Here is a 57,132-nt window from a genome sequence, read left to right on the forward strand (position 1 = left end):
TACGTCAATGACCGCGGCCACAAGGCACTCGCCCAGCTCGACTACGCGCAGCGGCGCAAGACCCTCACCGCGCAATACCGCATGCCCGCCTTCGCCTGGGTGGACGGCTGGTACACGGTCAGCGCGCAGGCGGCGGACGAGCAGACCGACTACATGGACAGCCGACGCATCGAGCTGGTCGCCAGCCGCAGCGGCAACATCAACCGCTACCTCAATGTCGTCGCCTCCCTGCACGCCCTGCGCGAGCGCTGGTCCTACGCCGCCGACGATGACGGTGACCCGCTGACCGAGCCGGCGTTCCGCTACGCGACCTTCACCTACCCCTCGCTGCGCGCCGAATACACCGACGCCGACGACCGCGTGTTCCCGCGCAACGGCCGCGCCGGCACGCTGATGCTGCGCGGCGGCGTGGAAGGCGCCGGCAGCGATGCCGATTTCGGCCAGATCCGCGCGACGGCCAGCTGGTACCGCGGCATCGGCAAGCGCGGCCGGGTGATCGCCCGCGGCGAGCTGGGCCACACCTTCACCGAGCAACTGGTGGCGATGCCTCCAAGCCTGCGGTTCTTCGCCGGCGGCGACCGCAGCATCCGCGGCTACGCGTGGCGCGAGGTGGGGCCGCGGGTTGAAGGCAGCGACGGCAAGTTGTACGCGCTGGGCGCCAAGAACGTGGCCACCGGCGGTATCGAATACGAACACTATTTCACCGAGAACTGGGGCGCGGCGGCGTTCGTGGACAGCGGCAGCGCCTTTGACAGCACCCCGGACTGGCGTACCGGCGTGGGCGCAGGCGTGCGCTGGCGCTCGCCGGTCGGACCACTGCGCCTGGACATCGCCCACGGCCTGGACAGCCCGGACTCCTCGTTCCAGATCTACCTCAGCGTCGGCGCGGATCTGTGAGCATGATCGGCTTCCCGCGACGCCATCGCCTGGATCCGGACCTGACACCGGAAGAGCGCGAGGAGCGGATCGCCGAACTGCGCCGCAAGCGCCATGCACGCATGCGCGTCCTTGCCATCCGCAGCGCGTTGCTGACCGGTGGGCTGGTGCTGCTGCTGGTCGCCGTCGTCTACTGGCTGGTCAGCACGATCGGCGGGCGCGATGTGCTGCTGGCGCAGATTGTCCAGCGCCTGCCCGCCAACGCGACACTGAGCTGGCAGAAGGCCGAGGGTCCGGTGTCGGGGCCGTTGACGATGCACGACGTGCGTTTCACCTACGACGCGATCGTCTTCACCGCCCAGCGGGTGACCCTGGAGCCCGCCCTGCTGCCGCTGCTGGGCAGGCACCTGCGCCTGGATGCGCTGCAGGTGGAAAACGCGACGCTGGACCTGCCGGCCAGCGACGAGCCGTTCGAGCTTCCGCGCTGGCCGGACTCCCTGCCGCAGATCAATCCGCCATTGGCATTGACGGCCAACGACATCCAGATCGACGGATTCCAGGTCAGCAGCGAAGGCGAGCCGACGATCAACATCCGGCGCCTGCGCGGCGGCCTGCAAGCCCAGCCGGGCAGCCTGCACGTGCAGGAGCTGGTCGTCGACAGTGACCGCGGCCGCTTCACCGCCCACGGCGACTACGCCCCGGCTGACAATTACCGCACCGACCTGCTGGTGACCGCGGTACTGCCGGCGGCGGCCGGACGTACCCCGGCGCGGTTCGGTCTGCTGGCGCGCGGGGATCTGGACGAGATGGACCTGGGCCTGGGCGGCCGTGCACCCGGCGAGGTTCGCGCCACCGTGATCCTGCGCGGCAAGGACCGCCTGGTCAGTCCACCGGTCGCAAGAAGCGGACCGGTCATGGCCAGCGTCAACCGACCGCAGTGGCAGCTGCGCGCGCGCGCCGACGCACTCGACATCGGCCTGCTGACCGATCCCCAGGCCGCTCCCGCGGATACGCCACTGGCGCTGCAGCTGCAGGTCGACGGGGTTGGCGGCGACGCCCGCCTTCGCGGCGAACTTCGGCAGGGCGAGTTCAGCGCCAAGGTGCTCAATTCGCGCCTGCGGGTGGAGGATCAGGTCCTGGACCTGGATCCGCTGCGGCTGGAGCTGCTGGACGGCAGCGTGGTTGCGCGCGGCACGGCCGACTTCAACGATCCGGCCAATGCCTCGTTCCGCTTCGCCACCAATGCCCGTGGCCTGCAGTGGGGCAGCCCGACCGCGCTGGCCGCGGATGCGGATTTCGGTCTCGCCGGCACCCTGCAGGCCTGGGCGCTGATCGGCAACGCCACCCTGACCCGCGACGGCGAGCACGCGACACTGACCCTGGACGGACGCGGCAACAGCGAGCGCATGGACCTGAAAGCGCTGGACGTGGCGATGCCCACCGGCACCCTGGCCGCCACCGGTCGTATCGCCTGGGCGCCGGCGCTGGCGTGGGACATCGACAGCCGCCTGGCCGGTTTTGACCCGGGCTACTTCGCCGCGGGCTGGAACGGCTCGGTCAACGGCCACATCACCAGCACCGGCGGCGCCCGCGACGACGGCCGACTGGAAGCGACCCTCGACCTGGCCGACCTGGGCGGCCGCCTGCACGGCAAGCCGCTGGCCGGCAAGGGTCACTTCACCATGTCCGGCGCCTCCCCGGCCGGGGATGTCGCGCGCTACCAGGGCGAACTCGCCCTCGGCATTGGCGGCAGCCGGATTGACGCCAAGGGCAGCTATGGCGACCGCGTGGATGTCGATGCGCGCTTCGCCCCCTTGAACCTGCAGGACCTGCTGCCCGATGCCAGTGGCACGCTGCGCGGCACGGCCCGCGTGCAGGGTCCGGCGGCAGGTCCGGACATCCGCGCCGACCTGGTCGGCAGCAACCTGAAGTTTGCCGATTACACCGCCAGCACCCTGACGATCAGGGGCGAGCTGCCCTGGTCACGCGGCGACGGCCAACTGGCCATCCGCGGCGACGGCCTGGCACTCGGTGCGCCGGTGGACCGGCTGGCCATCGACGCGCGCGGCGCGGTGGAGCAGCTGAGTCTGAGCGCCAGCGCCGGCCGGGAAGGCTTGGCGTCGCTGGCACTGGATGCCTCGCTCAACCACCGCGGCAACCGCTGGCAGGGCACCCTCTCGCGGCTGGGGGTGGACATGGAGCGCGGCGCGGACTGGAACCTGCGCGCGCCCGCCGGCTTTGCCTGGGCGCCCGCGCCCAATGGCAGCAGCGTGACGCTTGAGCCGGCCTGCCTGGCCTCGACCGCCGGCGGTTCGCTGTGCGTCAACGCGGACTGGCCACGCCGCGGCCTCAGCGTGGTCGGCGAGGGGCTGCCGGTCGCGCTCGTCGAGCCATACCTGCCCGAGCGCGAGCACCGCCCGCCGTGGCTGCTGCGTGGCGAGCTAGCGATCGACGCGCACATCCGCCCGGTCGGCAACGGCTGGGACGGCCAGGCCCGCATCACCTCGGCCGGGGGCGGGATCCGCAACAGTGAGCGCTCACGCACCGAATTGCTCAGTTACAACAACCTGGCCCTGACCGCGACCTTCCGGCCACAGGGCATCGAGGCCGAGTTCAGCACCGGCTTCATCGGCGACGGCCGCATCGACGCCAGCCTGCGTACCGGCTGGGATGCGTGGTCGCCCCTGAGTGGCCAGTTGTCGCTGAACACGCGCGAGTTGACCTGGATGGAGCTGTTCTCGCCGGATATCGTGGAGCCGACCGGCCGGCTGAACGCGCAGATCACCGTCGCAGGCACGCGCGATACACCGCAGCTGGGTGGCCAGGCGCGACTGGCAGATTTCAGTACCGAGCTGCCGGCACTGGCCATCACCCTGCGCGAAGGCAACCTCCAGCTGGACGCGATGGCCGATGGCACGGCACGGATCCACGGCAGCGTACGTTCGGCCTCCAGCGCCGGCAACGACGGCAACGGCGTGCTCAGCGTCAACGGCACCCTGGGCTGGAAGGGCGACGACACCCCGCTTGTGCTGCGCCTGAGCGGCTCCGATGTGCTGGTCTCCGACACCCCCGACCTGCGCGCGGTGGCCAGCCCCGACCTCCAGCTCAACTACCAGATCGGCCAACCCATGCGCCTGTCCGGCACGATCAACGTGCCCGAGGCGATGGTCAACCTGGAAGGCCTGGACCACGCGGTGTCGCCGTCGGCCGACGTCGTCGTGCTCGATCCGGTCAATCCCGACGAGGGACCCGGCACGCCTCTGGCGATGGACCTGCGGATCACCGTCGGCGACAACGTGCGGATGAAGGGCTTCGGGTTGACCGGCAAGGTCGACGGCAACATGCACCTGCTGGCCCGCCCCGGGCGCGAACTCGCCGCGACCGGTGCGATCAACGTCGCCGGCGAGTACAAGGCCTACGGCCAGGACCTGACGATCACCCGCGGCCTGCTCAGCTGGTCCAACGACCCGGTGTCCAACCCGGTGGTCAACCTGCGCGCCGAGCGGGTGATCGGCGAGGTCACCGCCGGCGTGGACGTGAGCGGGCGCGCCACGGCGCCACAGGCCTCGGTGTGGTCGAACCCGGCCAGCTCCCAGCCCGAGGCTTTGGCCTACCTGACCCTCGGCCGGCCGCTGTCCACGTTGTCGGGCGATCAGCGTGGCGACCTCAACGCCGCTAACGCGGCACTGACCGCCGGCGGCGGCATGCTGGCCTCGCAGTTGGCAACGAAGATTGGCCTGGAAGATGCCGGCGTGGTCCAGAGCCGCGCACTTGGCGGCAGCGTGTTCGGGTTCGGCAAGCAGCTCTCGCCGCGGATGTACGTCGGCTACGGGGTTTCGCTGCTCGGCACCGGCCAGGTGTTGACCCTGAAGTACCTGCTCGACCACGGCTTCGACATCGAAATCGAATCGAGCACGCTGGAGGATCGCGGTTCGATCAACTGGCGCAAGGAGAAGTAGGCGCTTCCCACCGATGGGAACGTTGCACCTGCGGGGCCACGGCTGGGACCTGCGAACCTTCCCGGCGAATGTCCCCCGGCCTCCGCCTGCGGCGGATGCCTCCTCCTTTATTTCGCCCGGAATGCCCGCAGGTCCCGATGACGGATCTCAGCGGTGCCCGGATAGCGCCGCAGACAAGCGTCGCCTCAACAGCCACCGACAGGCTGGAATGAACGGGGAAATGTCCCTGGGTGAGAAATAAAGGAGGAGGCACCGGCTCTATCGGTGCCGGGGGACATTCGCGCCCAGGGACATTTCCCTGGTCGCCCGCGCCCGCTACTCGGCGGGCAGTCCGATCACGTGGCCCAGCTTCTCGCGCTTGGTCGAGAGATAGCGCCGGTTGCTGTCGTTGTGGCCGACCAGGATCGAGATCCGCTCCGGCACCAGGACACCCAACTTCTGCAGGGCGACGACCTTGGCCGGGTTGTTGGTCATCAGGCGCAGCGCGCCGACGCCGAAATGGGCCAGCATCGGTTCGCACAGGCCGTAATGGCGCTGGTCGGCGGCAAAGCCCAGGTCCTCGTTGGCCTGCACGGTGTCGGCGCCCAGATCCTGCAGGTGATACGCGCGGATCTTGTTGATCAGGCCGATGCCGCGCCCTTCCTGGCGCAGGTAGAGCACGATGCCGCGGCCCTCGGTGGCGATGCGGCGCAGGGCCTCTTCCAGCTGCGCCCCGCAGTCGCAGCGCTGGCTGAAGAATGCGTCGCCGGTCAGGCACTCCGAATGCACACGCGCCAGCACCGGCTCGCCGTCATCCAGTTCGCCCAGGGTCAGGGCCACGTGCTCCTTGCCGCTGGCGGTGTCGATGAACCCGTGCAGGCGGAAGGTCGCCCACGGCGTGGGCAGGTCGCAACTGTCGACGTAGCGGATGGTCGCATCGGCTTCCCCGGTCGACGGCGCCGGCAGGCACGCGTCTGCCGGCGTCGGTGGGGCATCGGCGGCGTGGAGATCGACGGCGGGACTGGGGTCACTCATTGCGGTTCCTGCACAACAGGGGGAATTGCAGCGAACGGGTCATTGTCCTCCACACGCCGCCGCAACAGGTCCTTGAATGGGTGCGATCGCGCGGTTTCTCAAGCGCGCGCACGCGTCGAGCCGCCGGGCACCGACGCCGGGCCGGTGCGATCAGGCGATGGGATGGCCCATCCAGGACAGCATCACCGAGGCGATGCCGAAATAGATCAGGATGCCGATGCCATCGGCCAGCGAGGTGATCAGCGGGGAACTGGCAGAGGCCGGGTCGGCCTTGAACTTGTTCAGCAGGAACGGCAGCGACATGCCCATGACGCTGCCCACCAGCACGATCAGCAGCATCGTCGTGGCCACCACCAGGGCGATCGCCGGGCCGCCGCGGAACAGGCCGATCGCGCTGACCGCAAAGGCCATCGTCAGGCCCAGCAGGGTCGACACGACCAGCTCGCGCACCAGCATGCTGCCCCAGTCGCGCATCTCCACATCGCCGGTGGCCAGTGCGCGCACCATCAGCGTGGCGGACTGGGCACCGGCGTTGCCGCCGCTGGCGATCAGCAGCGGCAGGAAGAACACCAGCGCCATGTTGGCGGCAATCAGGTCCTCGAAGTGGGCGATTCCAGCCCCGGAAAACAGGTTCGCGAACACCAGCAGGACCAGCCAGTAAACGCGCTGGCGATACAGCAGGGACACCGTGGCGTCCTTCATGCTCATCGTCAGCGTGCCCAGGGTACCGCCGGACTTGTGGAAGTCTTCGGTGGCCTCGGCCTCGGCCACGTCCATCGCGTCATCGGAGGTCACGATGCCGACCATGCGCTCCTCGCGGTCGATGACCGGCAGGGCGATGAAGTCGTAACGGGCGATCTTGTTCGCCGCCTCGACCTGGTCGGCATCCACGTACACGGTGACCGGGTTGGGCGCCATGACCTCCAGCACCGGGGTGTCCGGATCGGCCAGGATCAGGCGGCGCAGGGTTGCCACGCCGATCAGGTGGCGGTCGTGGTCGACCACGTAGGACGTGTAGATCGTCTCCTTGTCCGGCGCGACCCGGCGCAGTTCGGCGATCGCCTGGCCTGCGGTCAGGTCCGGCGTCAGGGTCGCGTACTCGGACGTCATCAGCGCGCCGACGCTGTCGCGCGGGTAGCTGGCAAGGCGCCGGATGTCGTCGCGCTCGGCCTGCGCCAACGCCGGCAGCAACCGCTCGCGGCGGTCCGCCGGCAGGGTGTTGAACAGGTCCACGCGCTCGTCGGCGGACATCAGGTTGAGCAGCTCCAGCACCTGCGGTCGCGGCATGCCGGCAACCAGCTCGGTCTGCAGCTCCAGCGGCAGGTAGCCGAACAGCAGCGCGAGCTGGTCGGCCGTGATCAGCGGCAGCACCTGCGCCTGCTGCTCGGGCTCCAGGCGGGTCAGTACATCGGCCAGATCGGCTGCAAGGACATCGGCCAGCTCGCCTCGCAGCGACTCGCTGTCACCGCGCTCCAGTTCAGCGGCGATCGCGTCCGCTACAAGATCGGCGTCGAAGTTGCCTTCCGCGTCAGCCCGGTACAGGAGGCGGGTGTCGGGCTTTTTCTTCTTCTTGAGGTTGATCACAGGGTGCCTCCGGATGTCGCGAACGTGGCGACCACGGAGGCATGCAGCGCCGGCTTATCGGGTCGCTACAGGCTCCACGTACCGCCAGGGACGCGCGCGGTCCATGGTGTAGGGGAAAATTCCAGGTCGACTCGGTCTGTCCACGGTGCGGGCATGGCCGGAGGAAACGGGCCCCGGCAGCCGCCGAAGTCTAGGAACCGGCGCCGCCGGGGTCAACCGGCACGCCGCCTCCCGGGTTCGCGTTAGGCAGGGTCAGGCGACCCGGTGACGCCGCGCGCCCACCAGGTGCACCAGCAGCAACGAGATCGCCGCCGGCGTCATGCCGGGGATGCGCTGGGCCTGACCGACCGTTTGCGGCCGCACCTGCTCCAGCTTGCCGGCCAGCTCCGCCGACAGCCCGTGGACCCGGCCGTAGTCGAAATCCCCGGCGATCGGCGTGGTTTCGTGGCGGATCTGGCGCGCGATCTCTGCATTCTGCCGGTCCAGGTAGCCGGCGTACTTCACCCCGATCTGTACCTGCTCGGCAACTGCCGGATCCGCCACGCCCGGACCCAGCGAGGGCACCGACACCAGCCGGAGGTAATCGATTTCCGGACGCTTGAGGAGGTCGCGCGCACTGGTCTCGCGGCTGAGCTCGATGCCCAGGCCGCTGGCGACCTCGGTGCCCAGCGCGTTGCCCGGCGACATCCAGATCGCACCCAGCCGGGCGTTCTCCGCCTCGATCGCGTCGCGCTTGGCGGCGAACGCATCCCAGCGGGCATCACCCACCAGCCCAAGCTCGCGCCCGGTCGCGGTCAGGCGCAGGTCCGCATTGTCCTCGCGCAGCTGCAGGCGGTATTCGGCGCGGCTGGTGAACATCCGGTAGGGCTCGGTGGTGCCGTGGGTGATCAGGTCATCCACCAGCACACCGATGTAGGCCTCATCCCGGCGCGGGCACCACCCCTCGTGGCCCTGCACCTGCCGGGCCGCATTGACGCCAGCCAGCAGGCCCTGCGCGGCGGCCTCCTCATACCCGGTGGTGCCGTTGATCTGGCCGGCGAAGAACAGCCCCTGCACCGCCTTGGTCTCCAGGCTCGCCTTCAGGCCGCGCGGGTCGAAATAGTCGTACTCGATCGCGTAGCCGGCGCGGGTGACATGGGCGTTCTCGAAGCCGCGGATCGAGCGCACCAGTTCCAGTTGCACGTCAAAGGGCAGCGAAGTGGAAATGCCGTTGGGGTAGATCTCCGTCACCCCAAGGCCTTCGGGTTCCACAAAGATCTGGTGGCTGGCCTTCTCGGCAAAACGCACCACCTTGTCCTCGATGGACGGGCAGTAGCGCGGACCGATGCCGTCGATCTGGCCGGTGTAGAGGGGAGACCGGTCCAGCGCGCCGCGGATGATCTCGTGGGTGCGTTCGCAGGTCTCGGCGATCCAGCACGACACCTGGCGCGGGTGGTCGGCGTGCGAGCCCATGAAGGACATCACCGGGCGCGGGTCATCGCCGGGCTGCTCGACCATGACCGAGTAGTCCAGGCTGCGGCCGTCGATGCGCGGCGGGGTGCCGGTCTTCAGCCGGTCGACCACGAAGGGACCCTCCCGCAGCCGCGCTGCCAGGGTGACTGAGGGTGGGTCCCCGACCCGGCCCCCGGAATGCGTGGTCAGGCCGACGTGGATCTTGCCGGCGAGAAAGGTCCCGGCCGTGAGCACGACCGCAGGTGCGCGGAATCGCAACCCGGCCTGCGTGGTCACGCCGCGCACCTGGCCGGCGTCGAAGTCGATATCGTCCACCGCGGACTGGAACACGGTCAGACCCGGCTGGCGCTCGACCGCCGCGCGGATGAAGGCGCGATACAGGCTGCGGTCGGCCTGGCAACGGGTCGCCCGTACCGCAGCGCCCTTGCTCGCATTGAGCCGGCGCCACTGGATCCCCGCGGCGTCGGCTGCATGCGCCATCACTCCACCCAACGCGTCGATCTCGCGCACGAGATGGCCCTTGCCGATCCCGCCGATGGCCGGATTGCAACTCATCGCACCGATCGTCTCGATGTTGTGCGTCAGCAGGAGGGTGCGGGCACCAGCGCGCGCTGCCGCCAGGGCCGCTTCGGTTCCCGCATGGCCGCCGCCGACCACGATCACGTCATATTGGTAGAAGTCGTTTTTCATGTCGCCAACCAGGCAGTCGGGGTACGCCGTGGACGCGCAGGACGCCGAAACCGGCGCCAACGCAGGGAAGGAATTGTACGCCGATCAATCACTTGCCACGAAAACCGGCGCGGGCTGAGAGGAGTCAAAAGCCGTCGCCACGGGACCGATTTCACGTCGCGGTCAACCTTGGCACGCTTCGTGCGTTATCACTCCTGCACCCAACGGGGCAGGCGCCAGGCGCCGGTCGGGATTGGAACAGGGCCGACCATGTGCCCGTCGGGGAAGCACCAGGGTCGAATGTCGGGGGACATTCGGCCCTTTTTTTGTCTTCGGGTTGAACGCGATCACACTTTGCGCAGGACGCCGCGCGTCGGAGCAACACCCGAAACGCAACGCTCCCACCTGGACACGGCGTCACCATTGGTCGCCCAGAATGGCGAAAGCCCCGCGTGACGGGGCTTTCGGGTGTAGGCGCCGATGCCGGACAAGGGCGGAACAGGGGGGATCCGAGATTCCTTGTCGGGCATCAGCATTGAAACGATAACTGATTACGTCGCATTGCGACGTTGTTTGTCAATAGCAGGCCCGCAATGCCCGGTCGACGCTTCCGGCTACTCGACCTGCCGCGAGGTACGCGCGCGCTCGATCATCCGATCGGAACGCGAATTGCGCGAACCCTGGCTGGGAGGAGCGGCCGGTCGACTGGGCATTGCGGCGGGGCGCGGCTGCGCTGGAACCGGATTGCGTATCACGGCCGAACTCGGTCGGTTGCCGGCGGGCGGCGTCGACCGCTGGATGCGCTCGCGCTGCAGGCGCTCATAGTCGCGCCATGGCGCACGATCGTTGCGTCCACCCGTGGGCGGGCGATAGCCGTGGTTGCCGCCATGCCCGGGACGCACGATCACCACGGGCGGCCGGTAGTAACCGCCGCCGTAGCCATATCCGGGGTACCCGTATCCCGGATAGCGGTAGCCGGGATACCCATAGCGGTAGTTCAGGCTGCCGTAATACGCGGGATAGCGATAGTTGTTGTAGTAGCCGTCGCTGTACCGATAGCTCGTGGAGGGCTGGCCGTAGTAATAGCCGCCGCTGTCGTATTGGTAGCCGCTGCTGACGCAACCGCCCAACAAGCCGATCGCGAGCGCGGGGAGCAGGAGTTTGCGGAACATGCGTGGATCCCCCATTGATTGTTGAATCATACTGCGCTATAGCCGTTGAACTAGCGCTTAATCCATTTTGCCGCCGGAGACCCTGCCGCCGGCGCCCGCGACTTCGGCTACGCTTGTCGGCATGAACAACGCCGACCCCGCCCAGACCGCCACCACGGCGCACGCCGCGCCCGACTTTGACGCCGTGCTGACCGCCGCCTCGCGCATTGCGCCGCACATCAACCCGACCCCGGTTCTGCACGCCCGCACCCTGGATGCGATGGCCGGCTGCCGGTTGCTGTTCAAGTGCGAGAACCTGCAGCGCGCCGGCTCCTTCAAGTTCCGCGGCGCGTGCAATGCGGTCTTCTCACTGACCGACGCACAGGCTGCCCAGGGCGTGGTCACCCAGAGTTCGGGCAACCACGGCGGCGCGGTGGCGCTGGCATGCCGCGAGCGCGGCATTCCCGCCACCGTCGTGGTTCCGCGCGGCGCCTCGCGGGTCAAACTGGCGGCGATGGAAAGCTACGGCGCGCGGATTGTTCCGTGCGAGCCGACGCAGGCCTCGCGAGACGAGGTCACAGCGCGGGTACTGGAAGAGACCGGCGCGGTCCTGGTCCACCCGTTCAACGATCCGCGGGTAATCGCCGGCCAGGGCACGGCCACGCTGGAAATGCTGCGCTTTGCGCCCGACATCGACACGGTCGTGGTACCGGTCAGCGGTGGCGGGCTGATTTCCGGGACCGCATTGGCCGCCCTGGGCGTCGACCCGTCCATCCAGGTGTATGGCGCCGAGCCTGCCGGCGCGCGCGATGCCCACGATTCGCTCAAGCAGGGCGAGCGCGTCACCGGCCGGGTCGCCGACACGGTATGCGACGGACTTCGCGCCGAGCTGGGAACCCTCACCTACCCGCTGGTGCGCCAGCTGGTACGCGACATCCTGCTGGTGGAAGACACGCAGACCGTCGATGCCATGCTGCTGGTGTGGGAGCGGATGAAGCTGGTGATCGAGCCCTCCGCGGCGATCGGCCTGGCCGCGGTGCTGGGAAATCCCGAGCTGTTTGCCGGTCGCACGGTCGGCATCGTGCTGTCGGGCGGCAACATCGACCTTTACGAGCTTTCGGAACTGCTTTCGCTCGCGTCGCGCAGCTGAAGCTTGAGCGGTCAGCCGTCTGAGGGCGGCGCCGTGCGGGAAGCGATGGCCAGGTGACCGAGTCCTTCGGCCAGCAGGAGGCGGGCGACGGCGGCACGCTGCGCCAGGGGCTGCGCATGCAGGTCGTCGAGCAGCCAGCGGATGGAACGGCAACGCGCGTGGTGATCCGACCCGTTCAGGCCCGCAACGAAACCATCATTGAGCATCGCCGCGCGCACGCCGGCGGACTTCAGGCCCTGCCGGGCCGATGCCTCGTCGAAGGGCTGCCGCGGCGACTGCATGGCGACGACGAACAGGTTCGCCACGGCGCCGGCAAAACGGCCGCTGTGCTCCGGCCCCAGCCGGTTGGCGACCTGGTTGAAGGTCGCCAGGCTGCGCTCGGCGGCCGGGTCGAACAACGGGCACAGCACCTCGGCCTCACGCGGATCGGACAGGCTGCTTCGCGCGACCTGGAACAGCTGGTCAATCGCCGGATCCGGTGCCCGCAGGAGCAACTCGTGGCCATCGGCGACCAGGGCGGAGGGATCGAACCCCCATTGCTCGACGGCTGCGGCAGGCGATTGCTGCGCGCGCACCGGCATCAGGCTGGTGGCGATCAGCGTGGCGACGGAGACCACCGCGGCGAGGGTCATCGGATGGAACATGGCGGGCGCTCACGGCTGTGCGGATGGACTCCGAATTTAAGCACGCGGGGCTGAACGCCGGGTTCCCCGCGTGGACGTTCCCATTCAGCCGCCGCGCTCGCTCCGCAGTGCGCGCACTGCCGGCGGGCTGCCCACCGCTGCGCGCGCGGCGATCCAGCTGAACACCGCGATGCCCGCCATCACCACCAGCGCGCCGTACAGGGCGCGTCCCTGCGGCGAAGCCTCGCCCAGCAGGAGGACGCCCAGCACGGTCGCGAAAAGGATCTCGGCGGCCTGCATGGCTTCGGTCGCCGCCAGCGCGGTGGGGTTGTTGCGGACCATGCCGGTGGCCTGGAAGAACAGCACCGTGGCGATGACGCCCGCGCCCAACGCGACCGCGGCGGCAAACCAGACCTGCTCCATCGAAGGCGCCCCCGCCTGACCGGCAGCGAAGGCGGCGACCAGCCACCAGGCCGGCTGGCTGGCCAGGGTCAGCCCGAACACCCGCTGGGTGGCGTTGAGCTCCACACCGCCTGATGAAGGCGCCACCCGCTCCAGGTGCAGCAGCAGGCCGCGGTTGCCGAGTGGATAGGCGACCGCGGCAACGGCGACACAGCCCAGCGCGATCCAGCCGTCGCGATCCAGCCCGCCATCCTCGACACCGAATTGCATCATCAGCACGCCGGCAACCACGACCAGCCCCACCGCCATTGCCGGGCGTGGAATCCGGGCGCGCTCGTCGTTGTAGAGGAACGGCGCACAGAGCATGCCGGCGATGACGGTCAGTTGGAACGTGCCGGCCACCAGCCACGACGGCCCGCTCTCAGCGGCGTAGCTGAGGCCGAGGTAGAAGATCACGAAGCCCACGGTGCTCCAGCCCAGCCACGGCATCGGGTGGGCACGGATCGCGCGCCAGACCGGACCCATGCCACCCTGCCAGCGCATCAGCGGCACCATCAGCGGCAGGGTGATCAGGTAGCGCAGCGAGGCTGTCCACGCCCAGTGCCCGCCACCGGTCGCCGCCGCGCGGTTGAGCACGTAGGTGCAGGTGAAAAACAGCGCCGACAGCAGCGCGATCGCCACGGCCAGCAGGGCCCGGCGGCGCTGGGTGAGATCAGTCATGCAGGAAATCTACGCCATGCGGGCGGTGCCGGTCTCGCCCGCAGCTCAGCGCTTGCGCACGCGGATGCTGGACGCGGGCACCTGCACCTCATCGATGCCATCCACCCGGATCGGTGCTCCCGGCGGCGGACCCCAGGCGTGGGCGTAGATCGCCTCCAGCGTGACCGGCAACTGGCCATCGGCCTTGCGCATCGTCTCGTAGACCTCCCGCGCGCGTGCAAAGCGGTGCCGGCCGGTGAGGCTGCGCCGGCGGGCGGCCAGAGCGTTGGTGGCTCCCAGTCCCTGCAACCGCTGCATCAGGCTGGTCATATCGGGCTGGCCGAGGTGGAACTCGTCGCGGTCCAGTACCGGGTCCTTGAAGCCGGCGGCAATGAGGGCATCGCCAAACGGGCCAATGGCCGTGAATGGGCTGACGTGCGGCGCCTCGTCGACCTCGGCGAAGGCCTGGCGCAGCTCGATCAGGGTATCCATGCCGAAGGTCGAGACCAGCATCAAGCCGCCGGGCTTGAGCACCCGGCGAATCCCGGCGAAGACCGCCGGCAGGTCCTCGACCCACTGCAGGCACAGGTTGGAATACAGCACGTCGACGCTGCGATCGGCCAGCGGCAGCGCTCGCGCATCCGCCGCCACCGGGACCGGGCGTGGCGCGAAGGGATTGAACCGGAAGCCACCGCCGTGGCCGCGGACCTGCGCGAGCATCCCCGGCGCGACGTCGAGCGCGAGCACGCGCGCCCTGGGCCAGCGCTTTTGCAGGAGCGCGGCCATGTGTCCGGGGCCTGCGCCCAGGTCGACTACCACTTCGGGCGTCGGCAACGCCAGCGCCGGATCATCCAGGTAGTCCAGCGAGTCGGCCAGCCGCGAGCCGATCTCGCGCTGCACCTCGTCCAGATCCGTATAGCTGCCCGCCGCGCGCGAGAAGGCCCGGCGGATCTGGCGGTAGTCGAACAGCGCGCTCATGCCGTGGCTCCGCTTGCGGTTGATTGCAGGAAGTCGTCGATGGCGCCGGCGACCTCGTCGGGCGCTCCCAGGAACGGCGCGTGCCCGGCGCTGGCGATCTCGATGCTGCGACCGGCGGGCGACAGCGCCGCCGCGGCTGCCATCGCGGCTGGCGGCACGAGGCGATCGCGGCGGCCGGAAATCCACAGGCTGGGAACGCGCAAGGCCGGCAACTCGGCGCGCAGGTCCTGCTGGTCCAGCAGTTGCAGACCTTGCTGGAGCGCGGCCGGCGACGGCTCGCCGCGCTCGAACGCCTGCAGCCTCAGCTTGCGCAACTCCTCCTGGGCGCTGTTTGATCCGAGCGCCTCGAGGGCCAGAAAGCCATCCAGGGTGCCGCGGAAGTCCTGTGCCAGGGCATTGCCGAAGTCGCCAAACAGGTGCGGCCCGACTCCGTGCGGCCAGTCGGCGCCGTGCACGAAGCGCGGCGAGGACGCGATCAGCACCAGTGCGCGCACGCGATCGGGAGAATCCAGCGCGGCGCGCAGCGCCACCAGCCCACCCAGCGACCAGCCCAGCCAGGCCGCGTCGGGAATGCGCGCAACCAGCTCGGTCGCCAGGGGTGCCGGATCCAGGGACGCGTCGCTGTCGCGCGAGTGGCCGTGACCGGGCAGGTCTACCAGATGCAGGGTGTAGCGCTCGGCGAGGCGGTCCACCAGCGGTCCGAAGAGGCCGCTGTGCATCGCCCAGCCGTGGATCAGGCCGAGCGCCGGGCCTCGCCCGCGGGTTTCGATATGCATGGAATGCTCTGTGGATTCATGAAGTGACACCGCGACTGATGGCGGCCACGCGGGCCTCGGCGCGGGCGCGATCGCGGGCGCCGGACATGGCCTCGAGCAGGCCGTCGATATCGGCCGGGGCGTGCAGCGCGGACAGGGTGATGCGCAGGCGGGCCTGGCCTTCGCCGAAGGTCGGCGACGCAGCCGCTTCCACCCAATAACCAGCGCGTTGAAGGGCGGCCGCCATCGATGCCGCGCACGCATCATCACCGACCAGCAGAGGCTGGATCGGGGTCTGCGAGTCGAGCAGGGTCAAGCCGGCGCGCTGGGCACGCTCGCGGAAATGCGCGACCAGCTCGGCCAACTTCTCCCGTCGCCAATGATCCTTCCGGGCCAGCTTGAGCGCAGCCAGTCCGGCCGCCGCCTGCGCGGGCGGCAAGGCCGTGGTGAACCGATAGGGGCGCGCGGTTTCGGCGAGGTGCTCGATCAGTTCATGGGTGCCGGCCACCACCGCGCCCTGCCCGCCCAGCGCCTTGCCCAGGCTGGCCAGTTGCAGCGGTACCTGATCCACGCCCAGATCGGCGGCGGCAACGCTGCCGCGTCCTTCCGGACCGACCACGCCGATCCCGTGCGCGTCGTCGACGTAGAGCAGCGCGTGCTGGACGCGGGCGACCAGCGCCAGTTGCCGCAACGGGGCAATGTCGCCGTCCGCGCTGAAGACGCCTTCGGTGGCGACCATCGCCACTCCGTCGGGCATGCTGCGCAACTGCCGGATCGCGCCCTCCGGATCGCCATGCGGGTAGCGGCGCAGGTGGCAGCCGGCCAGGCGGGCGGCGTCGACCAGGCTGCCGTGGTTGAACGCGTCCTGGGCGCAGACGTCCTCCTCGCCGAGCAGTGACTGCAGGACCGCCAGGTTGGCCAGGTAACGGCTGCCGAACAACAGGGCGCGCGGCGTGCCCAGCCAGTCGGCGACCTCCTCCTCCAGCCGCTCGTGGGTCTGATGCCGGCCACAGGCCAGGTGCGATCCGGAGCCACCGGCCCCCTGCGCGGCCACGGCGTCCTGCAACGCACCGATCACCGCGTAATGCTGGGACAGGCCGAGATAGTCGTCGCTGCAGAAGTTCAGCAGCTCGCGGCCGTCGACGCTGCAGCGCGCGCCGTCACGATGGCTGACCGCGCAGCGGGCGTGGCTGCCCGACGCATCGGCGCGTTGCGCCCGGATCGCGTCAATTCGCTCGCCCCAGAATGCGCGCGCCACGGCTCAGCGCTTCACGCCGGCCACTGATCGCGGCGGATGGGACGTTGCAGGCGCGTCGTTGACGCGGTGATCGAAGCTGTCGCTCTGGATGATGTCGGCGTGCACTGTTCCCCCCGGACTCGTGGCCGTAGAGGTCACATTATCGTCCTTCCGGGCATCGGCATCGCCCGCAGGCCGAGGCGGTCGAACAGCGCGCGGTCATGGTCGGTGCCCGGGTTCGCGGTGGTCAGCAGTTTCTCACCGTGGAAGATCGAGTTGGCACCGGCAAGGAAGCACAGCGCCTGCAGCTCATCGCTCATCTGCTCGCGCCCCGCCGACAGGCGCACCATTGACCGGGGCATCAGCAGTCTCGCCACGGCGATGGTGCGGGCGAACTCGAACGGGTCCAGCTCGGCCAGCGCGTCATCGTCCGCCAGCGGCGTACCGGCGACCTTGACCAGGCGATTGATCGGCACGGAGTCGGGATGGGCGGGCAGGTTGGCCAGCGCCTGCAGCAGTCCGGCGCGCTGCTCCCGCGACTCGCCCATGCCGACGATGCCGCCGCAGCAGGTCTTCAGGCCGGCGTCGCGGACGAGGGCCAGCGTGTCCAGTCGATCCTGGTAGCCGCGGGTCTGGATCACCTCGCCGTAGAACTCTGGCGCGGTGTCCAAGTTGTGGTTGTAGTAGTCCAGTCCGGCCTCCCTAAGCGACTCCGCCTGGTGGCCGCTGAGCATGCCCAGCGTCGCGCAGGTCTCCAGCCCGAGCGCCTTCACGCCGCGGATCATCTCGGCGACCTTGGGAATGTCGCGGTCGGCCGGCGAACGCCACGCCGCACCCATGCAGAAGCGAGAGGCGCCGGCATCGCGCGCGGCGCGCGCACGCTGGAGCACCGCGTCGGTGGACATCAGCTTCTGCGCGTCCACGCCCGTGTGGTAGCGCTGGGCCTGCGGGCAGTAGGCGCAGTCCTCGGGGCAACCGCCGGTCTTCACCGACAACAGGGTGCTGACCTGGACCTCGGCCGGATTGAAATGCGCACGGTGGACGCTCGCCGCGCGGAACAGCAGCTCGGTAAACGGCAGCTCGAACAGGGCAAGCACTTCACTGCGCGACCAGTCATTGCGGAGGGCATCGGGCACATCGGCGGAAATGCTGGCTTCACTGACACGGGACATGGCGGTTTTCCGGCTGACGGCGCGATGAGGGGCCGGGCAGTCTGGAAAGCAACGCTCGGAACTGTCAACACATGGCGATCAACACGGTGGGGCGAAACGGGGGTGGCGTGCTGGCCCGGTGGGGAGGCCGGCTCGCGAGCGCGTTGTGGCCCGGGAACTGCCTGGCCTGCGGCGCGGACGGCCAAGGCGGGCGCGATCTGTGCCCGCTGTGCGAGGCGGCAATCCCCTGGCATCCGAGTGCCTGCCTGCGCTGCGCGTTGCCGCTGGCCGCTGAGAAGGCCAACGCGACAAACCCACACGACACCGGGTCGGCGACCTGCGCGAGTTGCGGGGCCGAACCCCCACCTCTGGTCGAGGTGCGCGCCGCCTGCACCTATGGCGCACCGCTGGACCGACTCGCGCCGCGGTTCAAGTTCCACGGCGACCTGGCCGCCGGGCGGGTGCTGAGCGCGCTGATGGTGCAGGCGTTCGCCGCGCTGCCACGACCCGATGCGATCGTGCCGGTACCCCTGCACCGCTCCCGCCTGCGCCAGCGGGGCTACGACCAGGCGCTGGAACTCGCCCGTCCGCTGGCTAGCGCATTGGGGGTACCGCTGCTCGACGGCGCGCTGCTGCGCGCGATTGCCACGAGTCCGCAATCGCGGTTGGACGCGGCCGATCGGAGGTACAACGTGGAGGATGCGTTCGACGTCCGGCCGCGCGTTGACCTGCCGGCCCACGTGGTGCTGGTCGACGACGTCATGACCACCGGAGCCACGCTTCATTCCGCAGCGCAGTGCCTGTACCGGGCCGGCGCGGTACGGGTGGATGCGTGGGTCGCCGCGCGGGTTCCGTGACATTTGACAGGCGTCGCCGCGCGCGCCTAGATGGGGCCATCTTCTATCGGGAAATCGTCATGGTGATTGGCCGCAGCTGGTGGGTACTGGTGTTGTTTGGCGTGATCGCCGTGGGGTTCGGAATCATCTCGCTGGTCTCACCGGCCGCCACCGCGGTGGCGATGGTCTGGGCGTTCGGCGTGATGGCCATCGCCGAGGGGGTGATCAGTCTGTTTGCACTGATTTCCGGAAACTCGCGGATCTCACGTGGCTGGCTCGCCCTGTATTCGCTCAGCTCGCTTGCCTTCGGTGTGCTCGCGGTGCTCAACCCGCTGCAGATGGCGAGCGTCCTGCTGTTGCTGCTGGCCGCCTGGCTGCTGGTCGCGGGCGTGTTCCGCATCGCCCTGGCGATCAGGATCCGCAAGCACATCCGCGGTGAATGGCTGATCGCGCTGAGCGGCCTGCTGGCGATCGCGCTGGCGGTGCTTTTCGTGGCCTACCCGCTGGCCGGACTTGCGACCATCGCGATCTGGATCGGTCTGGGAGCGTTGCTGTACGGCGCGTTGCAGATCTGGGTCGGACTGAAACTGCGCAGGTTCGCCACCCGCCTCTAGCCTGGCAATCTTCCCGGGACAATCGGTCGTGGGGATCTGGCCGTCAGGATCAGGTCGTCAGGGTCTGGCCGTGAGGATCCGCCGGCGACGATCGGGCGGGGGTCTCAGGCGCGCTGCATCCACAGGTCCAGCGCGATTCCGGCAAACACTGCCATCCCCACCCAGTGGTTGTGCACGAACGCGCGGAACAGTGGGCCGCGCTCGCGGGTGCGGCTGATCCAGAACTCCCATGCCACCAGCGCGACCGCAACCGCAAGGCCGGCGAGGTACCAGGCGCCCAGCCCGGCACGCTGCCCAACCAAGAGCAACGCGGCGAAGAACAGCGCGTAGAGCACTCCCTGGATGACCAGATCGAGGTCCCCGAAAAGAATCGCGGTGGATTTCGCGCCCAACTTGATGTCGTCCTCGCGGTCGACCATCGCGTACCAGGTGTCATAGGCCGTGGACCACAGGATGTTGGCCACGTACAGCAGCCACGCCAGCGGTGGGACCTCCCGGGTCACTGCGGCAAACGCCATCGGGATCGCCCAGCCAAACGACATGCCCAGGTAGACCTGCGGCAGGTGCGTGTAGCGCTTCAGGTAGGGATAGCTGGCCGCCAGCACCAGCCCGACGAGGCTGAGCCAGATGGTCAGCGTGTTCATGGTCAGCACGAGCGCAAACGCGGCCAGCATCAACACGGCGAACAGCGCCAAAGCCTCGCGTCCGCGGACCGCGCCGGTCGCCAACGGCCGATCACGGGTGCGCTCGACATGCGGGTCCAGCCAGCGGTCGGCGTAGTCGTTGATCACGCAGCCGGCGGACCGGGTCAGCCACACCCCGGCGGTGAACACCAACCACGTCCACAGCGGCGGCACGCCGCCGGCGGCCAGCCACAGCCCCCACCAGGTCGGCCAGAGCAGCAGCAGCCAGCCGATCGGGCGGTCGTTGCGGGTCAGCTGCCAGTACAGTCGCAGGCGGATTTTCCACGCAGGCTCCCGGGCCGGCTCGAAACGCTCGTAGTTCATCGTGCAATTATGGGCGATGACGCGCAGGCGGGTTTGGGGCTAGAATGCGCTCCCCGTGCGGTCTTCGCATGCGGCCCAAGATGCGCCTGTAGCTCAGCTGGATAGAGTAGTGGCTTCCGAAGCCATTGGTCGGGGGTTCGAATCCCTCCAGGCGCACCAATTCCCGTCTCCGTCTCCGCTGCACAAGACCCGGACTTCCGTTCGGCGTCCGGACGCGTCTGCGGACCTCGACGCGGTATCACGCCCGGTTTGCCGCACGCCTGCGACGCTAACCATTTGACCCGGCCTGCAAGCCGGGCTTGAACTATGGGAGCGCGCTCATGTCAAACCTGCTGGAACTTTCGATCCCGTGGTGGGAAATCGTGCTGCGCGGCACGGTCGTCTTCTTTGTATTGATGCTGTTGCTGCGCCTTTCCGGCAAGCGCACGGTAGGGCAGTTCACGCCGTTCGACCTGCTCGTGCTGGTCTTGCTGGGCGATGCGATGCAGGGTTCGATGATCGCCGGCGATGAATCGCTGCAGGGCGGCATCATCCTGACCGCCACCCTGATGGGATGGAACTACGTGCTCGGATTCACCACGTCCCGCAGCCGCACGCTCGAGCGACTGGTGGAAGGCAGCCCGGTGATCCTGGCCCGCAATGGCCGCGTGTACGGCGAGGCGCTGGACGATAACAACATCGGCATCGACGATTTGCAGGAGGCGATGCGCGCTGCCGACTGCGCGTCGTTCGGCGACCTCCGGCTGGCGGTGCTCGAGAAGGGCGGCCATATCAGCGTGGTCACCGGGCGCCGCGGCTGAGCGGTCCATCGTTGCTGGAACCGCCCGGCTGGCCAACCGGAAGCAGCTGGCCACGGGAGCTGGCAGATTGCATCCCGTGCAGCCCACGGGCGAGCCACTCGTGGACGGCGGCGACATCCTTCAGATGCCGGCTCGCAACGCTTTCCGTGCGCTTCCCGACCAGAACTCCCAAGCCGCCTGACTTTGCAGCTTCGGCAAACCCGCTTTCGTCGGCCAAGTCGTCGCCGACGAATACCGGGCGCCGTCCGCGCCAGGGCGGGTGAGCCATGAGCCGCCGTAGCGCATCACCTTTCCCGCCGGTCGGGCGGACCTCGATGACCATCCTTCCGGCCTGCAACATGTACCCGTCCAGTTGCTGGACGTACTCATGCGCCAGGGCGGTCAATGCCGCCTCAGCGGTCGGGTTCCGCCGCCAGTGCAATGCGACGGCGATCTGCTTGTCCTCGATCAGGATCCCGGGAAACTCGACGGCGACCTCCCGCGCGCGGTCCAACAGACCCGTGAAGTCCAGATCAGGGAGGTCCGGCATCGGCCAACGGTCGGATTCCCTTCCGTGATGACCCACCAGGCAACAAGGAATCTCCGGGAACAGGCCACGAAGCTGCGACAGCGGGCGTCCACTGACAATTGCGAGCGCACCACCCAGCTCGCCCGCCAATGCGCCGAGCAGAGGGAGCAGCCCTGGCGGGCACGTTACCTCGCCGGGCGTTGACGCGATCGGCAGCAGGGTTCCGTCTGCATCGAGGAAAAGCGCCCAATCCTTTTGGATCGGCGGCGCGGTGGGGCGTTCCCGATTCACGGCGTCCCGGACGGGCCGACAGCAGCGGGAGAGCGGAGGAGGCCTGCCTCCAATGCTTTCAGGTAGTCGCTGAATCCTTCCCGGGCACGCGACGAGCGTCGTGCACTCGTCATCACGCGCGGGCTTGGTTGACGGGCAATCACGGCACCGATGGCCGCGAGACGCTTGACCAGCGACACGTCCTCGTGTGCTGCGCCTGGCTGGAACCCGCCGGCGCGGACATAGGCATCTGCAGCGACGCCCAGGTTGGCGCCGTGCACGTGAGGGTGTCCCGGCGCGGCCACCGTCAGGACCTGGAACGCCTCGCTCACGCTGGCGGAGTAATCCTCCCAGTCTCCAACACCGACGATGCCGCAAAATGCATCCGACCCGTACGCGAGTTGCGCCGCGAGCCAGTCGGCCGGGACAACGGAATCCGCGTCGGTATTTGCCAGCCAGCGTGCACCGCGATGCAGCGCCTGTTCCGCTGCAGCCGCCCTCGCACTGCCCACATCGCCGAAGTCGCCTTCAATCACCAGATTGGCGACGGGGCGCGCCAGTTGCGCCGTCCCGTCCGTGCAGGAGTCTGCGGCGACGATGATCAGCACCGCTTCTTGGTGCAGTCCCGGATGACGCGCTGCGACCTGTGCGGCACGCAGGCATTGCTCGATGCGCTCGGCTTCGTTCCGCGCGGGGATCACTATGGCGATCAAACGATGCCTTCCTTCTCGGCAACCGAGTCGGGCTCCACGCTCCAGCCCTGCAGGACCACATCGGCATCCCGGTAGCTCATGCACCGTTGCATCGGAAGCGACGCCTCAAGAATGCGGTGGACCTCATCCCCCGTCATGGTCGCCTCTGCAAATGACCGCCTCCAGTGACCGGCAATCAGCACGCCGCTGCCAGCCAGTGAACCGGCGAACCTGGCTACCGTCCGCCGCAGCTCGTCGTGTCCGAGGAAGTAACCGACCTCGCTGAAAACGATCAGATCGAACCTGCCCGGCGGCCATTCTTCCGGCTGCGTCAACCGCATCACCTCGGCGTTCGCATGCGCCTGCAGGCGATGTGCCGCAAGCGCCACCGCCGCGTCGGAGCCGTCGCTGGCCAGCAGCCGGTCGCAACGTTCCGCAAGTCGCGCACTGAGCTCGCCGGTTGAACAGCCGACCTCCCATCCGCGTTGGTAGCGTCTGGCGGGAAGCATCGCCAGAAGCAGGTTGCGTTTTCGTTCCTCGTACCAACGGCTGCGAAATCCCCACGGGTCATCGCTGCGGTGCATTTCATCAAAATAGGCCAGAGGGGTATTCATGTCAGGTAGACCTCAAACCCGCGCCGGAATCGGCTCAGGATCGCGTCGGTGAGTACCGGTTTTGCGCCGCCGGGCGCTTCGGTCATCTGCGACTGGAAGGCGTCGATTGCGCGTGATTTCGCGGTCAAGGTGCCAATGGCGAGCGGGTACCGGAATGCGCGGACCGCGGCCAGCCCGTTGCAGACGTCCGTTGGATCCGACCAGTGCCACCCCCACACCGGGTATCGCAGCACGCGCAGCTTCCTCGCGCGGGCAACCTCACGCGCCACTTCGCCGCAGGCCTCGTGGTCCGGGTGGCCGTCGAGTTCCCACGGAGCAAGCAACAGATCCGTGCGCTCGACAATCCCGTTGAGTTGGGTCCTGAGCCGGTCCTTTTGCCGCGCCAGCTCGCCATCCGCGATCGCCCACGACACGACCGAGGAGGGCTGCACGCCCAGAGCCGCCATCGCCTGCATCAGCTCCCGCTGCCGTTGCGCTCCCATTGCCGGGGAGCCTTCGGTGGAATGGCAACGCTCGCCATGCGTCACCGAACACACCATCACGGGGACACCCATCGCTACCGCGTCGAACAGCAGGCCACCGCAGCCGAGCGTTTCGTCATCGGGATGGGGCGACACGACGATGATTCGACTGGCATCCGCCACGACAGTGCCAAAGCGCGCGACCTCCAGCTCCGCGAGCCAGGGGGACTCGCGCCAGGCGCATTCGCTCGGGCCGGCTCCACGGATGGTGCGGTCTACCCCGGCCACGGCGTTGCGGCCTCCAGCGCGAAGCGACCCAGTGCCTCGAGATCACGCTCGGCGTGACACTGACGGGTGAATACGCCCAGGTCCGCGACGCGCCTGGCGTGTTCGCGGTCCTGGCACAGCGGGCCGGCGCCCAGTGCACGTCCCACGCGGGTGATGATCTGCGCACAAGCGGCGTCCACACCGGAGCGCAGCTGCAAGACCTGGCGCTCGTGGGCGAGGTGCGGCTGCGCATCTATCGCGTCGGCCACGGCGTGGAGCGCGGTCACATTCAGGTCAAGCGCCGTCTCCACCGCGCCCAGATGGACGAGCTGGTGGCCGGAAGCGCGCGCGCGTTGCGATGCAAGCAATGCATCGATGATCGACCGCGCTGCCCCAAGCCATCCGGCGGCAATGCCCGCCCCGCCGTGCCAGAAGCCGGGACGAAGGACGTAGCGATTATTCCCGGCAACCAGCTGCGCAGGGACAGCGTCGAACGCGACATCGAACGTTTCCGCGCGGGCCATGCCGACCGCCTGCCATGACGCGTCGCGCACCTCGACGCCTGCGCGATTCATCTGCACCGCCGCCAAGACGCGCTCATCCGCGTTCCGCGCTGTAATCAGTGCATGGGTGACAACGCTTGCTCCGGTACACCAGCGCTTGGTTCCCGTCAGCGAGCCGTCACCCGCTGGCGAATAGTGAAGGACCGCATCAGGCGGCTCGGCCGCCCAGACCGCCCACAGCTCGCCGGGAGCAGGAGGCGGGCAACCAAGCTCGGCCAGAATCGCGCAGGCGTCGTAATGCGCCTCCAGCACCTTGAACAGGCAAAGGTCCCAGCCGCCCAGCCGACCCAGAAAAGTCCATCGTTCGTATGTCCGTCCGCCCCCCGGCATCGGCGGATCCGGGAGGGTGCGTATTGCGGCGCGCGCGACAGAGGCGATGAGCTCCAGGTTGTCCAGCGGCATGGCCAGAAGCTGCTGCGGCAACGTGGATGCGCGCTCCGGGGAGTTCACGTCATTGCCGCGGACGCGGCCGCGGAGAGCTGCGAAGGGTTTGCACGCGACACGGTCGCCGGGACGGCGTCCGGCCAGCGCGATTCGGCCAGGTCACCCAGGAAGTCATCCGCCCAGGCGTGAACATCCCGACGCCTGAGCTGGTCGATCATCATGGACCAACGGGCCACGCGCTCGGCCAGCGGCATTGCCAGCGCTGTCTCGATCGCCGCGCAGACCTCATCGCGGTTGAGTGGATCCACGATGAGCGCATCGCCCAGCTCGTTGGCCGCACCGGCATGGCGCGACAGAACCAGAACGCCGGGGTCCCTGGGGTCCTGGCAGGCGATGAACTCCTTTGCCACCAGGTTCATGCCATCGCACAAGGGGGTAACCAGCGCGACCCTTGCCAGCCGGTAAAACCCGTACAGCGTGCGCTGGGAAAAGCTGCGGTTGACGTATCGCAGCGCGGTCCGATCGGGCCGCGAAAAGCTTCCGTTGATCCGCCCGACCTGACGGTCCAGTCGGTTGCGAAGTTGCCGATAGGCGGGGATTTCCGCGCGCGACAACGGTGCAATCTGCACGAACGTGCACTCGTCGACGCGTGCAGGTGCCGCCTCCAGGAAACAGCGATACGCGTCGAAACGCTCCTCAAGCCCTTTTGAATAGTCGAGCCTGTCCACGCCCAGAACCAGCGAGGAGCCGCCCAGGCTTGTCGCCAGGCGACGCACCGAGGCACCGTCGCCGGCAGCGGGAGCGGATTCCTCGATACTCCGGGTATCGATGCTGATCGGGTAGGCGGCCGCCCGGAACGATCGACCGTCCGGCATCTCGATCAATACCCGGTCTTTCCCCAGGATCTGCTGCACGCCGGCGACCCTGGCACCGCGAGCGGACTGCAGGTACTGAGTGAACCGCTCCAGGTCCTGGGGCGTCTGGACACCGATCAGCTCGAACGCGGCCAATTTGTCCAGCAGCTCGCCATGCCTGGGCAGCCGGATCATCGTTTCCGGCCGGGGGAAAGGCACATGGAGGAAGAAGCCGCAGCGGACGACCACGCGCATGGATTCGAGGCGTTCCGCAAGAGGGATCAGGTGGTAGTCCTGCACCCAAAGCCGATCGCGCGGACCGATCTGTTTGGCGAGAAGATGCGCGAAGTCGTCATTGAACCTCAGAAATGCACTCCATGAGGCTTCGTTGAAGTGCATCAGGTCCGGCCTGGAATGCAGGATGGGCCACAGTGCACCGTTGACGTAGTCTGCGTGCAGTTCCGTGTCACGGCCCTCGCCCAGGTCGAGCGCCAGGTATTCAACGTCCTGCGAAAAGCTGCGCGACGGCCGGCGGTTTGCCGATATGTTCCCACTCCAACCAACCCACCGCCCGCCTTTTCGTTTCATTACCGCACGCAGCGCAACGGCAAGGCCGCCGGCCTGCGGGATCCCATCAAGGGGTACCCGATGGGAGGCGACTATCAGGTTGCCGTGGGCGCGCATTTGAGGATTGCGAAGTCGATCGGCTTGTATTCGAAATTATTCGATTGACCGGCCGAGCAGGAGGTCATCGCGACGACCATCGGCATTTCCGCGCGCAGGCGAATGAAGTCGCCCGACCCGCTCAGCGGCGGCATCACCGCGATCTCGCCCGTGTCGCCATCAACCTGCACGTTCATGAAAATGTTGAAGGCAATGGGAATCCGGTCCGTGTCGATGCCGTAGGGCGACAGCGCCGTGGCAAGGTTTCCCTCGCAGCCGGGGCGGCCTTCGGTTTCGCCGTAAATGATCTCAAACATCCGCCTGGAACACGGCGTCAGGGTGAAGTCGTGGCGACCGCACGTGTCCTCCAGGATGGTGAACATCGCCCGGCTCCGGTTGGAATACAGGACGTCGCCGGTGGTCAGCCAAAGCCTGGATGCGTAGTCGATCGACCGCCCCGAGGAAAGGTACTCACCCAGGTCCTCACGCGAAAACGCGGTCAGGTCGCTGACTTGCTGGCCCATCGGGTCGATGACGACCAGCTCATCACCGGCATCCAGCTCAATCGCACGGCCCGAGCAAGGCGGTATCCGCTGGACGTCCTTGAAACGCAATCGCGATGGTTCCATCAGTTTCCTCCCCTGAACTGGAACGGACACTTCCAGTCGCGGCCGACCGCGCGCCCGCTGTATTGGCGCGTCTCGCCTGCTTCACCGAAATCGGCCAAGTTGGGGTTGATGGAACCCTGCAACTGCTCGTCCCGCTTGCGCGTGGCGGCCTGCATCTTCCGGAATCTCCCGTCCGCGCGCAGGCGCTCAAACTGACGATGCGAGTTGAACACGAGTGCGGGCATCGGCGTCCTCCTGGCCATTCGCGAGGCTCCCGGATGGAGCCCGATGACGAAGAACGGATGGCCGGAAAGACTCAGGCTGAACCTGCGGTCGTCCGGGTCGTTGGCCACGTCGCTGGCCCATGCGTTTCCACGCGCGACATCGAGATCGTGCAGGCGCTGCAGCTGCTTCCAGAGAAGCTGTTCGAATTGGCGCTCGTCGGTCCGGCGTGGTTCGGCGTACACCGCCACATACGATCGGACGATTTTCGCATCCGGATCCTCGGCATCCAGACGCGCGCCAAATGCACTCAACCCGTCCAGCAGTCGCCCGTCACCAGCGGGATCGCGCAGGTCTGCAAATTCCACCACCTCGATGGCGTCCCGGGCGAGCGCGACCTTGGAGCCGACGCACGGAAACCGCGGGTCGTCCACGAACGCGAGGAACCTCGAGGCCAGCGTCGTCGACGTGGTGCCGGGTGGATAGTCCTGGCCGGGCGTTGGCGCGGAAGCCCAGGAGTAGTCCGGAGCGGAGTAGCGTGAAAAATCCATGGGGGCCGTCAGTGGTGCAGGACACCTCGGTGATTGGGCAACAAGACTAGGAAGCCGGGGTGCAAGGGCGTGTGTAGAAAGCCGGGCCAAACCGTCGGCCGGCGCGCCGGGATCCGGTCAGCGGCAGGCACGGGCCCGGCCGCGGTCGAAGTGGAAGTGGTCGGCGTGGGCGCTGTTGTAGTCCGGCCCGAGAACGGCATCGAAGTAGCGGCAGGCGCCGTCGTGTACCGCACGCAGGAAGCGCGCCGCGGGAGTCAGATTGTCGTTTGGGGCGTTTTGAGGATCCGCAACGCCGCCAGGCACATCCTCGCGCGAATCGGTTTCCGATCCGACCGATCCCCAATCGTTGACCACGTTGACCCGCCGGCCGTCATCCATGACAAAGGCGGCAATGTCGAGCGCATCGGCGCTTGCGTGTTGACTGCGGGCCCCCGTCGTCCGGCCGTACAGGTTCCGGCAGGCATATGAGCCGAAATGCTCGATTCGCACGACCTTCGCATCCAATTCCGTCGCCGCGGCCTGCTGCAGTACATGGCGCTCCCACATCGCCAGCGACAATGCGGCGCGGCAACTCAGCGAGAACGGAGCGTTGACGGCGACGCTGCTCCGGGTGATGGCCACCGCATTCTCGAAACCGCAACCCGGACCTGTGACGCGGTCTTCCAGTGGCGTCCACGCCATCTGCGCGTCGGCCAGAGCTGCCCTGCACGCTTCAGGATCGCTCGACGTCCGCGACAGCTTGAAGCCGGTCAGCAGGTTTGGCGGTTCGTCGATCTGCAGGGGCGCCAACGGGTTCCACGCATCGGGTATCGCGATCCCGCCTGATTCCACGGCCCACCAGCCCAGCAGGATCGCCAGCAGGAAGAGCAACCAGATGCGTCGCGCGGTGCTTGCGGTGTCGGTCATGAGCCGACTGTGGGTGATCGGTCGTCAGCCGGGCGTCGTCATCAGGCACGCTACACGCCGCTGCGCGTACGCTTCCCCGATGTGCGGACGTGACAGCCAGTTCTTTACGTGGCGCGAGATCCACGCGTTCTCCGGCGGCCTTGCTGTGAGCACGCCGGCGGAGGATCCCGAGCCCAACTACAACCGCGCACCGACCCAGGCCGGGTGGGTGCTCGTCGCCGACGGTGACGGGGCCGTCGCCACGGAAATGCGTTGGGGCCTGCTGCCGTCGTGGGCAAAGGACACGCGGCTGGCGTACAGCACGATCAATGCGCGCTGTGAAACGGCGGCCACCAAGCCGGTGTTCCGGGCGGCGTGGAAGCAGCGCCGGGGACTGGTGCCCAGCTCGGGCTACTACGAATGGCGGATGGAAGATGGCGCCAAACAGCCCTACTTCATCCACGCGCGAAACTCGCCGGTATTGTTCTTTGCCGGACTGTGGGAGCAGCGCGGCGAGCTGCTCACTTACAGCATCGTCACTCGCGACGCGGGTCCGGCGATCGCCCATCTGCATGACCGCATGCCATTGATGCTCTCCGGCGATCTGCTGGGCGAGTGGATCGGGGGTTCACCGGAAGACGCGGCGCAGATCGCGTTGTCGGCAAGTACACCCGAGCTGGAATGGCATGCGGTGGAGCGGGCCGTGGGCAACGTTCGCAGTAGCGGTCCGCAGCTTGTGCTTCCCAAGATTGCGTGAAGGCCCCCGCATTGATTGTCCGGACATTAGGCAACACACTCGGGACTCCTGAAAGGAGGCGCCGTATGACGCACCACGTATCTGTCCTGGCACTTTCACTGGCACTGGCCGCCTCGCCGCACGCGGCGGCGAGCCCCGCGGATGACGACACCAACGTCGCACCGCTGCCGGACGGCGGCCGGTTCGGCGCGGGTGTGCACCGGTTCTCAGCGTCCGTCATCGACGGAGGTGATTTCGTCCGGACGGCCGACGGGATCGAGCCGGCCTCGGTGGAGATCCGCGGACGCGACGGGCTGGTGATCGACGGTGGCACCTTCCGCACCGCGCATCCGGTCGACCTGACCCGCGGGGTCGAGTTGGGCCGTGGCAAGAGCATCTCGCTTTACAACAAGACACATCCGGAGGCCTCCGGAGCTGGAGCGTCGCGCGCGCCTCGGGCTGGTTACCAGCTCTACACCGCAGCGCAGGTGAGTGAATTCTTTGCCAATGGCGATGCCGAGCGGATCCGCAGTGCGTTTACGTCGGCCGACGCAAATGATGTGCCGCCTGAGCCACTGACCGAGATGGCGGTGCTGGCTGCGCTGGGGGCAGCCAGCTCCGTAATGCGCGCGCGCGATCAGAGCGCTTGGAAGCTGACCGCCGACAGCGGCGATCTTGTGGTGAACGACGGGGTGCTCGACTTCAACTCGCTCAACCAGAACCTGATCGCGGCCCGCGACGGCAAGCTTGTTTGGAATGGCGGGGATCTGTCGTCGCGCGGCGGCGGCGGCGAGACCACGCTGCAGGGCACCCGCGGCATTGAACTTCTGGGAGGCAGCATCAGCAGTGCCGGCGCCGTGAATGGGACTGTCAGCCCCATCTACTACGATCCGCGGCAGCGACTTGACCGCGATCGCTGGACGCTGGGCAAGTATTTGGCGCTGGTCACCGACGGTGACATAGACATTGGTAGCGCAGGAACGCCGGGTCCTGCAATCCGGGTATCGGACGGCATGGTGCAGATCATGCGGGCATCCAAGCCGCCAGGCGACGGCGCTACCAGGCCTCCGGCTCCGAGCGTCAACCTGCGATCGGGTTCCATCAGCCTTCATGGCGAGCACCGCTCGACTTTGCTGGCGCTGGGCGCCGACGTGACCACGGTCATCGGCGGCGGCACGCTGAGTGTCTCCAGCAGCCAGTCGCTGATTGATACACCAACTGAAAGTCCGTCCATGTGGAACATGCAGACTGTGCTGGAGGACGGCACGATCAACCTGGACAACGGCCAGCTGATCGGTGCGGACAGCGCGATCAAGGGCGGGGTGGTGAACCTGACGGGACTGTCGGCGATCTACAGCCCCATGGGGGCGCTGACGATCTCCGGCGGAGCGATCAACGTCGACCCGCAGTCGTTCATCGGCGCGATCAAGGGTGACAGCAAGGCGCGCTCGCCATACCCCACCGCGCAGCAGGATATGGTCATCGACGGCGGCACGCTTAACTTCCGCATCGTCGCGCCGGAGCCCGGCGAGCCACTGGTCGTGGGCACCCACATCGGCGGGATCTTCGCTGGTGACAACAACCCCGCCAAGAAGAGCGAGCCTACGCTGACGATCGGCAAGGGCACCCGCATCATCGTCGACACCGGAAACCTGCTGGCGGGCAGCTACCGGATTGCCGACTTCGCATCGGTCGATGATGGCGATGGCACGCTGGCAATTGCCGCGGCGGTGCCGGTGCATGATCCCACCGGCGCGGTCATCGGGTCGCTTGCTACCGACGGAAGCCTCGCACTGCAGCTGAACTAGCGCGCCCGGGCTCTGTCCACGCACAAAAATGCCGCCCTCGAAGGGCGGCATTTTCATGGTCTTGACTTGCGGTTGCGGCCCAGCGGGATCAGCGGCGTATGGATCAGAACGCGTTGATCCCCGTCAGCTCACGACCCACCACCAGCTGGTGGATGGTCTCGGTGCCCTCGTAGGTGATCACCGACTCCAGATTCATCGCGTGACGGATCGCGCAATGCTCGGTGGTGATACCTGCGCCACCGAGAAGGTCGCGGCACTGGCGGGCGATGTCGATCGCCATCCGGCAGTTGTTCCACTTCGCCAGGCTGACCTGGGTCGGCGCCATCGTGCCGGCATCCTTCATCCGGCCCAGCTGGACCACCAGCAGTTGCGCCATGGTGATGCGGCGAGCCATGTCGGCCATCTTCAGCTGCGCACTCTGGGTGGCCGCGACGGGGCGGTCAAACAGGATGCGCTCCCCGGTGTATCCCAGCACTTCGTCCAGGCAGGCAATCGCCGCGCCGATCGGGCCCCAGGTGATGCCGTAGCGGGCCTGGGTCAGGCAGCCCAGCGGGCCCTTCAGGCCTTTCACGTTGGGCAGGCGGTTGGCTTCGGGCACGCGCACGTTGTCAAAAAACAGGCCGCTGGTGACCGAGGCGCGCAGACTCATCTTGTGATTGATCTCCTGGGCCGCAAACCCCTTCATGCCCTTCTCGACGATGAAGCCCTGGATGCCGTCATCGGTCTGCGCCCAGACGATCGCGATGTCGGCCAGGTTGCCGTTGGTGATCCACATCTTGCTGCCGTTGAGGACCCAGTCGCCGCCGTCCTTTTTGGCGCTCGTCTTCATGTTGGCCGGGTCGGAGCCGCCGTGCGGCTCGGTCAGGCCGAAGCAGCCGATGGTCTCGCCGCGCGACATCGAGGGCAGCCAGCGCTGCTTTTGCTCCTCGGTTCCATAGGCGAAGATCGGGTACATGCACAGCGAGGACTGCACCGAGACAAAGCTGCGGATGCCGCTGTCGCCGCGCTCCAGCTCCTGGCAGATCAGGCCGTAGGACACCGAATTCAGGCCACCACCGCCGTATTCCTCCGGCAGGGAGGAGCCCAGCAGGCCCAGCTCGGCGATCTCGGGAATCAGCTCGCGCGGGAAGCGGCCTTCATCGAAGGCGTCGCCGATGATCGGCAGCACGCGCTCGTCGGTGAACCGCGCCACCGTGTCCTGCACGGCGCGCTCCTCCTCGGTCAGCAGGGAACGGGTGTCGTACAGGTCGTAGGGATTGAGGGACATGGTCTTTCTTCTTGTCGGGAAGGCTAGCGTGGCGCAGCCGGATTCGAGGGGGAGGGGGTGAGGGTCGGAAGGCGTTGGTGTCAGGCAGCAAGGACCGCGACTGCGGCCCTCTCGCCTGAAACCACGGCCGCTTCCATTCCAGGTTTGTCGAACGCGTTGTGTTCGCCGCCAAAGTGGATGCGGCCCAACCGCTTGCCGCTCCACTCAACGGTCTCGGCCACTCGGCCGGGTGCGATCTCCGAGAATGCGCCGTCAGCGAAACGGTCCGAGCCCCAGCCGCGCGTCGCGAGCGGCTCCAGCGCGCCCGCACTGGCCGGGCGCAGGCGAGCCATCTGGTCCATCGCCCACTGCATGCGCGCTTCCGGTGCGAGGCGATCGGCGGCATCCGCAGCGTCACCGTTGAGCCAGACGATCAGGCGCTGGACGGTGCCGGCGCTGTCCGGCACGGCCATGACGCGCTGCAGCGGGCCGTCGTTCCACATGTTCATCGGCAGGCCGTCGGTCTCCCAGAAGGGTCGCGTCGGATGGAAATGCATGGTCGTGACCGAATTGCTGCGCCGGGCCGCCCATACCGCGGACTGCGCCGCCGGTGGCAGGGGATCGATCCGGATCCGGCTCAGCGGTCCGCTCGGCACGGTCATCACCACGCGGTCGCCACGGAAGCGGCGGCCGTCCTTGCACCGCACCTCGATACCACGCGCGTTCTGCTCTACCGCCAGCACTTCCATGCCCAGCAACGGCGCATTGTCCAGCGCGGCGGCCATCGCCTCGGGCAAAGCCTGGCTGCCCTTGGTGACCCAGCCGGGAGGTGCGCGCGGGCCGTCCTTGAGTTCGGCGCCACGACGCAGCGCATCCAGCGCACTGATGGTGCGCAGCGAGGTGTAACTGTCGGCCACGTCCATCCAGTCCAGCGCCTGGGCCGACCAGCCCTGCGCGGAGAGATGGTCGCGCAGCGGAATGTCGAGCGCGAGATTGGACGGATCATCCCAGCCAGCAAGTTGATCCAGGGCAATGTCGTTCATGGCCACGCGAAGCAGGTCGGTCGGTGCCAGCGCGTGCTCACGTCCCTGGAGGATATTGAGGGGGCTGTCCGTCCACTCCGCACTGGAAACGCTGCCGTCCGGGAAGATCAGTGCGGTCGGCAACGGCCGGCCGTCCGGCCCCATCATTTTGATGTCCGGCGGAGCGATCTCAATACCGACCCGCTTGGCGTGCGCGTGTACACGCTCGTAGCCGGCACCGACCTGGACGCCGCCGACCTCGAAGCGCAAGCCATTGCTCTCGATGGTGTTGAGGCGACCGCCAATGCGGTTGTTGGCCTCCAACACGGTCACCCGTGCGCCCGCGTCCTGCAATGCCTGTGCCGCAGCCAGTCCGGCCAGGCCGGCACCGATCACGATGACATCGCTGCGTCGCTCGCCGGCGACGGGCGTCCTGGGCGCCGACGCGCATCCCAGGACGCCGAGCATCGCGGCACCTGCCGTGCCCTTGAGGAAATGTCTTCTGTCCATGCTAACCCGCCTTTCAGAATCAAAAAAACCGGCGCCGCCCGTGACCGCGATCACGGGCGTGCGCCGGGTGGTGTGGCTCAGAACTTGTAGCTGATTTCCACGCCGTACATCCGCGGGCGTGGCGCACTGACGGCGAAGTCGGTGCGGTTGGTGACCTGCAACCCGGTCGCCGGCGGCACTGCCGGGACGGCAATGAATGCTTCGGGGTCCAGGTAGCGGGTGATGTCCTCGGCGGTGTTGTCGTTGAACGCGTTGTTGACGTAGGCCGTCACGCGCCAGCTGTCGTTGGGCGACAGGCCGAAGCGGAAGTTCGCGGTGGTCGACGCGCCGGTGTTGGCCAGGTTGGCGATGTCCCAACGCTTGCCTTCGTAGCTCACGTCTCCGTTGGCCATCCAGCTCCAGCCGTTGGCCATCTGGCCTTCGTACAGCAGACCGACGGCGGCCTTGTTCTTGGGTACCCGCGGCAACATCTTGCCGGCCGATGAACCTTCCGGGCTGTCGGGCAGGCAGAACGCCTGCTCACAGATCAGGTCGGCCTGGCCCTGGCTGAAGAACTTGCGGATTTCCGCGTCGGTGTAGGCGTAGGACATCGTGGCCAGCCAGCCGGGTGCGAACGCCCACTGCGACTCGAGCTCGAGGCCACGGATGCGCGACTCACCGATGTTGGAGGTATACGACGTGTTGAAGTACTGGCCGTTGACGAGGCGGGCGGGGCCACCCTCGGTCAGCTGCTGGTTGGTCCAGTCGATCCAGAACACACTGGTGTTGAGCAGCAGGCGTCCCTCATCCCAACTGCTCTTGATGCCCAGCTCGTAGTTCCACGCCGTCTCCTCGTCGAAGGTGTCAAAGCCGCGTGCGATGAGCTCGTCACGCGACTCATCGGTGAAGTCTGCGCGCTGGATATCCAGGTTGAATCCACCCGGCTTGGTGCCCTTGGATGCCAGGCCGAAGACGTGGATGTTGTCGCGCCACTGGTAGCCCAACGTCACGCGCGGGGTGAAGCTGGTCAGTGAGTTGCTCAGCGAGTAGGGACGGCTGACGATCGTCGGGACGCCAGCGATCACGATGCTGCGAGTGTCCACCGCAGCCTTGGTCAGCTCGTCCTTGGCATAGCGTCCTTCCAGCGACGCGGTCCACTGGTCGTTGATCTCCCAGTTGACGAAGCCGTAGAGCGCCTTGTTGACGGTGCTGCCCTGCGGGTTGGTCGGGTTGGCAACCGGCGGTGGCGATGTCACGCCAGGCACGAGCCCGAAGCCGGCCAGGTCGCCGGAGTATCCCGGCCCGCCGCTGAGGTGGTAGTAGTACGCGCCGAACGTGGCGTAGACCGGCTTTTCAAGGTCGGTGGTGACTCGCAGGTCCTGCGAGTAGTCGGTGGTCTGGCTTTTGCCGAAGGTTTCGAACGCGCCACCGAAGCCACGGATGCCGCTGTAGTCCTGGTCGGTGGCGACCTTGGACTCGGTCTCGTTGTACGCCGAGGTGGAGGTCAGCAGCCAGTTGTTGGGGAAGTAGTAGTTCGCGACCAGGCTGGTGCGCAGCTTGCGGTTCTTGTTGCCCGCCGGATAACCCGCGGCCGCCAGGCTGGGCGTGTTGATCGGGAAGTTCTCGGGAGTCTTGAGCGTTCCGCAGAAATATCCGCGGCGGCGGGTGCTGGAAATCGGGAACCCCGCACCGGGCAGCGTCGCCCCGGTGTACTCGGGCAGGTAGCAGTTCGCCGCATCTGCGCCCAGGCGCGAGATCGGATAGAACTCGTCGTCGGTTTTCTGGAACATCACCCGGCCGAGCAGCTCCAGGTTGTTGGTCGCGCTCCACACCAGCGAGCCCATCATGCCGGTGGTCTCGTTGCCGCCCAGGTCCTTGGTGCCGGAAATCGGATTGTAGAAGATGCTGTCGTTGCCACGGTGGACGAAGCTGAGGTCATAGCCCACCGCGCCGTCGGCGGCGGTGTTGGAATAGGAGCCGACGTACTTGTACTGGCCGTGGTTGCCGCCGCCGACGGTGAGCTTGCCGCCCTGGTTGGTACCCGGACGCTTGGTGATGAAGTTCACCGCGCCGGAGAACGTGCGGCGACCGAAGGCAGCCGACTGGGGACCACGGATCACTTCCACGCGGTCCAGGCTTTCCAGCCCGTAGCCGGAGATGTCGCCGTCGACAAAAATGCCGTCGATGAAGAACGAGGCGTTCGGCTCGCCCTGGATGTTGGACATGCCGCGGATCACGGGGCGGTCGAAGCTGCGTCCGAATGCCGAACGGAACGAAAAGCCGGGGGTGAACGCGGCAATGTCGCGCACGTCCTCAAAGCCCTTCTCCTCAATCGTCTCGGCGGATACTGCCGTGATCGGAATCGGAATGGACTGCAGCGATTCGGAAACACCGCGTGCGGTCACGGTGACAGTATCAAGCTGGGTGGCGCTGGAATCGTATTCCGATGGTGCGGCGGCCGGCGGTGCCTGGTCGGCGGGCTGTGGCGGTGCCTGCTGGGCAACGGCCCGCGGCGCGGCAACGAACAAGGTGGCCGCAATGCAGGCGCTCAGCAATTTAGGGCGGAGGGTAATCATTAAAAAACTCCGAATGGATCTGGTTTTGGTTGTGGATTCAGGCTGCCAGAACGGCAGCCGCTGCGCGTTCGCCGGACACGACCGCGGCTTCCATGCCGGGTTTGTCGAACGCGTTGTGTTCGCCGCCAAAGTGGATGCGTCCGAAACGCTTTCCACTCCATTGCACGGTGTCGGCCACCCGGCCGGGAGCGATTTCAGAGAAGGCACCGTCGGCAAAACGGTCAGAGCCCCAGCTACGCGTGGCCAGCGGTTCCAGAGCACCGGCGCTGGACGGCCGCAGCCGAGCCAGTTCGCCCATCGCCCACTGCATACGCGCATCTGGGGCCATGCGGTCGACGCGATTGGCAGCATCGCCGTTGAGCCAGACTATCAGGCGCTGAATGGTGCCTTCGGTATCGGGAACGGCCATGACTCGCTGAAGCGGTCCGTCGTTCCACATGTTCATGGGCAATCCATCCAATTCCCAGAATGGCTTGGTTGGATGGAGATGGATGGTCGTGATTGAATTGCTGCGTCGGTTGGCCCACACCTCAGTCTGTACCTGGGGAGGCGCGGGGGTGAACCGGATACGACTGAGTGGGCCACTCGGGACGGTGATGACCACATGATCGGCACGGAACCGCTGTCCATTGCTGCAACCCACCTCGATTCCACGGGCATTTTGTTCCACCGCGATGACCTCCATACCGAGGAGCGGCGTGGATTGGAGGGCTTCAGCCATTGCTTCGGGTAGCGCTTGGCTTCCCCGGGTGACCCACCCGGCGCCGGGCGTACTGGCGGCGCGATTTTCTGACGGCCGGGAACCCTGTTGGCGAGCCAAATGCTCAGCCTGACGTCGCAGAGCGTCCAAAGCACTGATCGTCCTAAGTGAGGTGTAGCTGTCCGCCACGTCCATCCAGTCCAACGCCTGCGAAGACCAGCCCCTCGACGAGAGGAAGTCGCGTAAGGGGATGTCCATTTCCAGATTCGCAGGGTCGTCCCAGCCAGCGATCGTCTTCAATGCGACCTCATTCATGGCCGTCCTCAGTAGATTGGGAGGCGCAATGGTGTGTTCGCGACCCTGTAGAGGGTTGAGTGGGCTTGAGATCCAGTTCGCGCTGGAGACAATCTGACCGGCATGTATCAACGCAGTGGGTAACGGCCTGCCGTCTGGCCCCATCAGGTTAATGGCGGGTGGAGCGATCTCAATGCCAACCCGATCCGCATGCGCATGCACACGCTCGTACGCGTCGCCAACCTGAACGCCCCCGACCTCAAAACGCAAGCCGTTGCGCTCAATTGTGTTCAGCCTGCCTCCAATACGGTTGTTACCCTCCAATACCGTTACTCGCGCTCCGGAATCCTCCAATTTCTGCGCGGCGGCCAGCCCTGCAAGACCAGCACCGATCACGATGATATCGCTGCCGCGCTCACCGCCCAAGCGAGAGTTGGGTAGCCCTGCGCACCCCAACAGGCCCAGCGCCGTGGCTCCCGCGCTTGCCTTCAGAAAACGTCGTCTATCCATAATGTCCATCCCGAAGCTCGATTCAAGATTTCGCGTCACTTCAGAAGCGGTAACGGACTTCCACGCCCCACATCCGAGGCTGGCGAGCCGTGACCGTGAAGTCGCGGTAGTTGGTGCGCTGATAGCCATCATCCGGCGGCAGCGCCGGGATATACAACGCCGCGATTGGATCCACTGTCCTCTGGGTGCCTTCTGCAGCGGTCTCGTTGAACGCATTGTTCACATAGGCACTGATTCGCCAGTTCTCACTCGGGTCGACACTAGCCCGGAATTGTGCAGTTGTAGACGCCGGGAGCCTGAGCAGGTTGTGGATCTGTACGTAACGCGGTCCCTGGTAAGAAACGTCGCCGTTGACGTTCCACCCCCAGCCGTTGGCTAACTGACCTTCATACATCAGACCCACTGCAAAGGTGTTTCGGGAAACAAGCGGCAACTGGTTGCCCTTCGCATTGGCAATGGGATTATCAAGGGTGGCGTATGGACCGTCGCTCAGAAGATCGGCGTGATCTTGGTCGGCAAAGTTGAGTATTTCAGCATCAATGAAAGAGTAAGCCAAAGTTCCTAGCCACCCCTCGGCAAATGCCCACTGTGATTCCAGTTCGAAGCCGCGGTTGCGAGACTTGCCGACGTTCATGATGTAGGACTCGTTGACAATGTCGCCGTTAATCAATGGTGTCGCACGTGTCTCGGTCAGCTGCTGGTCTATCCAATCGATGAAATAGACGCTTGCGTTGACGCGGAGTCTGTTGTCCAGCCAATCACTCTTCAATCCCAATTCATAGTTCCAAGCGGACTCCTCGTCATAGGTAAACCGTCCTTCTCCCTCGATCTTGGCACGCTCTTCGTCTGAAATACCCGCACGCTGGGAAACGATGTTGAACCCACCCGGCTTGTTACCGCGTGCTGCCATGCCATAGACCCGGACGTTGTCGCGCCACTGATACCCCAAGGTAACCCGGGGAGTGAAGTTGGTGAAGGAGTCCGATAGCGCGTATTCGTTGGTGAGGATCTGAGGCACTCCATCGAAGTTGAGTCGCTTACTATCCACACCTGCCACGCTGATTTCATCGGTCGCGTAGCGTCCTTCGAATGACGCGGTCCAGCGATCATTGATATCCCAATTCACTAGGCCGTAGATCGACTTGTTCGCTACCTGGCCCTGCGGATGATTCGGAATGAGACTGTAGGGTCCCGGTGGGACATCGGGGACAAGTGCAAAACCGGAGAGGTCTCCCGACGCTCCCGGACCGGACTTTTGCTGGTAATAATGCACACCCACCGCAGCGTAAATCGGTTTCTCCAGATCTGTGGTCAGACGAAGGTCCTGCGACCAGTCTCGGCCGCGGCTTTGGCTGATGGTTTCAAATGCGCCTCCTAACCCCCGAACGCCGCTGCCGTCTTGATCAATAGCGGAGAAATTTTTCTGCTGGTTGTAGGCACTGGTAGATTGCAAGGTCCAGTAGTTGGGGAAGTGGTACTCAGCCACCAGGCTCGTCCGCACCCTATCGCTATTTGACCCGGCCGGGTATCCAGCCAATTCAAAAGCAGGTGTGTTGATCGAGACTTGCGTTGGAGCTTTGACGGTGCCGCAGATATACCCTTTTCGCCGGTTGTCAGAAACCGGCACGCCTCCAATCGTATTGCCGTTCAGGTCGGGAAGGTAGCAATTAAGCGCTGAGCTCCCGATCCGTGTCGCCGGTGCCGGGTCATCCTTCGTACGGAGTTTAGACACTCGAGCCGTGACATTGAAATCAGGCGTTGCACGCCAGATCGCTGACGCCATGATTCCGGTAGTTTCAAAGCCTCCGATATCCTTCTTTCCGGAAACTGGATTGTAGAAGGTGTTGTCGTGACCTCGATGCAGAAAGCTCACGTCATATCCTACTGCTCCGTCCGCGGCCGTATTGGAGTATCTACCACTGTACTTGTATTGACCGTGCGAACCCCCACCGAATGTCAGGGTGCCTCCAGGATTGCTGCCTGGGATCTGCGTGATGAAATTGACAGCGCCCGAAAAGGTTTGCCGCCCAAACATTGCAGCCTGCGGACCACGGATGACTTCGACCCGATCGAGGTTTTCCACACCGTAGTCTGCAATGCTGCCGTCGGTGTAGATGCCATCGATAAAGAAGGCCGCATTTGGATTACCGCGGATGTTGGACATACCCCGGATGACAATCTGCTGGTCGGACCGGCCGTAGCGTGAATTGTGATACGTGAATCCCGGCGAGAAGCTTGCAATATCGCTGATATCCTCGAATCCCTTATTTTCTATCATGGTTCGAGTAACTGCAGTAATAGGCAACGGCATCGCCTGAAGTGGCTCCTCGATGCCCCGGGCGGTGACACTCACGGACTCGAGGTTGACTGCTGTCTTACTGGACTGGGAGTCTTTTTCCGCTCGCTCAGACAAGACTGGATTTGGTGGCGCAGGAGTTGATGTCTCTTGCGCTTGGACAAAGGACCCGGCCGCCATCAGTCCAATCGCAATCGAAATGCTCAGTAAGTTGGGCTTAGCTATCATGAATACTCCGGTGGTTGGCGTAAGTCGGAACAGGGCTCGTAGACGAGAAATTCGTGTTCTGAAGGGTGATGACTAGTCTTTTTTGGCTGTGGTGCCCTCGTGCTGGCGCTCATGCAACTGCTTGTAAAGCGTCCAACTGGTCATGTTCGGCTCGACCCACTCCCTGGGTGCGGTCGCGTACTCCGGGTAGGTGCTACGCACGCGCTCCTGGATATCCGCTGGAAGCGCGGAAATCGAGGCCTTCTTGTTTCCCTGGGCGATGTAGAGGAGATTTCCGGGCGCTTGGCCCATCTCCATCCACGGCAGCCATGGGCCAATCCGGGTCCAGCCGTAGCTCACATCCGCCTGGCTCCGGGCGGGATCTTCCATCTGCACGCGTGGCACGAAGAACATGAAATGCTCCGATCCGGTGTACATCTCGCCCGAGGACTGCTTGGGGAAGTCCTTCGGCGGCAACGGGTTGGGATAGGTCAGCGGAATGTTCATCGTGAACATCAGCTCGTCGCCAGCTTCAACCCATGGCAGCGTGGACGGCCGGCCCGGCGGGTTGAGGGTCTGGTTGACGGGGTCATTGGCGACCTGCAGGACGCTGTTGCGTTCGCCGGTCATTGGGTTGTCCCACTCGTCGATGATCTTGCCGGTCTTGAGGTCGCGATAGAAGGTCAGTTCGCGGGTCAGCATCCGCCACACCCCGTCGGCCTGCTTCTCCGCCCGGCAGATGTTGTAACCCTCGAAACCAAGAAGCGCCGACGGCGCTTTTTGCGGCAATTGCGCGAAAACCGTGCCCGACCACCACAGGATCACGTCCTCGTCCTGGTCGAGCGAACAGCGCATCTTGACCAGCGCTGCGACATTGCCGGCGTCGGTGCTCAGGTCGAGCGCGGGACCGGCTGCCTGGGCAGCGGCGGTGGGAGCAAAGGCACTTGTCGCAATGGCCAGCACGGAGAACAGTCGCAACATGCAATTACCTCTTGGCGGGTGGGATTGGGGCGGCGCCGCGAGGGCTGCCACCACGGTCGAAAACAGGGGCTTGAACATGAATACGGCTTGACCAGCACCCCTGAGATGACCTATAGCTATATCATTAGTTCATGATTGTCCAGTCATTTGCATTTCGACAATCCCGATGCACCGAAACTGAATGGAGCAAACCATGTCCCAGCAAGCCCTTCCCCCGAGCTGGCAGCACGTAGGTCGCCATGACGTGTTTCCGCAAAGCGGCCACGACGACACCGCGCGGTTCGATTTTCTCGCCAACATGAACGGATACCTCTCCACGAAGCTGAGCCCGAAGGTCCGCGTCGCGTATGAGAAGCGCGTCAAACCGGCCTTCGAGCAGGCCCAGGGACGCGCGCCAGAGACCCGTCACGAAGTACGCAAGGCGATGGTCGGCGATCCGATCTACCAGACCTGGAGCGCGCTTCGCCGCAACACGATGGAGATGCGCCAGCAAGCCGGACGCGGGATGGTGTTGCGCCAGCTCGCGCCGCTGGTCGACAAGGCCCGCGAGCTCAACGAGGGCGCGGAGACGCTGCAGCTCGATCCCGCAGTCAAGGTCCCCCGCCACGTCAGCGCCGTGGACATCCATTGCATGCCCGGCGGTTACCACACCGAATTGGTCGACGATGACATCTCGGCGGGCGCCAACTATGACGCGGGCATCTTCGCCACCACCGGGGGCATGCTGGGGCGTTACAACGACGGCGGTGGCCAGGCGTTGGCACAGTGGCTGAAGAAGGAACACCCGGACTTCAAGCCGCGCCGGATCCTGGATCTGGGCTGCACGGTCGGCCACAACGTGGTGCCGCTGGCGCAGGCGTTCCCCGACGCCGAAGTGATCGCGGTCGACGTGGCCGCGCCGATGCTGCGCTACGCCCATGCGCGCGCCCAGTCGATGGGCGTGAAAAACCTCACCTTCCGCCAGGCGGATGCCGAGTCACTGGACTACCCCGACGGCCACTTCGACCTCATCAGCACGGCGATGTTCTGGCACGAGAGCTCGGCCAAGTCGATGCCCAGGACCCTGAAGGAAGTGCATCGCCTCCTCGCCGATGGCGGCCTGTCGGCCAACTTGGAACAGCCGCAGTACCACGGCATGGACCCCTACGAGGCGTTCGTGCGCGACTGGGATGCCTACAACAACAACGAGCCCTTCTGGAGCGTCATGCACGAGTACGACCTGCGCAAGATGATGGTCGCGGCCGGATTTGACGACAGCAAGTACTTCGAGACCACGGTCGCCGGCGTGGTTGATCGCAGCATTTTCCCGGAGGCCAGCAACGACGGCGAGGACTACGGCCGGGCCGCCTTGTGGACCATGTTTGGAGCGTGGAAATGAGCGCACTGCCCGAGATCGACGACCTTGATCCGATCACCCTTGCCGGCACGCGGCCGAAAGGAAAGCGTCCCTACTTCTTCCAGGACCCGGACGTGGAGCGTGTGCTCTCCATCGCGATGGTGATCGCGATGGAGCATGCCGTGACCCGGCAGCGACTGGACGCGCTGGAGCGTCTGATCGAGTCCAAGGGCGTGGCAACCCGCGCCGAGCTGGACCAGTTCCAGCCTGACGCCGACGCCGAAGCCGAGCGCACCACCTGGATGCAGGCCTACATCGCCCGCGTGTTGCGCATCGTGCAGCAGGAAACCGAAGCGCTGGAAAGCGGCACCAAGGAGCCGCCGCTGGCCGACCTGATCGCGCAGATGCGTGACGACCACTGACCCACGGATCCCTGGAGCGGCGCGCCCGCGCGTGCTTCGTTGCATCCCCACCCGTGACCAAGGAACAAGAATGATCGACCTGAAAATGCACATGCCATCGCTTGCCCGCCACGAGGGCGTCTGGGACGGCATGTACCGCTACTACGATCCGGAAGGCAACAAGACCGACGAGCACGCTTCGCGCCTGATCTGCCGCATCACCGGCAATGATGACGCGCCGTACCACCAGACCAATAACTACAGCTGGGCCGACGGCCGCACCGAGATCCGCGACTTCAAGACCACCTACTCGTTTGGCCGGATCATCTTCGACAACGATCTGATCTACGGCTGGTGTACGCAGATCCCCGAGGACGACTTCCACCGCACCCTGATGCTGTATTGGCAGCGCAAGGGCGAGGAAGGTCTGGAGCTGTACGAGATGATCCAGTTGTCGGACTGCGGCAACCTGCGCAACCGCATCTGGCACTGGTACAGGAAGGGCGTGCTGGTCCAGCGGACCCTGATTGACGAGAAGCGCGTCAGCCATAACTGGAAGCAGATCACCGGCAACAGCTTTGCCGGCGAGGCACTGGAAGCCTGATCGATACGTAGTGGCACCATCCCTCCCCGGCGCCGCCCCTGATGGGCGGTGCCCCTGAGTAGAGATCAGATATGTCCCATGCCCCGTTGAAGCTCCTCACCCTGGCGATCGCTCTTTCCACCGCGGGTGCACATGCCGCCACGCTTGTCGAAAAGGACGGCAGTTATGCGCAGGTCCCGCTGGAAAAGGACAAGGTCGTTATCAAGGTCGTGCAGAACCTGACCAAAAACCTGCAGGATTTCCCCACGATCCAGGAAGGCCTGGCGCACAATCTGGCGCAGATGACGGACCTGACCCAACGCGCCTGCACCCAGGGCAAGAAACCCGACTTCATCCTGTTCAACGAGTTCCCGCTGACCGGCTACTCGGATGGCAAGCGCGAAGACAAGCTCAAGTCCACCATCACCATCCCGGGGCCGGAGACCGAAGCGTTGGGCAACCTTGCCAAGGACTGCGACACCTACATCATCTTTGGCAGCTACGCGCGCGATGACGCCTGGCCTGGCCACATACTGAGCTTGAACGCGGTGATCGGCCGCGACGGCAAGGTGGCGGAAAAGTTCTGGAAGACGCGCAACGTCAAGAACTACCAGCCGGGCATGGAGATCCCGACCACGACGATCGAGAATGTCTACGACCGCTACGTGGCCATGTACGGCGAAGAAGAACTGTTCCCGGTGCTGCGTACCGAATACGGCAATATCGCTGTCAGCACGGTCCAGCGCGACACCATGGTCTACAACGCGTTCGCCATGCGCGGCGTGGAGATCATGTTCCGCACCGCCACGCTGTTCTCGAAGCTGGACGTGATGGCCACCGCGAGCTTCAACAATTTCTATTCCGCGATGTCCAATATCAATTTCCCGGCCGACAGCGAGTGGGCCAGCATGGGCGGCGGCTCGCTCATCGTGAGTCCGCGTGGCGAGGTACTGGCCGAGGATCCGAGCAACAACGAAGGAATCATCGAGGCGGAGATCGACATCGCGAAGTTCCGCGAAGGCCGCAAGATCCCGCCCTACCCGGTGGAAATTACCCGCCCGGTATTCGAGCAGTACCAGCAGGCGTTCCCGCTCAACCACCTGGACGTGCCAATCGACCAGCTGCCTGACGACGGCGCGGAAATGAAAAAGCTGATGGACAGGGTCAGCCGCTGGAATACACGCGAATAGTCGCCTGGACCTTCGCGCGGGCCGGCTCACCCCGCCCCGCGCATCCTTCCCCGCCTCCGACCGAGAACAAACTCCTATGACCAATGCACGACGCAAGTTTTTGATGAGTACAGCCAGCCTTGCTGCAATTGGGGCTCTCGGCCCGGGCGCTTTAGGGCCCGGAGGCCGCGCACGGGCCGCAACTACTGAAATGCTCGCCGGGAGCAGCTCGGACGAGCTGAGCATGCAAACCGACGGAACATACGACTCCGTCGAGCTGGCCAAGCCAGCTTGGACGCTAGCCCTCGCCCAAACCCGGGTTCACAGCTTCGACGCCAAAGACACCAAGACTGCGCTCAAGCGCAATCTAGACCACATGCTGCAGTCGATTGACCGGTCGTTCTACTACGGCGCCAAGCCCGACCTTCTTCAGTTCCATGAGTTCCCGCTGCAGGGCTGGCGCAAATGGACCCGAAAGGAGGTCAATCAACTCTCCATTGAAATGCCGGGCCCCGAAACCGAAGCCATCGCCAAGAAGTGTCGCGAGTACGACACGTGGATCGTATTTGGGGCTTACGTGAAAGATCCCGACTGGCCGGACCACGTGCTCTCGCTCACCACGATCATGAACAACAAGGGCGAGATCGTCGATAAGCATTGGAAGCAACGCAATATCAAGGGTGTCTTTCCCGACTTTGAGCTCTTCACTACAACGGTTTATGACGTGCTCGACCAGTTCGTGGAAATGTATGGCCGCGACGCTGTTATCCCGGTCACCCGTACACCGCTGGGCAATATCTCTACCAGTTCTTCACAGCGCGAACCTGAACTGTTCCGGGCGGCAGCAATAAAGGGCGCAGAGATATTCCTTCGCACCGCTTCGGGAAACTTTTCTCAGTTGGATATTCGAGCGTGTGCGATGTACAACGGCGTTTACAGTTCAATCGTCAATAACGCAGTGTCGCCCGATAACGGTCCGTTTTTCGATAATCCAGGCGGATCAGGCGGTGCCGCAATATACGGTCCCAGTGGCGAGGCCGTCGCCGAGGCACGGGGTATTCACGAGCAACTGGTAACAGGCAGAATCGCGATGGCGGAGCTGCGTGCACGCAACCGTCAGCCGGTGATGCACATGGAGCTCTACGACGACGTCTACGCCAGGTACGTGAGCAAATACCCGCCCAACCTCTGGTCGGAATACGTGCCGACTTCATTAGAAGATGCAGGGCAGTACGTGCAGGGCAAGTCTCGCTGGAAGTAGGCTGTGGCGATGGCTGAGCCGGAATGCATTCCGCGCTCAGCGACGCAGGAAACACACAGCTGACGTCCATTGCCAGCGTTTTTTGTGTAGTTGACGGTTAAAGAAAAACTCATGGCTACTCCGGACGCAGCGAGCGAAAATCAGCTGAAAGGTGTGGGCGGCCGCGCGGAAACCGTAGCGGATATACGTGCCGGGTTAGTGGCCGGCTGGCATCACCGCGGCATATGTCGCCGGCGAGTGATCGGCGGCTGCGACGGCGCCCTGAGCGGCTTGCGCTGTTCCCCCATGGAACGCCGGGATCTACTGCCCGCCGCGGACGCGCAACGTCAGGCCCTTGAGGAAGTTGCGCAGCAGCTGGTCGCCGCACAGGCGGAAGTGCTTGTGCCCGGGTTGGCGGAACAGCGCGGTCAGCTCCGGCTTGGAGATCGGAAAGCCGGAGCTGGCGAAGATCTCGTGCATGTCCACGTCCTTCAGCTCGAAGGCGACCCGCAGCTTCTTCAGCACCACGTTGTTGGTGACCCGCTTCTCCACAGGCCGCGGTGGCCGGGTCTCGTCGACACCGCGGTAGTGCAGCACCAGTCCGTCCAGCACGTGGGCGAGGATGCGGTCGGTGCAGGCGACGAAGCCCTCCTCTTCCTCCCGCTTGAGCAGCGCCGGTACATCATCCTTGTCGAGCGGGAACTCCGGATCGGCGAGTTTCGCCAGGTCCACCACCATGCCGTCACTGAGATCGAGCATGTAGCGGATGCTGCGTAATACGTCGTTGTTGATCATGCGGTGATTTTCGCACCAAACCTGCCCTTGTGGCGGGCTGCTACGGAACCTCTTGCATCCCAATCTCCGCCAGTACCTCGGCGGTGGATTCCCCCGGGCCATCCAGATGCGGATTGATCCGCCCCGGTTCGTTGGCAAAGCGGATCGGGATACCCAGGTGGGTGCCGCCGTCCGGGGCGGTCCAGACCATCTCGCGCGCTTGCGTGTGCGGATCGTTGAAGGCCTCCGTCAGGGTCTTCACCGGCGCCCAGCAGACGTCCAGCGGTTCGAGGACGGCGATCCATTCGACGAGCGTGCGGGTAGCAAACGTTTCGGCGAGGAAGGCCTTGACCGGGTCCTGACCCGGGCCGGGCGGCAGGTAACACAACGGTGCGAGGTCCGATCGATCCAGCGCGCCCAGCAGGTTGTCAGCAAACTTGTGTTCCGCGCCGCCCAGCGCCAGCCAGCGATCATCCTTGCAGCGGTACAGGCGGTACAACGCGTTGCCGCCCCAGCTGCGCTCGTGCTTGACCACCGGGTCGCGCTGCTCGGCAAACGGCGGACCCAACACGTTGGGCAGCCAGGCCATCAGCGCATCCTGCATGGACAGGTCGATGTAGTCGCCCTGCCCGGTCTTCTCGCGGCGGTACAGCACCATGAGGATAGCCGACAGTGCCATCAGCGAGCCCGCCATGTCGGCTACCGGCATGTGCGGAGACGCGGGCGAGCCATCGGGACCCAGATTCAGGCTGACAACACCGCTGTCGGCCTGCATCGCCAGATCGTGCGCGGGCCGCTGCACCTTCGGCCCGGTCTGGCCGTAGGCGCTGATGGAGCAGTAGACGATGGCCGGGTTGAGCGCGCGACAGCGCTCGTAGTCGATGCCCAGGCGCTGGGCGACGCCGGGGCGGAAGGCCTCCACCACCACGTCGGAGCGCTCTACCAGTCGCGCGAACGCCTGCTGGCCCGCTTCGCTTTTCAGGTCCAGCACGATGCAGCGTTTGCCGCGATGGGTATTGCGGAACCAGGTCGATACGCCGGCCTGTTTCAGGCCGACCTCGCGCACCGGCTCGCCGCCCGGCGGCTCGACCTTGATCACGTCCGCGCCGTGGTCGGCCATCATCATCGTCAGATGCGGGCCGGGCAGGAACAGCGACAGGTCGAGGACGCGCACGCCTTCCAGTTTCATCTGCCACTCCATCGAGGGGGGCGCATGCGCGCCGGTCGGTTATGGATCAACGGCCTTCAGACCACGCCCTGCCCGACCAGTCGCGCGCGGTCCTCGACGCTGTAGCCCAGCTCGGCCAACAGTGCATCGGCATCCGCGCTCAGCGGCGGGCAGGCGACCCCGTCCAGGCGCTGGCCATCGAGCTTGATCGGATTGCGCAGCATCCGCTGTGCACCCTGGGGATGCTCCACCGACTGCAGCATGCCGATGCGCTCCACGTAGGGGTTGTCCAGCGCCTGGGCGATGTCGAACACCGGCGCGATCGGGATCTTGCCGGCAAAGCGCTCGGTCCAGTACGCGGTGTCGTGCTGCATCAACGCCTCGTCCACCAGCGGCGTCAGCGCCTCGCGGTGCTCGCGGCGGGCCGGGAAGTCGGCGAAGCGCGGATCGGTGCCCAGCTGCGGACGCTCGATGCCGGCGACGAACGTCTGCCAGAACTTCTCCAGCATGCACATCACCATGACCCAGCCATCGCTGGTGCGATACACCTGACACGGGACGGTGGACGGATGCGCGGAGCGCTCCAGACGCGTCGTCTCGTGGCCTTCGTTGAGGTACCAGGTGGCCGGATAGCTGAGCTGGTGCAGCGCGACATCGAACAGGCTCACATCGACATCGCGGCCCTGCCCGCTGCGCATCGCGCCGACCAGCGCGGCCAGCAACCCCATCGCCATCGTGGTGCCGGTCATGAAGTCGACCATCGACAGACCGAAACGCGCCGGCGGCTGGCCGGGCTCGCCGGTCAACGACATGAAACCCGCCTCGGCCTGCATCAGGTAGTCGTAGCCCGGCCAGGCGGCCCGCTCGTTGTCACGCCCGTAGGCGGACAGATGGGCGCAGACTATCTTCGCGTTGACCTTGCCCAGGGTGTCGTAGTCCAGCCCCAGTTTGGCCGGCTGGTCACCGCGCAGGTTGTTGAGTACCGCATCGGCGGTGCCGACCAGCTTCTCGAACACCTCGCGGCCTTCGGCGCTCTTCAGATTCAAACGCAGCGAGTGCTTGTTGAGGTTGAAGGTCTGGAAGAACTGGCTGTCGCCCTCGCCCAGGAAGTACGGGCCGGTAGACCGGGAAACGTCACCGCCCGGGGGCGACTCGATCTTGATCACTTCCGCGCCCAGGTCCGCCAGGTGCATCGATCCGTACGGCCCGGCGCCGTATTGCTCGACGGCCAGGATGCGTACACCCTTCAGTGGAAGCTCACTCATTGATCCGACTCCGTTCTAGATGGCGTTACGGGCGACGAGCTGCTTGGCGATGATGATCCGCTGCATCTCGTTGGTGCCTTCGCCGATGCACATCAGCATGGCGTCGCGGTGGAAACGTTCGATTTCGTACTCGGTGGAGTAGCTGTAGCCACCGAAGATGCGCATGCCTTCCTCGGCGCAGTACGCACCGGTTTCGGTGGCGAAATATTTCGCCATGCCGGCTTCCATGTCGCAGCGCTCGCCCTTGTCGAAGGCCTTGGCGGCGCTGTCGATCAACAGCTTGGACGCCTCCACCCGCGAGGCCATTTCACCCAGCTTGAGCTGGATCGCCTGGTGCTCGCAGATCGGCACGCCGAAGGTCTTGCGCTCCTGGGCATAGCGCACCGACAGGTGCAGCGCACCCTCGGCGATCCCGCAGCCCCGCGCCGCAACGTTGATCCGGCCCAGTTCCAGCCCACCCAGCGTCTGCTTGAAGCCCTGGCCTTCCACGCCACCCAGCAGACGCTCCACGGGCACCTTGTAGTTCTCAAACACCAGCTCGCACGTGTCGATGGACCGATAGCCGCTCTTCTTCATCTTCTTGGCGACGATGAAGCCATCGCCCTTCTCGGCGATCAGCATGCTCATGCCGCGGTAGCGCGGATCCGCATTCGGGTCGGTCTTGACCAGCAGCAGGACCATGTCGCCGTGCAGCGAGTTGGTGATCCAGGTCTTGGCGCCGTTGACGACGTAATGGTCGCCTTCCAGCTTGGCGACCGTGCGGATCGCCTGCAGGTCGGTGCCGGCGTTGGGCTCGGTCAGTCCGATTCCGCCGCGCAGCTCGCCGCTGGCCATCTTCGGCAGATAATGCTGCTTCTGCGCCTCGGTGCCGGCGCGTTCGATGGCCGAGGCCATGATCAGGTGCGAGTTGAAGATGCCGGTCGGCGCCATCCACACCGATGAGATGCGGATGACGATCTTGGCGTAGATCGCAGCCGGCAGACCCAGACCGCCGTACTGCTGGGAGATGGTCGCGCCAAACAGGCCCAGCTCCTTCATGTCCTCGACCAGCTCGTGCGGGTACTTGTCTTCCTGGTCGTATTCCATCGCAATGGGGGCGACGGATTTCTCCACCCACGCATCGATGGTATCGAGCAGAGCCTGCTCCTCCTCGGCACCCCATTCGAAGGCGTCGGAGGTGGTGTTCTCGTGTGCGCTCATGGCATGTGTCTCAGTAGTTGACCTTGTCTTCCACGGAATGGCCTTCGCGCGCGATCAGCATCGTGCGGCTGAAGGTGCACACGGTCTTGCCGTCCTGGTTCAGGCCGATGGTGCTGCAGGTGACGATGCCGGCGCCGGGGCGCGACTTGGACTCGCGCTTCTCCAGCACGGTCGACTCGGCATACAGGGTGTCGCCGACGAACAGCGGATGGGTCAGCTTGATTTCCGACCAGCCCAGGTTGGCCACGGCCTTCTGGCTGACGTCGGTCACGCTCATGCCGACCATCAGGGCGACGGTGAACGGGCTGCAGACGATGATCTTTCCGAACTCGGAGGCCTTGGCGTACTCCTTGTCGAAGTGCATCGGGTGGGTGTTCATCGTCAGCAGCGTGAACCAGGTGTTGTCGGTCTCGGTGATCGTGCGACCCGGGCGGTGCTCATAGGTATCGCCGACCGTGAACTCCTCGAAGAAGCGACCGAACGTCTCGCGATAACGGTTCTCACCGACTTTCTTGGCTGTCTGGACCATGGGGTTTTCCTGTTGTCTTGGATTGCTTGTGGGGTGGTGGATCGGATAAGGCAAAACATGCAGTACGGCGGACGGCGCCGCGTGGATCGGGCAGGGGCGCTCAGTCCTTGCGCGCGCCGTGCGCGCCCAGCGCGATGGCGCGCTCGGCGGCGATCTCGATCGGACGGTCAACCAGCTTCCCGTCCAGCTGGATCGCTTCGCCGCGGTTGCCCTGCAATGCCGCCACGACGCGCCTGGCGCGTTCCAGCTCGTCGGCAGTCGGCAGGTAGCGCTGCTGGATCGGGTCGACCTGGGCAGGGTGGATCGCGGCCTTGGCGGTGAAGCCCAACGCGATCACACGATCGGTCTCCTCGACCAACGACGCCTCGTCCTTGATGTCCAGGAACGGCACATCGATGCAGCCAATGCCGGCCTCCGCGGCGATCACCGCCAGTTGCACGCGCGGATGGAAGAAGCTCTCCCAGCTGGCGCGGCCGCGCAGGGCGACAATGAAATCGAAGCCGCCGAACATCAGCGCCTGCAGGCGCGGCGTTGCATGGGCCAGCGCGCGCGCATCCAGCAGACCCCGCGGGGTCTCGATCTGCGCGATCAGGCCGGTGTCGGCGCCGGCGAGTGCGGCGTCGGCGTCCAGCAATTCCTGCGCCGTCTCGACCTTGGGCAACATCACGAATGCGGGCGCCAGGCCGGAGGCCTTCAACTCGGCCAGATCCTTGCGGCCAAGTTCGGTGGAGAGTGGATTCAGACGCAGGCCGATCTCGCTGTAGGACTCGGGCGCATCCGCCAGGAAGGCGAACACCGAGGCGCGCGCGCTGTCCTTGTCGCCCGGCGCCACCGCGTCCTCCAGATCGATGCAGACCTGGTCGGCACCGGTGGCGATCGCCTTGGCGTAGCGCTCCGGGCGCGAGCCGGGCACGAACATCAGGCAGCGACGGGGATTGACCATCACGCCGGTGGGGGAGGAACGGCTCATGGCGCGATGACCTGCTTGTCGCCGTGGGCGATGAAGTGCTCGGCGATGCCGCGGCGGGTCGCGTACCAGACCTCGGGCTTGGTCGCGACGTACTGGAAGAATTTCTCCAGCGCACCGATCCGGCCGGGGCGACCGATGATCCGCAGGTGCAGGCCGATCGACATCATCCGCGGCGCGCTGCCACCTTCCTCATACAAGGTGTCGAAGCTGTCGATGGCGTAGTCCAGCCAATCCTTTGGCAGATACGACGGCGCCAGCCACATCTTCATGTCGTTGGTGTCCAGCTGGTAGGGCACGATCACCATCGGCTGGTCGCTGCCGTCCACCGGCGCCCAGAACGGCGCGTCGGCCGAGTAGTCGTCCATGTGGTAGAGAAAGCCTTCCTCCTGCAGCAGCCGGCGGGTGTCGGCGGTGTGCAGGTAGCGCGACAGCCAGCCGACCGGACGGGTGCCGGTGGTGCGCTCGATGCTGTCGGCGGCCTTGCGGATGAACTCGCGTTCCTGCTCTTCATTGAGACGGAACTGGTGGATCCAGCGCCAGCCGTGGGAACAGGTCTCGTGGCGGCTGCCATGCAGGTACTGGGCGATCTCCGGCGCGCGTTCCAGCGACAGCGCGGCGGCGGTGTAGGTGCTGGTGACGTCGTACCTGTCCAGCAGCGCGGCAATCCGTGCGTGGCCTTCCTTCACGCCGTAGCGGTAATTGGACTCGTTGCCGTAGTTGCGGATCGGCTTGGTCAGGCTGACGGAGAGCTCATCGACCGGCTCGGTGATCTTGTCGCCCTCGCCGATGCTGTACTCGGAGCCTTCCTCGACGTTGACCACGACCGACAGCGCGAGTCGGGCGTCGTTGGGCCAGGCGTAGGTGCTTTGGGACATGGAACCCTCCGGTTCTGCCGTGCGCGCCTTCCGGCCCGCATCAAAATGAATCGTCGCGTGGTGGACGCGTCGCGGTCAGTGGGTCTCTTCGCCGCCGGAGACGTTCATCGCCTCGCCGGTGACGTAGGCGCCGTCGTCGGAGCACAGGAACGCGCAGGCCGCCGCGGTATCGCCCGGCAAGCCGGCCCGGCCCAGGGGGATGCGCGCGCGCATCTGGGCCAGATAGTCCTCGACACTCAGGCCGCGCAGCTTGGCGAAGTACTCGTTCTGCCAGGCGCCCAGGCCGGTGGTGACATGGTTGGGGCAGATCGCGTTGGCGGTGATGCCGTGCTCGCCCAGCTCGATCGCACTGACCCGGGTCAGGCCGACCACGCCGTGCTTGGAGGCGCAGTACGCGCCGGCATGCGGCACGCCGGACTTGGCCGCCTGGGAGGCGATGTTGACGATCCGGCCGCCGCGGCCCTGGGCGATCATCGCCTTCGCCGCGTGCTTGGTGCACAGGAAGCTACCGCGCAGGTTCACACCCAGCACCGCGTCCCATTCCTCCACGTCCATGTCGACGATGGATTTCATCAGGTAGCCGATGCCGGCGTTGTTGACCAGGATGTCGATGCCGCCGAAACGCTCCACCGTCCGGGCAACCACCGCCTCGACCTGGCTTTCCTCCAGCACGTCCAGCGCCATCGCGATGCACTCGCCCCCGGCGGCGGTGATCGCGGCGGCGGTGCGCGCCATTTCCTCGTCGGTGCCGATCGCATCCACCGGCATCTTCTCGCCGCGGCCCTGGCCGATATCGGTGATCACTACCTTGCAGCCCTCGGCGGCGAGGCGGCGGGCGATGCCCTCGCCCAAGCCACCGGCGCGGCCGGCACCGGTGATCAGGGCGACCTTGCCCTTGAGTTCGCTGTAGCGCGGTGACGGCAACGGTGAGGTTTCAGCGGTCATGGCGGCCTCAGATCGACTCGGCAAGGATGAACATCGGGTTGTCGGCAAACTGCTGGAACTGCGCCGCGCCGGCCTGCACCTCCGGGGAAGAGAGGTCAGCGGCGAATGCCGCCATGTCGGGCACGCGCATGATCTCGATGTATTCGTAGGGCGGCTTGCCGTCGCCGATCAGCAGACCCTTGGTTCGCAGCACCTCGAAACTGTCCATCGAAGCCAGCGCATTGACCGTCGGCACGTCATGCTCGCGTGCCCACTGCTCGAAGTCCGCGGCACTGGCGCCGGGCTTGAGGTTGAAAAGAACGATCACGGTATTCATGGCTTCCTCCGGGGCAATCGACTGTGGCACACTTTGTCCGGACAAAGTGTAGGCATGCGATCCGTTGCCGGTCAACGTCAGGGAGCGAATCCGCCCTCCGGCGTCCCTACTCCCCGCGAACCAACCTGCAGAGGTACGACAATGAAGCGCTATTACCCGTGGCTGATGGCGATAATGGGGATGCTGGTCCTGCTCACGTCGAACGGCCTGATCGTGACCGGCCTGACCGCCTTCGACGAGTCGCTGCTGAAGGAGTTCGACTGGACCCGCAGCCAGCTGAAGATGCGCGACCTGATCACCCTCGTGCTGGCCGGCTGGCTGGGGCCCTTCATTGGCGCGATCATCGACCGCGCCGGCCCGCGCCGGCTGATCCTGGGCGGTATCGCGCTGCTGGGCGCGATGTACTTCGCCTACGCCTTCGTCAATTCGCTGATCCACCTGTACCTGATCCACGTCGGTCTGGGCGTGGTGCTGGTCGCGGCCGGGCTCAACGTCGCGGTGATCTACGTCTCGCAGTGGTTCAGCGTGCAGCGCGGCACCGCCATCGGTATCGCGCTGGTGGGCACCAGCCTGGGCGGCATGATCTTCCCGCCGCTGGCCGTGCAACTGCTGAAGACGATGGACTGGCGCACCGCCTTCATGTGGGAGATGGCGATCCCGGCCACCTTCCTGGTCATCGCCTACTTCCTCGTGCACAGCCCGAGCGAGAAGAACATCAAGCCGTGGGGCGCCGACAAGGTCGCCGCCAAGGCGGTCGCCGATGCCGCGGCCAACATCGTCACCCTGCCCGACCTGACCTACAAGCAGGCGTTGCGCACGCGCACCTTCTGGGCGCTGGCGGTGGTGGCGATGACGACGTTCTTCTCGATCATGGCCGTCTCGCAGAACCTCTTCCTGCACATGCGCGACCTGGAGTTCACCCCGGTCCAGGCCGGCTCGGCGCTGAGCCTGATGTTCGGTCTGGCGATGGTCGGCAAGTTCCTGTTCGGCATGCTCGCCGACATCCTTTCGGCCAAGGTCGTGTTCATGGTCAACCTGCTGATCATGGCCTCCGGCGCCGCGGTGCTGGCGACCATGCGCCCGGATCTGGTCTGGTATGCGCTGATCCTCTTCGGCCTGGGCTGGGGCGGCCTCTACACGATGATCCAGCTGCTGGCGGTCAACGCCTTCGGCCTGTCCTCGGCCGGCAAGATCCTCGGCACCGTCACCCTGCTCGATGCCACCACGGCGGGCATGGGTATCTGGCTGGCGGCCAAGATCTTCGACATGACCGGCAGCTACAAGCCCGCCTTCCAGCTGGTGTTCGTCCTCATCGCCGTCGCCCTGGTCATGTCCACTCTGGTGCGCGACGAGCGCGCCCGCCTTGCCCGGCTCGCATCCTGACCCTGCACCCTGACCCCTGACTTCATGTTCCCTGACTTCATGCTCCCTGACCCCAGGAGAATCCCATGCCTGTAATGGAAACGTCCGACCTCACCGCGCGCCAGTACTGGGCCCAGGTCAAGGCCAACCGCAACCGCGCGAAGTTCGGCTTCGGCCAGCGTCCGGCGATCGTCAACATCGATGTGCAGCGCGCCTACACCGACATGGACGCGTTCAAGACCGCGTACCAGACCGACCCGCGCCAGATCGAGCACATCAATACGCTCTCCGCCCTGTGCCGCGAGCGCGGCCTGCCGGTGATCTGGACCTACGTCGCCTACGCCGAGAACGGCGAGGACGCCGGGGTCTGGGGCACGCGCACCAACACGCCCGACTCGCTGCAGAACATCAAGCACGGCTCAGAGCGCGCACAGCTGGATCCGCGCGCCGACGTGCAGCCCGGCGACGTTGTCATGCACAAGCTGATGGCCAGCCCGTTCTTCGAGACCAACCTGTGGTCGCTGCTGACCTTCCACCGTATCGACACGCTGATCATCACCGGCGGCTCGACCTCGGGCTGCGTGCGCGCCTGCTCGGTGGACAGCCTGTCGCGCGGCTTCCGCACGATCGTGGTGGAGGAGTGCGTGGCCGACAAACACGAGATCCCGCACTTCGCCAACCTCGCCGACATCATGCTCAAGTACGCCGACGTGGAGTCGGTGGACGAGGTGGAGGCCCAGCTGAAGAAGATCGCACCATGAGTACCGGCGCGCCCACGCAGAAGGCCGATCCGGGCCTGTACGACTACTGGCCCTACGACAGCCGGCCGAAGATCCACTGGCCGGGTGGGGCGAAGGTCGCGCTGTGGATCGCGCCCAACATCGAGTTCTACGAGCTGGACCCGCCGTCCAACCCGCAGCGCAAGCCGTGGCCGCGGCCGTTGCCGGACGTGCTGGGTTACGCGACCCGCGACTACGGCAACCGCGTCGGCCACCAGCGCATGATGCGTGTGATGGACAGGTACGGTCTGCGCGGCTCGGTGTCGCTGTCGGCGGCGACGCTGATCCATCACCCCGAGGTGATCGAGCTGGCGGCCGAGCGCGACTGGGAGTTCTTCAGCCACGGCATCTACAACACCCGCTACACCTACGGCCTGTCGGAGGCGCAGGAGCGGGAGATGATCGAGGAGTCGATGGCGCTCATCGCCCAGCACACCGGACAGCATTGCGACGGCTACCTCGCCCCGGCACTGTCGCATTCCAACGCGACCATCGACCTGTTCGCCGAGGCCGGCGGCACGTACACCTGCGACCTGTTCCACGACGACCAGCCCACGCCGGTGCGCACCCGCAGTGGCAGGCGTTTCGTGTCGGTGCCCTACTCGCTGGAGCTCAACGACACGATCACCTACGTGGTCAACAAGATCGAGCCACGCCGCTACGGGCAGATGATCAAGGACGCGTTCGACCGCCTGTATGAGGAGGGCGCGGAAAGTGGCACCGTGATGTGCGTACCGCTGCATGCCTACCAGGTCAGCCACCCGCACCGGCTGGCCGCGTTCGAGGATGCGATGGACTACATCAGCCAGCACTCGGGCGTGTGGAAGGCCACGGGCCGCGAGATCGCCGCGCACTA

The 57,132-nt window shown here is 65.9% G+C and carries 51 protein-coding genes and 1 tRNA gene (2 of these 52 cut by a window edge); 17 read left to right on the top strand and 35 right to left on the bottom strand.

What is annotated here, in order from left to right; translation table 11 throughout:
* Together INQ43_RS12120 and INQ43_RS12125 are read left to right on the top strand one after the other, a co-directional pair.
* Nucleotides 1-897: the 3' portion of an autotransporter assembly complex family protein gene (locus tag INQ43_RS12120; protein ID WP_194036614.1), read on the top strand. Its footprint begins 894 nt before the window's first position; 897 of the gene's 1,791 nt are visible here — the last part of the coding sequence; its start codon lies beyond the left edge, outside the window; the stop codon is at nt 895-897.
* Between the two features lie 2 nt (nt 898-899).
* Complete coding sequence (locus INQ43_RS12125) at nt 900-4,835, top strand: translocation/assembly module TamB domain-containing protein (protein WP_228062524.1); 3,936 nt, start codon at nt 900-902, stop codon at nt 4,833-4,835.
* A 315-nt stretch (nt 4,836-5,150) separates the two neighbouring features.
* Here the strand turns inward: INQ43_RS12125 and ribA are convergent, their stop codons facing one another.
* The 4 genes from ribA to INQ43_RS12145 form a co-directional block, all read right to left on the bottom strand.
* On the bottom strand, nt 5,151-5,849 hold the full coding sequence (gene ribA / locus INQ43_RS12130; protein WP_194036615.1) for a GTP cyclohydrolase II: 699 nt from the start codon (nt 5,847-5,849) through the stop codon (nt 5,151-5,153).
* A 150-nt stretch (nt 5,850-5,999) separates the two neighbouring features.
* Nucleotides 6,000-7,433 carry a magnesium transporter gene (gene mgtE / locus INQ43_RS12135; RefSeq protein ID WP_228062525.1) on the bottom strand — a complete coding sequence of 478 codons (1,434 nt, stop codon included), beginning with the start codon at nt 7,431-7,433 and terminating at the stop codon, nt 6,000-6,002.
* A 252-nt stretch (nt 7,434-7,685) separates the two neighbouring features.
* Complete coding sequence (gene mnmG, locus INQ43_RS12140) at nt 7,686-9,575, bottom strand: tRNA uridine-5-carboxymethylaminomethyl(34) synthesis enzyme MnmG (protein ID WP_194036616.1); 1,890 nt, start codon at nt 9,573-9,575, stop codon at nt 7,686-7,688.
* 593 nt (nt 9,576-10,168) lie between these two features.
* On the bottom strand, nt 10,169-10,726 hold the full coding sequence (locus INQ43_RS12145; RefSeq protein WP_194036617.1) for a hypothetical protein: 558 nt from the start codon (nt 10,724-10,726) through the stop codon (nt 10,169-10,171).
* A 121-nt stretch (nt 10,727-10,847) separates the two neighbouring features.
* Between INQ43_RS12145 and INQ43_RS12150 the strand changes: the two genes are divergently transcribed.
* Complete coding sequence (locus INQ43_RS12150; protein WP_194036618.1) at nt 10,848-11,855, top strand: pyridoxal-phosphate dependent enzyme; 1,008 nt, start codon at nt 10,848-10,850, stop codon at nt 11,853-11,855.
* A gap of 11 nt (nt 11,856-11,866) precedes the next feature.
* Here INQ43_RS12150 and INQ43_RS12155 read toward each other — a convergent pair whose 3' ends face one another.
* The 6 genes from INQ43_RS12155 to bioB all read right to left on the bottom strand — a co-directional run bounded on the left by INQ43_RS12155 (nt 11,867) and on the right by bioB (nt 17,685).
* Nucleotides 11,867-12,499 (bottom strand): hypothetical protein, encoded by a 633-nt coding sequence (locus INQ43_RS12155; protein ID WP_194036619.1) that lies wholly within the window; start codon nt 12,497-12,499, stop codon nt 11,867-11,869.
* 84 nt (nt 12,500-12,583) lie between these two features.
* A complete protein-coding gene (locus tag INQ43_RS12160; protein ID WP_194036620.1) occupies nt 12,584-13,600 on the bottom strand; it encodes a multidrug resistance efflux transporter family protein in 1,017 nt (338 codons plus the stop codon).
* 45 nt (nt 13,601-13,645) lie between these two features.
* Nucleotides 13,646-14,557 carry a methyltransferase domain-containing protein gene (locus INQ43_RS12165; protein WP_194036621.1) on the bottom strand — a complete coding sequence of 304 codons (912 nt, stop codon included), beginning with the start codon at nt 14,555-14,557 and terminating at the stop codon, nt 13,646-13,648.
* The gene (bioH, locus tag INQ43_RS12170; RefSeq protein WP_194036622.1) at nt 14,554-15,333 is read right to left on the bottom strand and encodes a pimeloyl-ACP methyl ester esterase BioH; all 780 of its coding nucleotides are present in this window, start codon (nt 15,331-15,333) and stop codon (nt 14,554-14,556) included. Before bioH ends, INQ43_RS12165 begins: the two co-directional genes overlap by 4 nt.
* A 16-nt stretch (nt 15,334-15,349) precedes the next feature.
* The gene (locus tag INQ43_RS12175) at nt 15,350-16,534 is read right to left on the bottom strand and encodes an 8-amino-7-oxononanoate synthase (protein WP_228062699.1); all 1,185 of its coding nucleotides are present in this window, start codon (nt 16,532-16,534) and stop codon (nt 15,350-15,352) included.
* A gap of 170 nt (nt 16,535-16,704) precedes the next feature.
* Nucleotides 16,705-17,685 carry a biotin synthase BioB gene (gene bioB / locus INQ43_RS12180; protein ID WP_194037690.1) on the bottom strand — a complete coding sequence of 327 codons (981 nt, stop codon included), beginning with the start codon at nt 17,683-17,685 and terminating at the stop codon, nt 16,705-16,707.
* 107 nt (nt 17,686-17,792) lie between these two features.
* Between bioB and INQ43_RS12185 the strand changes: the two genes are divergently transcribed.
* Both INQ43_RS12185 and INQ43_RS12190 read left to right on the top strand, forming a co-directional pair.
* Nucleotides 17,793-18,557, top strand: a complete 765-nt coding sequence (locus INQ43_RS12185; protein ID WP_228062526.1) for a ComF family protein — start codon at nt 17,793-17,795, stop codon at nt 18,555-18,557.
* A 59-nt stretch (nt 18,558-18,616) separates the two neighbouring features.
* The gene (locus INQ43_RS12190; RefSeq protein ID WP_194034510.1) at nt 18,617-19,150 is read left to right on the top strand and encodes a DUF308 domain-containing protein; all 534 of its coding nucleotides are present in this window, start codon (nt 18,617-18,619) and stop codon (nt 19,148-19,150) included.
* A gap of 104 nt (nt 19,151-19,254) precedes the next feature.
* Here INQ43_RS12190 and ubiA read toward each other — a convergent pair whose 3' ends face one another.
* Nucleotides 19,255-20,157 carry a 4-hydroxybenzoate octaprenyltransferase gene (ubiA, locus tag INQ43_RS12195; RefSeq protein ID WP_194036624.1) on the bottom strand — a complete coding sequence of 301 codons (903 nt, stop codon included), beginning with the start codon at nt 20,155-20,157 and terminating at the stop codon, nt 19,255-19,257.
* A gap of 82 nt (nt 20,158-20,239) precedes the next feature.
* Between ubiA and INQ43_RS12200 the strand changes: the two genes are divergently transcribed.
* Nucleotides 20,240-20,316: transfer RNA gene (locus INQ43_RS12200), tRNA-Arg, on the top strand.
* Nucleotides 20,317-20,477: 161 nt separating this feature from the next.
* The gene (locus INQ43_RS12205) at nt 20,478-20,957 is read left to right on the top strand and encodes a YetF domain-containing protein (protein WP_194036625.1); all 480 of its coding nucleotides are present in this window, start codon (nt 20,478-20,480) and stop codon (nt 20,955-20,957) included.
* On the opposite strand, the gene otsB is transcribed toward INQ43_RS12205, so the two are convergent.
* From otsB to INQ43_RS12250, 9 genes are all read right to left on the bottom strand, one after another.
* Nucleotides 20,938-21,756 (bottom strand): trehalose-phosphatase, encoded by an 819-nt coding sequence (otsB, locus tag INQ43_RS12210; RefSeq protein ID WP_194036626.1) that lies wholly within the window; start codon nt 21,754-21,756, stop codon nt 20,938-20,940. The two genes, INQ43_RS12205 and otsB, sit on opposite strands and share 20 nt — an antisense overlap.
* On the bottom strand, nt 21,753-22,448 hold the full coding sequence (locus INQ43_RS12215) for a glycosyltransferase (protein ID WP_194036627.1): 696 nt from the start codon (nt 22,446-22,448) through the stop codon (nt 21,753-21,755). Before INQ43_RS12215 ends, otsB begins: the two co-directional genes overlap by 4 nt.
* On the bottom strand, nt 22,445-23,041 hold the full coding sequence (locus INQ43_RS12220; RefSeq protein WP_194036628.1) for a class I SAM-dependent methyltransferase: 597 nt from the start codon (nt 23,039-23,041) through the stop codon (nt 22,445-22,447). Before INQ43_RS12220 ends, INQ43_RS12215 begins: the two co-directional genes overlap by 4 nt.
* A complete protein-coding gene (locus tag INQ43_RS12225) occupies nt 23,038-23,790 on the bottom strand; it encodes a PIG-L family deacetylase (RefSeq protein ID WP_194036629.1) in 753 nt (250 codons plus the stop codon). The genes INQ43_RS12220 and INQ43_RS12225 overlap by 4 nt, the downstream gene beginning before the upstream one ends.
* Nucleotides 23,778-24,782 (bottom strand): acyl-CoA dehydrogenase family protein, encoded by a 1,005-nt coding sequence (locus tag INQ43_RS12230; protein ID WP_228062527.1) that lies wholly within the window; start codon nt 24,780-24,782, stop codon nt 23,778-23,780. Before INQ43_RS12230 ends, INQ43_RS12225 begins: the two co-directional genes overlap by 13 nt.
* Entirely contained in the window at nt 24,779-26,158 is a 1,380-nt protein-coding gene (locus tag INQ43_RS12235) for a trehalose-6-phosphate synthase (protein ID WP_194036630.1), read from the bottom strand. Before INQ43_RS12235 ends, INQ43_RS12230 begins: the two co-directional genes overlap by 4 nt.
* Nucleotides 26,159-26,232: 74 nt before the next feature.
* Nucleotides 26,233-26,862 carry an urea carboxylase-associated family protein gene (locus tag INQ43_RS12240; protein ID WP_194036631.1) on the bottom strand — a complete coding sequence of 210 codons (630 nt, stop codon included), beginning with the start codon at nt 26,860-26,862 and terminating at the stop codon, nt 26,233-26,235.
* On the bottom strand, nt 26,862-27,614 hold the full coding sequence (gntA, locus tag INQ43_RS12245; protein WP_194036632.1) for a guanitoxin biosynthesis heme-dependent pre-guanitoxin N-hydroxylase GntA: 753 nt from the start codon (nt 27,612-27,614) through the stop codon (nt 26,862-26,864). The genes INQ43_RS12240 and gntA overlap by 1 nt, the downstream gene beginning before the upstream one ends.
* 117 nt (nt 27,615-27,731) lie before the next feature.
* On the bottom strand, nt 27,732-28,520 hold the full coding sequence (locus tag INQ43_RS12250) for an extensin family protein (RefSeq protein WP_194034512.1): 789 nt from the start codon (nt 28,518-28,520) through the stop codon (nt 27,732-27,734).
* On the opposite strand from INQ43_RS12250, the gene INQ43_RS12255 reads away from it, so the two are divergent.
* Nucleotides 28,519-29,256, top strand: a complete 738-nt coding sequence (locus tag INQ43_RS12255; protein ID WP_194036633.1) for an SOS response-associated peptidase — start codon at nt 28,519-28,521, stop codon at nt 29,254-29,256. The genes INQ43_RS12250 and INQ43_RS12255 overlap by 2 nt on opposite strands.
* Before the next feature lie 65 nt (nt 29,257-29,321).
* Nucleotides 29,322-31,043 (top strand): hypothetical protein, encoded by a 1,722-nt coding sequence (locus tag INQ43_RS12260; protein WP_228062529.1) that lies wholly within the window; start codon nt 29,322-29,324, stop codon nt 31,041-31,043.
* A 103-nt stretch (nt 31,044-31,146) separates the two neighbouring features.
* Here INQ43_RS12260 and INQ43_RS12265 read toward each other — a convergent pair whose 3' ends face one another.
* The 6 genes from INQ43_RS12265 to INQ43_RS12290 form a co-directional block, all read right to left on the bottom strand.
* Nucleotides 31,147-32,310: an acyl-CoA dehydrogenase family protein gene (locus INQ43_RS12265; RefSeq protein WP_194034515.1), complete on the bottom strand. Its 1,164-nt coding sequence runs from the start codon at nt 32,308-32,310 to the stop codon at nt 31,147-31,149.
* Nucleotides 32,311-32,390: 80 nt separating this feature from the next.
* Nucleotides 32,391-33,821 (bottom strand): NAD(P)/FAD-dependent oxidoreductase, encoded by a 1,431-nt coding sequence (locus INQ43_RS12270; RefSeq protein ID WP_194035898.1) that lies wholly within the window; start codon nt 33,819-33,821, stop codon nt 32,391-32,393.
* Between the two features lie 77 nt (nt 33,822-33,898).
* Nucleotides 33,899-36,376: a TonB-dependent receptor gene (locus INQ43_RS12275; protein ID WP_194034516.1), complete on the bottom strand. Its 2,478-nt coding sequence runs from the start codon at nt 36,374-36,376 to the stop codon at nt 33,899-33,901.
* Nucleotides 36,377-36,413: 37 nt separating this feature from the next.
* Nucleotides 36,414-37,889, bottom strand: a complete 1,476-nt coding sequence (locus INQ43_RS12280; RefSeq protein WP_194034517.1) for an FAD-dependent oxidoreductase — start codon at nt 37,887-37,889, stop codon at nt 36,414-36,416.
* A 31-nt stretch (nt 37,890-37,920) separates the two neighbouring features.
* A complete protein-coding gene (locus tag INQ43_RS12285) occupies nt 37,921-40,404 on the bottom strand; it encodes a TonB-dependent receptor (protein ID WP_194034518.1) in 2,484 nt (827 codons plus the stop codon).
* A 72-nt stretch (nt 40,405-40,476) separates the two neighbouring features.
* Nucleotides 40,477-41,364 carry a DUF1838 family protein gene (locus tag INQ43_RS12290; protein ID WP_194034519.1) on the bottom strand — a complete coding sequence of 296 codons (888 nt, stop codon included), beginning with the start codon at nt 41,362-41,364 and terminating at the stop codon, nt 40,477-40,479.
* Between the two features lie 193 nt (nt 41,365-41,557).
* Here INQ43_RS12290 and INQ43_RS12295 point away from each other — a divergent pair, with 193 nt between their 5' ends.
* From INQ43_RS12295 to INQ43_RS12315, 5 genes are all read left to right on the top strand, one after another.
* Nucleotides 41,558-42,742, top strand: a complete 1,185-nt coding sequence (locus INQ43_RS12295) for a class I SAM-dependent methyltransferase (RefSeq protein WP_194034520.1) — start codon at nt 41,558-41,560, stop codon at nt 42,740-42,742.
* Nucleotides 42,739-43,122, top strand: a complete 384-nt coding sequence (locus tag INQ43_RS12300) for a hypothetical protein (protein ID WP_228062530.1) — start codon at nt 42,739-42,741, stop codon at nt 43,120-43,122. The genes INQ43_RS12295 and INQ43_RS12300 overlap by 4 nt, the downstream gene beginning before the upstream one ends.
* Before the next feature lie 70 nt (nt 43,123-43,192).
* The gene (locus tag INQ43_RS12305) at nt 43,193-43,705 is read left to right on the top strand and encodes a DUF3598 family protein (protein WP_194034521.1); all 513 of its coding nucleotides are present in this window, start codon (nt 43,193-43,195) and stop codon (nt 43,703-43,705) included.
* Between the two features lie 71 nt (nt 43,706-43,776).
* Nucleotides 43,777-44,874, top strand: a complete 1,098-nt coding sequence (locus INQ43_RS12310; protein ID WP_194034522.1) for a nitrilase-related carbon-nitrogen hydrolase — start codon at nt 43,777-43,779, stop codon at nt 44,872-44,874.
* A gap of 223 nt (nt 44,875-45,097) precedes the next feature.
* Nucleotides 45,098-46,114 (top strand): nitrilase-related carbon-nitrogen hydrolase, encoded by a 1,017-nt coding sequence (locus INQ43_RS12315; RefSeq protein ID WP_228062531.1) that lies wholly within the window; start codon nt 45,098-45,100, stop codon nt 46,112-46,114.
* Nucleotides 46,115-46,414: 300 nt separating this feature from the next.
* Here INQ43_RS12315 and INQ43_RS12320 read toward each other — a convergent pair whose 3' ends face one another.
* The 9 genes from INQ43_RS12320 to INQ43_RS12360 all read right to left on the bottom strand — a co-directional run bounded on the left by INQ43_RS12320 (nt 46,415) and on the right by INQ43_RS12360 (nt 54,135).
* Nucleotides 46,415-46,888, bottom strand: a complete 474-nt coding sequence (locus INQ43_RS12320) for a DUF1456 family protein (RefSeq protein WP_194034524.1) — start codon at nt 46,886-46,888, stop codon at nt 46,415-46,417.
* Nucleotides 46,889-46,928: 40 nt separating this feature from the next.
* Nucleotides 46,929-48,056 carry a CoA transferase gene (locus tag INQ43_RS12325; protein WP_194034525.1) on the bottom strand — a complete coding sequence of 376 codons (1,128 nt, stop codon included), beginning with the start codon at nt 48,054-48,056 and terminating at the stop codon, nt 46,929-46,931.
* A 56-nt stretch (nt 48,057-48,112) separates the two neighbouring features.
* Nucleotides 48,113-49,300 (bottom strand): CoA transferase, encoded by a 1,188-nt coding sequence (locus tag INQ43_RS12330; RefSeq protein ID WP_194034526.1) that lies wholly within the window; start codon nt 49,298-49,300, stop codon nt 48,113-48,115.
* 15 nt (nt 49,301-49,315) lie between these two features.
* The gene (locus tag INQ43_RS12335) at nt 49,316-50,500 is read right to left on the bottom strand and encodes an acyl-CoA dehydrogenase family protein (protein ID WP_194034527.1); all 1,185 of its coding nucleotides are present in this window, start codon (nt 50,498-50,500) and stop codon (nt 49,316-49,318) included.
* Between the two features lie 10 nt (nt 50,501-50,510).
* Nucleotides 50,511-51,029 (bottom strand): MaoC family dehydratase, encoded by a 519-nt coding sequence (locus INQ43_RS12340; RefSeq protein WP_194034528.1) that lies wholly within the window; start codon nt 51,027-51,029, stop codon nt 50,511-50,513.
* A 100-nt stretch (nt 51,030-51,129) separates the two neighbouring features.
* Nucleotides 51,130-51,999: a CoA ester lyase gene (locus INQ43_RS12345; protein WP_194036636.1), complete on the bottom strand. Its 870-nt coding sequence runs from the start codon at nt 51,997-51,999 to the stop codon at nt 51,130-51,132.
* Nucleotides 51,996-52,874: a polysaccharide deacetylase family protein gene (locus tag INQ43_RS12350; RefSeq protein ID WP_194036637.1), complete on the bottom strand. Its 879-nt coding sequence runs from the start codon at nt 52,872-52,874 to the stop codon at nt 51,996-51,998. Before INQ43_RS12350 ends, INQ43_RS12345 begins: the two co-directional genes overlap by 4 nt.
* A gap of 75 nt (nt 52,875-52,949) precedes the next feature.
* Nucleotides 52,950-53,819, bottom strand: a complete 870-nt coding sequence (locus INQ43_RS12355; protein ID WP_194036638.1) for an SDR family NAD(P)-dependent oxidoreductase — start codon at nt 53,817-53,819, stop codon at nt 52,950-52,952.
* A gap of 7 nt (nt 53,820-53,826) precedes the next feature.
* Nucleotides 53,827-54,135, bottom strand: a complete 309-nt coding sequence (locus INQ43_RS12360) for an REDY-like protein HapK (RefSeq protein WP_194034532.1) — start codon at nt 54,133-54,135, stop codon at nt 53,827-53,829.
* 141 nt (nt 54,136-54,276) lie between these two features.
* Between INQ43_RS12360 and INQ43_RS12365 the strand changes: the two genes are divergently transcribed.
* From INQ43_RS12365 to INQ43_RS12375, 3 genes are all read left to right on the top strand, one after another.
* A complete protein-coding gene (locus INQ43_RS12365; RefSeq protein WP_194036639.1) occupies nt 54,277-55,518 on the top strand; it encodes an MFS transporter in 1,242 nt (413 codons plus the stop codon).
* Between the two features lie 65 nt (nt 55,519-55,583).
* Entirely contained in the window at nt 55,584-56,258 is a 675-nt protein-coding gene (locus INQ43_RS12370) for an isochorismatase family protein (protein WP_228062532.1), read from the top strand.
* Nucleotides 56,255-57,132 carry the 5' portion of a polysaccharide deacetylase family protein gene (locus INQ43_RS12375; RefSeq protein ID WP_194036640.1) on the top strand. 67 nt of this gene lie beyond the right edge of the window, so 878 of the gene's 945 nt are visible here — the first part of the coding sequence; the start codon lies at nt 56,255-56,257; its stop codon lies beyond the right edge, outside the window. The genes INQ43_RS12370 and INQ43_RS12375 overlap by 4 nt, the downstream gene beginning before the upstream one ends.

This window comes from Lysobacter sp. H23M47 (genome assembly GCF_015209765.1).
GTDB lineage: Bacteria > Pseudomonadota > Gammaproteobacteria > Xanthomonadales > Xanthomonadaceae > Novilysobacter > Novilysobacter avium.

Excerpts from the sequence above, each read along its gene's own strand:
- INQ43_RS12280 (WP_194034517.1), bottom strand. The coding sequence starts at position 37,889 with ATGGACATTATGGATAGACGACGTTTTCTGAAGGCAAGCGCGGGAGCC.
- INQ43_RS12290 (WP_194034519.1), bottom strand. The coding sequence starts at position 41,364 with ATGTTGCGACTGTTCTCCGTGCTGGCCATTGCGACAAGTGCCTTTGCT.
- INQ43_RS12325 (WP_194034525.1), bottom strand. The coding sequence starts at position 48,056 with ATGAAACTGGAAGGCGTGCGCGTCCTCGACCTGTCGCTGTTCCTGCCC.
- INQ43_RS12370 (WP_228062532.1), top strand. The coding sequence starts at position 55,584 with ATGCCTGTAATGGAAACGTCCGACCTCACCGCGCGCCAGTACTGGGCC.
- bioH (WP_194036622.1), bottom strand. The coding sequence starts at position 15,333 with ATGCATATCGAAACCCGCGGGCGAGGCCCGGCGCTCGGCCTGATCCAC.
- INQ43_RS12150 (WP_194036618.1), top strand. The coding sequence starts at position 10,848 with ATGAACAACGCCGACCCCGCCCAGACCGCCACCACGGCGCACGCCGCG.
- INQ43_RS12255 (WP_194036633.1), top strand. The coding sequence starts at position 28,519 with ATGAGCCGACTGTGGGTGATCGGTCGTCAGCCGGGCGTCGTCATCAGG.
- INQ43_RS12265 (WP_194034515.1), bottom strand. The coding sequence starts at position 32,310 with ATGTCCCTCAATCCCTACGACCTGTACGACACCCGTTCCCTGCTGACC.
- INQ43_RS12205 (WP_194036625.1), top strand. The coding sequence starts at position 20,478 with ATGTCAAACCTGCTGGAACTTTCGATCCCGTGGTGGGAAATCGTGCTG.
- INQ43_RS12330 (WP_194034526.1), bottom strand. The coding sequence starts at position 49,300 with ATGAGTGAGCTTCCACTGAAGGGTGTACGCATCCTGGCCGTCGAGCAA.
- INQ43_RS12305 (WP_194034521.1), top strand. The coding sequence starts at position 43,193 with ATGATCGACCTGAAAATGCACATGCCATCGCTTGCCCGCCACGAGGGC.
- INQ43_RS12165 (WP_194036621.1), bottom strand. The coding sequence starts at position 14,557 with ATGAGCGCGCTGTTCGACTACCGCCAGATCCGCCGGGCCTTCTCGCGC.
- INQ43_RS12360 (WP_194034532.1), bottom strand. The coding sequence starts at position 54,135 with ATGAATACCGTGATCGTTCTTTTCAACCTCAAGCCCGGCGCCAGTGCC.
- INQ43_RS12355 (WP_194036638.1), bottom strand. The coding sequence starts at position 53,819 with ATGACCGCTGAAACCTCACCGTTGCCGTCACCGCGCTACAGCGAACTC.
- INQ43_RS12315 (WP_228062531.1), top strand. The coding sequence starts at position 45,098 with ATGCAAACCGACGGAACATACGACTCCGTCGAGCTGGCCAAGCCAGCT.
- INQ43_RS12260 (WP_228062529.1), top strand. The coding sequence starts at position 29,322 with ATGACGCACCACGTATCTGTCCTGGCACTTTCACTGGCACTGGCCGCC.
- INQ43_RS12250 (WP_194034512.1), bottom strand. The coding sequence starts at position 28,520 with ATGACCGACACCGCAAGCACCGCGCGACGCATCTGGTTGCTCTTCCTG.
- INQ43_RS12285 (WP_194034518.1), bottom strand. The coding sequence starts at position 40,404 with ATGATAGCTAAGCCCAACTTACTGAGCATTTCGATTGCGATTGGACTG.
- INQ43_RS12185 (WP_228062526.1), top strand. The coding sequence starts at position 17,793 with ATGGCGATCAACACGGTGGGGCGAAACGGGGGTGGCGTGCTGGCCCGG.
- INQ43_RS12240 (WP_194036631.1), bottom strand. The coding sequence starts at position 26,862 with ATGGAACCATCGCGATTGCGTTTCAAGGACGTCCAGCGGATACCGCCT.
- INQ43_RS12270 (WP_194035898.1), bottom strand. The coding sequence starts at position 33,821 with ATGGACAGAAGACATTTCCTCAAGGGCACGGCAGGTGCCGCGATGCTC.
- ubiA (WP_194036624.1), bottom strand. The coding sequence starts at position 20,157 with ATGAACTACGAGCGTTTCGAGCCGGCCCGGGAGCCTGCGTGGAAAATC.
- INQ43_RS12345 (WP_194036636.1), bottom strand. The coding sequence starts at position 51,999 with ATGAGCCGTTCCTCCCCCACCGGCGTGATGGTCAATCCCCGTCGCTGC.
- INQ43_RS12350 (WP_194036637.1), bottom strand. The coding sequence starts at position 52,874 with ATGTCCCAAAGCACCTACGCCTGGCCCAACGACGCCCGACTCGCGCTG.
- mnmG (WP_194036616.1), bottom strand. The coding sequence starts at position 9,575 with ATGAAAAACGACTTCTACCAATATGACGTGATCGTGGTCGGCGGCGGC.
- INQ43_RS12335 (WP_194034527.1), bottom strand. The coding sequence starts at position 50,500 with ATGAGCGCACACGAGAACACCACCTCCGACGCCTTCGAATGGGGTGCC.
- INQ43_RS12220 (WP_194036628.1), bottom strand. The coding sequence starts at position 23,041 with ATGAATACCCCTCTGGCCTATTTTGATGAAATGCACCGCAGCGATGAC.
- INQ43_RS12320 (WP_194034524.1), bottom strand. The coding sequence starts at position 46,888 with ATGATCAACAACGACGTATTACGCAGCATCCGCTACATGCTCGATCTC.
- gntA (WP_194036632.1), bottom strand. The coding sequence starts at position 27,614 with ATGGATTTTTCACGCTACTCCGCTCCGGACTACTCCTGGGCTTCCGCG.
- INQ43_RS12235 (WP_194036630.1), bottom strand. The coding sequence starts at position 26,158 with ATGAAACGAAAAGGCGGGCGGTGGGTTGGTTGGAGTGGGAACATATCG.
- INQ43_RS12125 (WP_228062524.1), top strand. The coding sequence starts at position 900 with ATGATCGGCTTCCCGCGACGCCATCGCCTGGATCCGGACCTGACACCG.
- INQ43_RS12300 (WP_228062530.1), top strand. The coding sequence starts at position 42,739 with ATGAGCGCACTGCCCGAGATCGACGACCTTGATCCGATCACCCTTGCC.
- INQ43_RS12155 (WP_194036619.1), bottom strand. The coding sequence starts at position 12,499 with ATGTTCCATCCGATGACCCTCGCCGCGGTGGTCTCCGTCGCCACGCTG.
- INQ43_RS12295 (WP_194034520.1), top strand. The coding sequence starts at position 41,558 with ATGTCCCAGCAAGCCCTTCCCCCGAGCTGGCAGCACGTAGGTCGCCAT.
- INQ43_RS12160 (WP_194036620.1), bottom strand. The coding sequence starts at position 13,600 with ATGACTGATCTCACCCAGCGCCGCCGGGCCCTGCTGGCCGTGGCGATC.
- INQ43_RS12365 (WP_194036639.1), top strand. The coding sequence starts at position 54,277 with ATGAAGCGCTATTACCCGTGGCTGATGGCGATAATGGGGATGCTGGTC.
- INQ43_RS12145 (WP_194036617.1), bottom strand. The coding sequence starts at position 10,726 with ATGTTCCGCAAACTCCTGCTCCCCGCGCTCGCGATCGGCTTGTTGGGC.
- INQ43_RS12275 (WP_194034516.1), bottom strand. The coding sequence starts at position 36,376 with ATGATTACCCTCCGCCCTAAATTGCTGAGCGCCTGCATTGCGGCCACC.
- INQ43_RS12310 (WP_194034522.1), top strand. The coding sequence starts at position 43,777 with ATGTCCCATGCCCCGTTGAAGCTCCTCACCCTGGCGATCGCTCTTTCC.
- ribA (WP_194036615.1), bottom strand. The coding sequence starts at position 5,849 with ATGAGTGACCCCAGTCCCGCCGTCGATCTCCACGCCGCCGATGCCCCA.
- INQ43_RS12190 (WP_194034510.1), top strand. The coding sequence starts at position 18,617 with ATGGTGATTGGCCGCAGCTGGTGGGTACTGGTGTTGTTTGGCGTGATC.
- INQ43_RS12340 (WP_194034528.1), bottom strand. The coding sequence starts at position 51,029 with ATGGTCCAGACAGCCAAGAAAGTCGGTGAGAACCGTTATCGCGAGACG.